The sequence below is a fragment of the Flavobacterium aquidurense genome, from assembly GCF_001404985.1.
In the GTDB taxonomy this organism is placed as follows: Bacteria; Bacteroidota; Bacteroidia; order Flavobacteriales; family Flavobacteriaceae; genus Flavobacterium; species Flavobacterium aquidurense_B.
Genome location: NZ_JRLF01000010.1, coordinates 230,686 through 288,356, shown reverse-complemented (window position 1 = coordinate 288,356; position 57,671 = coordinate 230,686). Strand labels below are relative to the sequence as shown.

The following is a 57,671-nucleotide window of genomic DNA, read 5'->3' as shown; positions in this document are numbered from 1 at the left end:
CCGGATGGAGAGAAAAATCAGGAAAAAATTGAGAAAAAATGAAAACAAAATGAATAGAATAAAAATGAAAATGAACAAAAATTTACTTATTGTATTGACCTTTCTATTATTTAATATAATAGGGTACGGGCAAAATACTTGGTTAGGAGGTACTCAGGCATGGGATTTAGCTACAAATTGGAGCTATGGCGCAAGACCATTACCAGAGGATGATGTATTAATTCCGAATGTGCCTATTCAACCAATAATAACTTCAAGCGTAAGATGTAATTCTATCAAACTATCAAATTCAGTTTCAGGTGGAGTTATTTCTTTAACTATAAACGGAGTTGGTCTTCTTACGGTAAATTCAATAGAAATGATGGCTATCGGAAGAAGTAGTTTATATATTGGTACAGGAAAAATAATAGTAAGAGACAATATTGTAATGCATGGCACAAGCCTTCAAAATGATATAACTTTTACTGGAGCAGGAAGTTTAACTATCGGGGGCAAAATTAGTGGAGGTAAATTAGTTGCCGGCTCGGGATCAGTAAATTATAACGGAGAAACATTAACTCAGGAAGTTGGTGACTACACATATAATGATTTAACGCTTTCAGGTAGTGGGACAAAAATAATTGAATCTAATACTACAGTAACAGATATACTTTCGATGGAAGGTACGGCAACAACGTCTGCACCGCCAAAGTATGGTCCAGGAGCAACATTACAATATAGTAGTACTCAATCACACGCAGCTGGTCCTGAATGGTTATCATTATTCGATGCCGCAGGAGGAATCATAATTGTTGGTCCAGGACCTGTAACTATTACAGCAGTTAATAAAGTTCTAGGAGACGACATACCGCTTACAATATCTGATGGAGCATCATTAGTAATTTCAGGGCAATCTAATTTTTCTTTGGGAGGTGATTTTATGAACGATGGATCATTAGTATCTGATGGATTGGTTTATATCAGTGGTGACGCTTTGGCTCAGAGTATTGATGGTTTTACATCAAAAGCAATTGTTTTTTCTAAAAATGCAGGTACAGCTACCTTTACCCATAATATGATTTCAGAGAAATTAGAAATTAATGGTTCAGGGACTCTTAATCTGGGGAATGGCACGCGAAGTCTGACTCATACGTTTACAGATTGGATTAGAACTCAGGGAACATTAAATGGCGGAACAAGTCTTTTTAAAATTTCAGGAAATGTTATTGGAACTGGAGGGACATTTATCCCAGGTACCGGTACTGTAGACTTTAATGGACAAGCTCAAAATTTAGGAGCAGGATCAATAACCTATAATAATTTATCCCTCTCAGGAGCAGGAACTAAGACCTTTGGAGCAAAAACTACAATCAACGAAACTTTTTCTATATTGGATGGAGTGGTTGCTGATCTTACGGCTAATTTAATGCATACTGCCAAAAGTATAAAACTGGGTGCTGCAGCTGGATCTGGCGGGTCATGGGGAAGCTCAGTTTCAAATGCAGTTAATAAAAACAACATTTTTTTTGCTTCAAATAATGGTATTGTAAATGTTGGACCAACAATAGTAATAGGTACTGAAAACTTAGCGGCATTCAGCACTACTTATGGTACTCCATCAGCAACAAAAAGCTTTACTATATCAGGAACAGATATGCTGGCAGGAATTGTAGTTACGGCTCCTGCAGGATTTGAAGTAAGTACAAATGAAACTACTTTTACAAATACAATTAATATCGGAAATACAGGAACTATTGCGTCTACAAACGTTTTTGTGAGACTAAAAGAAACAGCTCCGGCAGGAGAATATTCAGGAAATATACTTCTAACAAGTACTAGTACAGCTAATGTAAATATATCAATAGCGACAAGTACTGTAAATAAAGCATTATTGACTATCACAGCTGATAATATATCTAAAATGTACGGAGACGTGAATCCATCTTTAACTTTTAAATATAGTGGATTTAAAAATGATGATACAGAATCTGATTTAGAAACCCTGCCTATCGTGAGTACTACAGTAGTAACAATGAGTCCTGTAGGTTATTATGATATCGACTTTAGTAAGGCTAAAAGCGATAATTATGAATTTGATTATGTTTTAGGTCTCTTTGAAGTAAAAGCGTATAGTAATGCAGGTTTGATTGATTTGGCTATTAGTGAAGGGATTTTAAGTCCTGCTTTTTCAGAGGCAGAACTAAATTATGTAACGACTGTACCTAATGACATTACCAGTGTAAAATTAACACCAGTTACCGAAAATCTTTATGGAAAAGTAGAAATAAATGGAGTAGAGGTTGCCAGCGAAACTGCTTCTGGGGAAATTCCGCTACAAATTGGAGAAAATACAATTACTACAATAGTAACAGCTCAGGATGGAACGATTAATACTTATACTGTAATTGTTACAAGAGAACCTTCTTCTAATGCAGGTTTGACAGATTTAGCTCTTAGCGAAGGAACTTTAAGCCCTGCTTTTACAGAAGGAAATACAGATTATACAGCTACAGTGCCTAATGATGTTACCAGTATGACTATTACACCAGTTGCTGCTGACACTACAGCAACAATAATAGTAAATGGAGTAGAAGTACCAAGCGGAACTGCTACAGGAGAAATTCCGCTACAAATTGGAGAAAATACGATTACTACAGTAGTAACTGCTCAGGACGGAACTATTAGCACTTATACAGTAATTGTGACAAGAGAGCCTTCTTCTAATTCAGGTTTGATTGATTTAGCTCTTAATGAAGGAACTTTAAGTCCAGCTTTTACAGAAGGAAATAAAGATTATACAGCTATAGTACCTAACAATGTTGCCAGTATGACTATTACACCAGTTGATGCTGATCCTACAGCAACAATAACAGTAAATGGAGTAGAAGTGATAAGCGAAACTGCTTCTGGGGAAATCCCGCTACAAGTTGGTGAAAATACGATTACTACAATAGTAACTGCTCAGGACGGAACTATTAGCACTTATACAGTAATTGTTACAAGAGAACCTTCTTCTAATTCAGGTTTGATTGATTTAGCTCTTAGTGAAGGAACTTTAAGTCCAGCTTTTACAGAAGGAAATACAGATTATACAGCTATAGTACCTAATGATGTTACCAGTATAACTATTACACCAGTTGCAGCTGATGCTACAGCAACAATAACGGTGAATGGAGTAGAAGTACCAAGCGGAACTGCTGCAGGAGAAATCCCGCTACAAGTTGGTGAAAATACAATTACTACAGTAGTAACTGCTCAGGATGGAACCATTAGCATTTATACGGTGATTGTTACAAGAGAAGAGGCTCCAGCTCCTGATAATGCAGGTTTATCTGATATTGTCATTAATGACGGTTCTTTAAGCCCGGCTTTTAATACAGATACAAACGATTATAGAGTAGAAGTACCTTATGAGACCAATTCAATTGTAATTACTCCGGTAACAATTGATCCGACTGCAACGGTTGAAATGATCATTAACGGAATAACTATTAGTGATAATACAGCTCCAATAGATTTAAATGTAGGCGAAAATGTTATCACAGTAATTGTTACAGCTGAGGATGGCACACAAGAAACTTACACTATTGTCGTAAATAGGGCAGATGCTGTACCACAGGCAATTATACCTACAAATATCATTACTCCAAATGGAGATGGTAAGAATGATTTTTGGATAATTTCTGGTATTGATTCATATCCAAACAATTCAGTTAAAGTTTTTGACCGAGCAGCAAGAATAGTGTATTCTAAAAATAGCTATAACAATGATTGGGATGGTTCTTACAATGGAGCACCGCTTACTCAGGATACTTATTACTATCTAATTGATCTTGGAAATGGTCAATCTAAAATTAAAGGGTTCATTACAATTATTAGGGACTAATAATTAGGATAAAAAGAAACAAAGAATAGTAAAAATGGTTAGAGAATAACCAAACAGACATGAGTGTAATGAAAATTAAATCAATGAGAACAATCTATATACAGGTAATTATGTTCCTGATTATATTAGGAACGAATACCGCAAATGCGCAGTTAACGGAATATGAGTCAATGTATTTTCAAAATCAGTATTTAAACAATCCGGCGATGGCCGGAAGAGATGAAGGAATAAAATTGAACATAGGCTACCAAAGACAATGGGATCAGGTACCGGGAAATCCGATACTGATGAATGCCACTATCGAATACAATTCTGGAAACAGGGCCGGACTAGGACTAAATGTTAATAGTGACAAAGCTGGTTTAATCAGTAGAACAAGAATATTGGCAACCTATGCTTATCATCTACCAATAGGACTTGAAGAAAAGCTGAATTTTGGTTTGTCTGCAGGTGCAAAATTTGCTTCTATTGACTACAATAAGATTATAGGAAGTACTGATGATGTTACAGTACAAAATTTTAATAAAGGGGCAGCTTTTGATGGTGACTTGGGAATAGCATATACAAGCAGGCTATTAACTGTTCAGGCATCATTACCTAACCTTAATAGTTTTTTCTATAACACTGATGATGGAGTAAAAAAATATGCAGATCGCTCTACTTTTTATTCAGCAGTAAGTTACAAGATATTATTGTCAAATCTGGATGAAAACTTAAACATTGAGCCATTGATTGCTTATAGAGGTGTTAAAGGATATAAAGATATTTTTGATGCCGGAGCAAGATTTAACCTGCCGGATTATAAGATGAATTTATCAGCATTTTACCATACTAATAAAATTGTTTCTACAGCATTTGGAATCGAAATAGATAAACTGGGGGTTTTCCTGGCCTACTCTAAATATTTTGGAGCATTAGGAGCGTATGCAAATAACACTTTTGAATGCGGACTTAATTATAAAATGTAAAAGAAGAGTTTGTTAAAGTTTAAATAGAAAGCGAAGGAATATACTATATTCCTTCGCTTTTTTTTATAGCTATTTTTAATTGCAATCACAATTGCATTCAATATATCGGATAATACTACTTATATACAAGTTTAAAATTTTGATGCACTTTTTACTTCAATAAATATATAGTTCCTAACAATATTTCTAAAGCTGAAAATAATCATTATTTAGTGTATGTAATTTTTTTGAGATGATCATAATCTTCTTACAAATAAAAATTACATACTATTAATGTTTATTATGTTAATTATCTGACAAAAATAATAATATAACTGTTGTACTACAGTATAATATATGTATTAATATAATTATTTTAAGAATTTATTTGTTAATTTCGATTTTAAATTTTATAATTAATTGTTTTTCAATAAGTTAAGGTGTTTACAGAATTAATTTATAAATATTATTACTTCAATCCTCTCTGTTTCCTATACGCCAACTTCTCCTCATATCAAAGAATTCACTGATTTTTTCATTTTTTAAAACTTATTATTATGAAGCTAAAATTATCTTTGTTACTCGTTTTGATTATTACTTATTCGTGGTCACAGACTACTAAAACATTTTTAACAAGCGGTTCATTTACTGTCCCCCCAGGAGTAACTACGATTTCTGTTCAGGCTTGGGGCGGTGGCGGTTCCGGAGGTGGAGCGGTTGGCGCCGGATTACTTTTTGGACGAGGCGGCGCCGGAGGCGGAGGCGGCGGTTATGCAAGTTCTCCGCTTACAGTTACTCCCGGAACTACTTTAAATGTTATTGTTGCAGGTCAAACTTCAGGAAATTCAGGTGCTAATGGTTCTACAGGATTTAACTCTACTATTTTAGGGTATGAATTTTTGATTTTTGCTGCTGGAGGATCCGGTGGCGGAGCAAACAATGCAGGCGGAACACCAATGGGAGGTGCAGGAGGTATAACTAATTCTACCGGCACTGTTACAATTGCAGGTTTTAATGGTTTTAATGGCAATTCATGGTCACTTTTATCATTATTACTTTCTTCTGGTGCGGGAGGTGCCGGTGCAAACTTTGGAGGTGCCGGAGGTCCGGCTGTTCCAAGTTTAATTTTAGGCAATGCACCCGGAAATGCCGGCTCATCACCAGGTGGAGGCGGAAGCGGGGCAATAAATTCGGCACTGGGAACTGCTCAGGTTGGAGGAGTTGGTGCAGCCGGAAAAGTGATTATCTCCTACACTTGTCCCACTTATAATGTTACAGCAACTACTGCTGCAGATGTTTGTGCTTCTACAGGTACATCATCGGCAATAACATTAGTTTCTAGTGCAGTTTCATTGCCAATAGGTAATTATACAGTTACATATAACAGAAGCAGTCCAAGTGCTACTGCATTAACGGCAAATCTAACAGTTACTACCGCCGGAACCGGAACTTTTACAGCAACAGGATTAAATACTGTAGGTTCTAGTATGGTAACAATTACTAATATCGCTTCAGATACCTGTTCTTCTAATATTACCAGTAATAATACGGTAACTATAAATGTTTCGCCAGCTACTATTGGTGGATCAGTAAGTGGCGGAACGACCATTAATTTAGGAACAACAAGTGCTTTATTGACATTATCAGGTCATAGAGGATCAGTTCTCAAGTGGCAATCTGCTGTAAGTCCGTTTTCTGCTTGGACAGATATTGTGAATTCAAGTACGACTTATATTTCAGAAGCACTAACAGAAACTACTCAATTTAGAGCCGTTGTCCAGAGTGGAAATTGTACAGTTTCAAATTCTGCAGCTACAACTGTTACGGTAAATGCATTACCAACAATAGCATTATCCTCATCTGCACAAACACGCTGTTCAACGAATAATGGTGGTTCATTCTTTACAATATTAGAGTATACGGCAACAACAGGAAGTCCAATAACTTATAGTATTGCCTGGGACTCCTCTCCCGCAAACAGTTTTGTAGCTGTTACTGATGCTGCGTTGACATCCAGTCCAATCGAAATTACTGTTCCTGCGGGAATAATATCTGGTACTTATACCGGAAGATTAACTGTAAAAAACGCAATTGGTGCAGTTAGTACTCCGGCTTCAGCTTTTACCGTAACTGTAAACGAAACTCCATCAATTACCTCATTAGGAATAATTAATGCTGTTTGCATGAGTTTAAGTTCGCAAAACGCTATATTACCCTATTCTGGAGTAACAGGTAACCCTACTAGTTATTATATAGATTGGAACGGCCCGGCCAATGAAGCATTATTGGAAGATCAGCCAAGTACTGAATTTGCTTTTGATGGCTGGGGAGACAATATCAATACCATTGTAATATCTGCAAATGTTCCCACAGGGACTTACAATGGTATAATGTATATTTCTAATGGAATTTGCATTCAGACTCAGTCAGTATCAATAACAATTAATGCACCGCCAACAATAACAGGAGTTACGACAAACGGTAGCTGTTTCGAAGACTTTGATGGTTATACGACATTAAATTATGATGCAGCAACTGGAGATCCAACGACATATAGTATTGCTTGGAATTCATCTCCCGCAAATAATTTTACGCCAGTGACGGATGAACAATTATATAGTTCCCTATCAGTCTTGGTCCCTGCAAATACTCCTGCTGGCACATACAGTGGCACAATAACGGTAAAAAATGCTAATGGGTGTGTTAGCTCAGGCACTCCTTTTACTTTAACTGTACGTCAAATTTCGATTACAACAACAGGAATAATTGATACAATTAATACAAGTGCCAATTCGCAAAATGCCACATTAACTTATGCTGCAACTACTGGTAATCCTATAAATTATTTTATTTTTTGGGATTCTGATACCATTCCTAACCAACCTGTTACTCCATTTACTTTTGCAGCTGGTGGAGGCATTCTAGATACAATTGAGATACCTGCAAATGTTCCAGCAGGAACTTATACAGGCAGAATGTTTATTGGTGATGAAGCAACCTGTACACAACTGCAGTCAATATCTATCATTATCCAAGAATTACCAACTATAACTACGGCAGCAGCAAGCACGACTTGTTTACAAACAGGCAGTACTACACCAGAAACATATGGTGTTTTATCTTATAGTGCAACAACTGGTAGTCCGGTAACATACAGCATTGTTTGGAGTTCATCTCCTGCAAATAGTCTTGTACCAGTTACTGATGAAGTATTATCAGCTAATCCTAAACTAATTTTGATTCCTATAGCATCCGGAACAAATTTAGGAATATATACTGGTACAATAACGGTGAAAGATGCTAACGGAGTTAGTAGTTTAGGATCGAATTTTAATTTGAGAATAGGCAGTATTCCTACGATAGCTACATCCGGCACCATTAATTCAGTTACCACAAGTAGCAGCTCTCAAAATGCGATCTTAACTTATTCATCAACTACGGGTAGTCCTTCAAGTTACTCTATCGATTGGAATTCAACGGCCAATACCGCCTTATTACTAGACCAATCAAGCACTCCATTTGTTTTTAATCCAAGCGGAGGTACTATAGATAGTATTCTGATTCCTGCAAATGTTCCTGCTGGAACGTATTCAGGTGTAATGAATATTGTGAATGATACTTCTTGTAATAAATCCCAAAATGTATCTATAACGATAAATCCGGTAGTAGTAGCACCAAGTATAACTTTAACATCTTCTGCAATAAAATATTGCCTGGATAACTATGACAATGCACATTATAAAGCAGTACCATATAGTGCGACAACAGGAAATCCTGTAACTTATAGTATAGTTTGGGATTCATCACCAACTAATGATTTTACAGCAGTTACAGATGCGGCATTACCGGCTAATGCAATTCAGGTTCTTATTCCGCTTGGGACAGCTTCTGATACTTATACAGGAACATTGACTGTAAAAAATGCAAATGGCGATATAAGTAGTCCTTCAATTTTTACCATAAAAGTAGGCAGGTACTTTACTATTAGCACATCAGGAACAATTGCTTCAGTTGCAACAAGCACAAATTCGCAAAATGCTACATTGTCCTATTCTGCGGTCGAAGGTAATATCTCAAATTATAATATTGATTGGGACGCTACAGCAAATGCGGCTTTATTGACAGATCAAGGTGATACTCCATTTACTTCAGTATCAAGTGGCGGTACTATAAATACAATTCAGATACCGGCAAATGTACCTGCAGGAACTTATAATGGTACAATGTATCTTTTTGATGGTACTTGTGGTGTAGTTCAATCCGTATCTATAGTGATTAATGGTTTATTGCCAACTATAGCATTGGCATCTTCAACAGATATATGTTTGAATAATACTACTGAAGAACAGTATGCAAAATTAGATTATAAAGGAACTACAGGAAATCCAACAACTTATAGTATAGTTTGGAGTTCATCTCCCGGAAACAATTTGATAGTTGTTACTGATGCAATATTACCAGCTAGTCCAATCAGTATTGCGGTTCCCAACGATACATTGGGAGGAACTTATACAGGAACGCTGACTGTTAAAGACGCAAATGGTGTAAATAGTTTAGGAAAAACTTTTAATTTAAATGTAGGAGTAGCTCCTTCAATTACGATTTTTGCACCAATTAGATCAGTTTGTTCAAGCACGAGTTTTCAAAACGCAACATTAGAATACTCAGAAATTACAGGTAATCCTACAAGTTATTATATTGATTGGGATGAAACTGCAAATGCAGCTTTATTACAAGATCAATCTATTACATCTTATGAATTTGAAGGAATAGGTGGGCTTATAGAATCTATTGAGATATCAGCTAATGTTCCAGGAGGATCTTATTCAGGCACAATGTATCTTGTAGAAGGAGCTTGCACAGGATCTGTGCCAGTATCTATAGAAATTAATTCAACCCCGGCAGCACCAATTATTGGGGAAATTATGCCAGTAACTGATGAAAGCAGGTCAACTGTTAGTGTAAGCGGATTACCTCGTCGTACGGAGTGGACAATATTAATTAGTCCGAGTTTACAAACCAGAACCGGATTCGGAGATTCTGTACTCATTTATGATATTCCGGTAGGTACATCTACTCTTACAGTAAGTAATTTTGAATCAACTTGTGCTTCAGAGCCTTCAGCAAGTTTTGTAATTGTAGATGAAAGGTCATCTTCAAGAGGAGTTGAAGCAGCAGAAGTTTCAGATGATTATACTACTTCAGTAACGGCTTTTAATCAGGTGATTAATATCGAAACCATAAATCAAACTATCAATGAGGTATTGGTTTATGATGTATCCGGTAATTTGCTTTACAATAAAGATAAAGTATCAGATTCTAAATTAATTATTAACAGTCTAAGATCCAGTAATCAGGTTTTAGTAGTCAAAGTAGTTTTGAATAATAACCGTGTCGCAACTAAAAAGGTGATTTATTAAAAATTATAATACCAAAATTTAAAACCACTTGTCGAAAAGCAAGTGGTTTTTTATTTAAATTTTTTATAGAAAATACTGCCTTATAATAACTTTTGGAGTTCCAATTCGGCAATAATTTGTTTCTTCATAATTGTATTAACATAGTCTTTAGCTTCTGCATATGAGATATTGTACTTACGTGAAATATCTTGTAAATGAGAAGGAAATCCAACCAGTAATCTATCATAATAAAGATCCAATTCACTTTCGTTGGGCATTTCGAATTGCAGTCGTATTTGAAATCTTCTCAATAAAGCTGTGTCAATTGTATGATAATGATTTGTAGCACAAATAAGCAGGCAGTTTGTTGGTAAATAATCAATCAACTGAATAATGGTATTAACCAAACGTCTCATTTCGCCCACATCTTTATCCTCACTGTCACGGCTTTTTCCAATTTGGTCAAATTCATCCAGAAATAATACGGCATTTTCCCTAATGGCTTTGTCGAATATGGCTTTTACATTTTTTGAGGTTTCACCAATTCGGGCATTAATTAAAGTGCTTAAGTTTATGATTACGACATTTTTATTCAATGCAGTTGCAATCGCTTTTGCCGTTGTTGTTTTACCACATCCTGAATGACCGTGAAGTAATATTTTATGATCTACTTTAAGATTGTATTTTTTTAATTCTTCAAGATATTGATGCTCTTTTATAGTCTGCGTCAAAGCTGCCTTATTTTCTTCACTAAAAAGTAAATCATCTAAAACTATTTTTTCAGTATCGTTTACGGTAAGTTCGTATAGATTCATTTCAATTTTTATTTAATGCAAAATTATAACATATCAAGACTAAACCTGTAATCCAGTCTTTGGTATTTACAATAGTCCAGTTTTTTAATTTAAAATTATAAACAGACCAGTAATTTATAATAAATGAAAAAACTGGATTATAAGCTTTCTGTTGAACCTAAGTATCTTCGTTCTAATAATACATCAATGTATTGATATAATTATTGGTAAAAAAACTTCTTTAAAGTAATTGTACCAGACAGGTAATAATAATCTAAAATATTAATTTATGAAAATAGCGGTATGGGATACTTATGTAACCCGAAAAGACGGAGAAATTATGCATTTTGATATTCTCGTAGAAGAGCATACGAATGATGCGGATCAGGTTTTTGAGTTTGGAAAAATTTATTTAAAAACTGTTTCGCAAGAAGGTCAGCCTTTAACCTCAAAAGAATGTAAATTTTGTCACATAGACAAAGCTCCTTTAGAACTAGAAAATCAAATTAGGCAAAATGGTTTTTCTATTATCGAAATGGAAAATTGCAATTAATTCTGTTACTGAAATTTTAAATTTTACGGGCTGAGAACTAAAGGGTTTTCAGCCTTATTTTTTATAGATATTCAGAAAGTGCTATAATTCCTTCCTCCATTTGTTTTTCTGTAAGTGAAGCATATCCTAATCTAAATCCGGATGCCGAATCTGTAAAACTAAAATTTTCCGGATTCATGATTCTGATGCCTTTACTCCATAATTGCTCACAAACAAATGAGATGTCAATTTTAGAATTTGGTACAATCCAGAAAGCCAGGCCGCCTTCAGGTTTAGAGAAAGTAATTTTGCCTTTGAGATGTTGATTGCAGAGACCTTCAAAATAATCTCTTTTTGATTTATAAATAAGATTGGTTTTCTTAAGATGTCTTTTTATAATTCCTTCATTAATGAGATGCAGTACTGCTTCTTCCATAATATTATCGCCTTGCACATCTATTATTTTTCTGTGTTCGCCTACTTTCTGAATGTTTTCAGGCGTAGTAACCAAATAACCAATACGCAATGCCGGAGCTACAATCTTGCTTAAAGTTCCTATGTAAACAAAGTTCTTAGCATTTTCATAGCTCGAAATAGGCAAAACAGGACGTTGCCCAAAGTGGAATTCATGATCATAATCATCCTCGATTATCGTAAAATTATACCGATTGGATAATTCAATGAGCTTTAATCTTTTTTTCAAACTCATTGTTACCGTAGTAGGAAATTGATGATGTGGCGTTACATATATTGCTTTTATAGTACTATATGTTTTAAGATATTTCTCGACTTCATCTAAATTAAGTCCATCCTCCGCAATACTTACCGGAAGTAAAGTCGCGCCAGCATTTTCAAATGCTTTCCATGCGGGTTTGTAACCCGGATTCTCGATCATAACATAATCACCTTGTGAGAGTAAACAATGCGAAGCGAGATACATTGCCATTTGACTGCCGCGTGTAATGCAGACTTGTTCCTGAGAAACATTCATTCCTCTTTTAAAATTCAGCATTTGGGCAATTGCTTTCCTAAATTCAGCCGCACCAAACTCATTACTGTAACCCATTATCTGCCATCTTGATTTTCTGTTGAATATTTCCCTGTATGCGCGGGCAAGATCAGTCATAGGGGCAAGTCGGCTATCTGGGAGCCCGTCATCAAAAACAAGATGAGGTTTCACTTCATTATCAGCAACCACTATAGGTAATTTGGTTTTTTTATCCGGAAAAATTTCAGGTAATACATCAGCAACAAAAGTTCCTTTTCTGTCTATTGTAATCAACCATCCTTCGGTAATTAAAACATCAAGGGCTTCAATTACAGTATTGCGGTTTACCTGGAGTAAACCTGCCAATTGCCTGCTTCCGGGCAAAGCATTACCGCTGGATAATTTACCGGATTTTATAGCATAAATAATCGCATCGGCAATTTGAAGATAAAGTGCCGTAATGGATTTTTTGTCTAACTGGATTTCTAATTGCCAAGGTCGTAACATCTGGACTATCTGTTTATGTTAAAACTGTGTTATGCAGCCAGACCAAAGTTAGGATATTTTTGTCAAGCAATAATGCAGCAACTTAAATTAAATAAAAATGGAAACATCAGAAAAAAAATTCTCATCAAAAGATTTTCACCAAACTTTTGCACGTCCAAGCTTTGTAATGCCTGAAAAATTAATTCATAGAAATGTAGAAAATGCAGGCGAGCACAATCAATTTTCAACAGAAAGAAAACATCCGGTTTTCTTTGTCGATTTACCAAGCAAAAATGTCAGCATGACCATTGGAGGGTTATTACCCGGACAATTAACGAACAGACACAGGCATACTTATGAAACTTTGCTGTATGTAATTGAAGGTGCCGGATATACAGAAATTGAAGATCAAAAAGTTGAATGGAAAGCGGGCGATGCAGTTTATATTCCGGCCTGGACCTGGCACAGACATCAAAACTTAAGCGATACTGAAAACGCCAAATATATCGCCACAGAAAATGCGCCACAATTACAAAATTTAGGAGTAGCATTAAGAGAAGAAGAAGGAAGGGATTTATAAAAAAAACAGCAGAAAGAAATGAAAAACGCTCCATTTAAAGGCATCATTGCGTATCCCATTACGCCTTTTGATGCAAACGAAAAAGTTGATATTTTACTTTATAAACAATTAGTAGAAAGATTAATAGTGTCTGGTTCTCAAGGCATTGCTCCTTTAGGTAGTACAGGAGTAATGCCTTACCTGAACGATCAGGAAAAAGAAGCAATTACAGAAGCTACTGTAGAACAGGTAAGAGGCAGAGCGCCTATTTTAGTTGGCGTATCAAATCTCACCACCGAAAGAACGATTTACCATGCCAAATTTGCTGAAAAAGCGGGCGCCACTGCCGTAATGATTATCCCAATGAGTTACTGGAAACTTAGTGATGACGAAATTGTAAAACATTATGATGCAGTTGCCAAAAAAATTTCTATTCCAATTATGGCGTATAATAATCCCGCTACGGCAGGAGTAGATATGTCGCCAAAATTATTAAAGAGAATTCTCGAAATCCCTAATGTGACCATGATTAAAGAAAGCACAGGGGATGTTCAAAGAATGCATTACCTCAAAAAAGAATTAGGAGATTCTGTAGCATTTTATAACGGATCAAACCCTTTGGCGCTTTCAGCATTTGCGGCAGGAGCGACGGGATGGTGTACCGCAGCGCCTAATTTAATTCCGGAGCTAAACATCGCCTTGTATAATGCGATACAAAATAATGATCTTAGTGAAGCACAAAAGTTATTTTACAAACAGATCGATTTACTTCGTTTTATTGTAGAAAAAGGATTGCCAAGAGCCATTAAATCAGGATTGCAGCTTCAGGGAATAGAGGGCGGACATTTAAGAAAGCCTCTGCAGCCGCTTACAGAAAATGAAATAACAGAGTTAGATCGTATTCTGAAGTTGGTTAAGTAATTAAAATAAATATTTGGTTAAAAGCATAGTTTGATTACTATGCTTTTTTGTTTGAGATTCAGAGTATAATCTTAATTGAGGCTTAATTCAACAGAATATTGTCATTTCGACGAAAGAGAAATCACACTCGTTCTTCGGCAAAGATTGGCGATTTTGATTGTGGAGTTTCTAGTGTGATTTCTCCTTCATCGAAATGACAAAACCTTTGCGATCTTTTGCTTTAGCGAAAGATTTTTTTTTGACATAACATTATTGATTTTTTCTACCAATATTTAAATCCTAAAGGAGTCGCCTATTAAAGATTTTGATCTATGAAGTAAAATAAAAGATCAGCATATTTAATTAAAAAGAATATCTCGTAGAGATTCAATATTGGTAGAAAAAAATAAAGGCAAGGCAGAATTTGTCCCGTAGGGACTAAATAAAACACCTTGCTTACCAGCTATATTTTAGGATTAATCTCACGTTGAAAGGAGTTCCGGCAGTAAAATGTATTTCTTCGACAGGATCAGTTTCATTAGCCAGTCTCGTTTCCGTTAAAAACTGTGTTTCTTTCCATTTCGTGTCAAAAATGTTATCGATGTTTATTCCTATTGAAATCTTTTTGATTTGATAATTTACAGAGAAATCAGTGATGCAATAACCTTTTGCAACAACAGAGTTGTCTTCGTTTGCAGGTCTGTCTCCTAAAAAACGGGTTCTTAAGCTTCCTGAAAACCCTTTTAAATCCTTAACCGAAAGTCCGCTGGTCAAAGTATGTACAGGGGCAAGCAGTAAATAATCCTCACCTTTAGGTTCATCAATAGATCTGGCGTGAGTATATGTATAATCAGTGTTCCAGAATAACCAATTGGTAAATTGATATCTTAATCCAAAATCAAAACCCTTACGCGCCGTTTTTCCACTTGGTTCAACTACAGCTTCATCACCTACATATACAAATTCCTGTGCCAGATATAAATACCATAAAGCCGAGTTAATAATCATTCTTGGAAAAGGTTTCCAATTAATACCCAAATCTGCACCGTAAGTTTCAGGAAGGATTTTTTGACCTTTTTGTGCCACTACAACACGCGCATCATTGCTATGAAATCCTTTTCCTAATTTTAAGAAATATTGTAAAGTATTATCCTGAGTATATAAAAAATTAAGTTTGGGGCTTACAATTGATTTTGTCTGTGTTTGATTACTGTATGTTGGTGCCAATTGATCTTCATAACCAAATTTAAAATAATCCAGACGCAAACCGGAATTAATAAGCCATTTTCCGGATGTAAAATCCGCACTGGCATACGAGAAAAGATTAGTCTGATTTACATTTCCAAGACTTAAATATTCTAAAACAGTTTTACGGTTTACAGTGTGCGATAATTCAATATTTTTATTGTTATCATTTCGCAATCCGGCTCCTAATTTAAAACTCCACTTTTCATTTATTTTGCGGTCATATTCAGACTGAAAACCTACAATGGTTCGATTATCCTTTTGTCTGATCTGATCTCCGTTTACCGGATCGTTTAAGAAAAAGGTAAAATTAGAGAATAATTCAAAATCATATTTGCTTAAATATGCTGTGTTTTTAATTTTAGAATAAGCATCGATTTTCGAGTCATACTGCAGATTTAAGTTTGTTCGTCCGGTATTTCCTCCTTCATTAGAATCAATTGCACCAAAATGAGAAATCATTCCGCTATTTACAGCACGATCCGGAATTTGTCCGCTCGCATCCCATTGACTTGTAAAATGAGATAACGAAATCGCTATGTTATCACCATTGTTGATTTTAGCAGTATATTTTCCGAATAAATTAATGCGATTAAAATTTTGCGGAGCATCAAAATAACCATTTGTCATCATGTATTCGCCTGCAAAATATGCTGATTGATTTTCAGTATTTAATAAATCAAACAAAGCAACCGTTCTGTAAGTATCAAATTGTCCGAGTTCAAACGATACCGAACTATTTTTTAAAGCTTTTTTAGTATTGAAAGCAATGTAACCTGCAGTAGTAAAATCGCCTTTATCAGCAAAATAAGCCCCTTTATCAAAATCGATATTATCAACTGTTTCCGGAATCACAAAATGAAGATCAGCATAACCCTGACCGTGTGCATGAGAAACCATGTTTACGGGCATTCCGTCTACAGAAACACTAATATCTGTACCATGATCACAATCAAAACCTCTTAGAAAAATTTGTTCTGCTTTTCCTCCACCCGCATGCTGGCCAATAAAAAGCCCTGGTACCTTACGCATTAAATCCTGAGAATTTGAGACAGGCTGAATTTCTAAATCTATTTTAGAAATTGTATTCAGGTATTTAAGACTATTGGTAATGGTAACTTCTTCAAGCAAAAAAGGTTTTTCTTCTAATATGATATTTACTAAGCCATTGTCCTGAATTTTAATATTTTGGGTAATAAAACCTTGTCTGGAGATTTGTAGACTATCCTGAGAATTAGTATTATCTATTGTAAATTTTCCGTTGAGGTCGCTATGTGCATGTGTTTTTGATGTAAAATTATGAATCAGCACATCAGCAAGAGGTTTTCCTTTTATATCGGTTACGGTACCATTTACAGATTGAGCATTGATCGAAAAACACAATATAAAAATTCCAAGAACAAATAATAATTTCATCAGATTATAGGGGAGTAACTTTATAATTATAAAATGCAAAAGTAACTTAACTAATATAAAATATAAAATGAAATTTATTAATTGTAAGAAAATAATTATTATTTTAATTTTGAATTGAATTTCAAAATATTATTCCTCAAAGACTTTTTCAGTATTTACCGGATTATTTTCCTGATAAAGTTTCTGTCCTATTACACCCTTGTCCCCCAATGCACGTCCTTTTATTAGCCACGCAATTCCAAATGCAAAAAGCGCAAGTGCCTCAAGTACCAAAGTCGAATATGTAAACAATTTTAAAGACTCAGAAATAGGTACCAGAATAACAAATGCAATAATAGCATAGCCACAGGTTTTGTAAATATTATTTTCATTTAAAATGCTCTTGGGCGCTCTGGTTTCGTTTTCCTGCCCAATCGTAAACACATTAATAGCCAGTAAGGCAAATATCAAAAACAAAATGGCAGCAAAACCATAATGAAGCCAGCCAAGCCACTTTTCAGGAATAGGAATCAGTGTATAAATTTTATCCTTAAAATCATATGGATTCGTTGGAAACAAAGCCACTCCCAAAGCCATGATTCCGGAAATATTGGTGAGTAAATAATCGTTTTTCCAAAATGAAGCGTTTCTGTTTCCTTTGTAACAAATAAGAAATAAACCAACGGCACATAAAGTTCCGGTAAATATTTCTCTTAAATTCGTATAATAATAATCACTTATAGAAGGCTGAACATTAGTTTGAAAAAAAGGAATAAAAGAAAGTCCCACTAATAAAACAGGAAGACTAATGCCTAAATAACCAATAGCACGCCTGATTCTTCTGTAAGTGAAAATATCATAGCTTTCAATTTTAATCCCGTTGTTTATTTCTATTTTCATGTTGCACAAATAATTACAATGAATAAAAATTGTATGCTATTGTTTTATTCCAATAGCGGTTCTGTAAAACTCATAACCGTTTTCGGTTCTTTTTGGTAAATACCTCTCTCGATATTCATTTGCACCTAAATCTTCTATTAATCGAATATCAAACTGATGTAGATAATCAGGTAATTTATTTGGTAAGAAACCAAATGTCCATTGCTCTTCGAGCTTGTTAAGATCATTTAATAATTTTTCGCCTCCTAAAAACGATTTAGGATTTTCGAGTATTTCCTGATGTACATATGTAAAGATAATATGCGAATTTTTAGAAAATTTAGAAATAAAAGCAAAAGTATTTTTAATTGCATCTTCGGTCAAATAGTTCGTAACACCTTCCCAAATTACAGCAGTTGGTTTGCTAAAGTCAATATTGTGTTGTGCGGCTAATTGGTCGAGATCCTGTTTGTTAAAATCTATTTGAAGAAAATCAATGTGATCAGGAATTCTGCCAAGTCGGTTTTTATAGATTTGACGTTTAAAATTTGACGTATTAGGATGATCAATTTCTATAACCGAAACCTCTTTTAAGAAATCAAGACGAAGTGCTCTGGTATCAAATCCGGCACCTAAAATAATAACCTGTTTTACACCATCTAAAATAGCTTTATGAAGCAATTCGTCAATATATTTAGTACGTGCAATTCCGGAAGAAAAAGCGCCTGGTACTTTTTTTTGTATACTGTTCTCAATATATTTTCTAATAGCAGGATATTTAGACAAACGGGTTGCGAATCTTAATTTTGTATCCAGAAAATGTATCGCATAAGGATCTGAGAATAGCCGGTCTTTTTTATTCAGTCTTGTTTCTAAAGCACGGAACAATGCCATATATTGAGCCGTTCTGCTGGTTTTATCTGCTTTCATAACCGTATTAGATTAGAGGTTTTTTTTCGAAAATAAATTTTCAACAACCCACGCAGGTCCAATCATCAGGAATTGGAGATCTTTTAAGAAAGAAGGTTTTTTGCCTTCGATATTATGTCCGTAGAATTGTCCGATCCAGGCAATAACAAAAACACCAATCGAAAATATCCATAAAGGCACAAATTGACTTATATAATAATTTACGATCAGGCAAATTACAGAAAAAATAGCAATTTTAATGGCCATGACCACAGATAAACGAATGTAAAAAAGAAGCACAAAAATAAGGACCACAACAGCCCAATTTTCGATAACAGGTGCATGTAGTTGTAACGTATTTGCGATAATACCACTTGGAATACTCATTAGTAAACCAACTATCGAAAAGTAAATTGCGGGAACACACACATAATGTATGGCTTTGTTTTTTGGGTTTTGATGACTTACTGCGTATTCTTCAAACCATTGTTCTAATGTTCTCATTGTTTTGGATTTAGGTATACGTAAATCTAATAAAATTTCTTTTATTTTAATCAGGCCAGAATTTTTTATTCAGGTTTTGGATTTAAAACATCAAAAATAAATGCGCAAAACGTATAAACATTTGCGCATTTTTTTATCGGGTTTTATTTTATGGATGAGGTTCCGGGATCAGAATAAATTATGAGTATCTGTTACCAGAATCAGCTTCTGAAAACGGCTTCGGTCATAATCTATCCTGCTGGCTTTAACAGCGACCGGAAAATGAATTTCGGCGTTTGAAGTCATGTGCAATTTGTTTTGATTGCTAATCGCAAAATCTAATTTTCCACTGGCGATTTCGTTTAAACTTGCCACTAAATTATCATCTAGTGCAAAATCAGTTTCGATATCAACAATTAGATTTTTGGAAAATACAGTTCCTGTTATGACCAGAATATAATTGCGGTTTGCATTTTTTAATAATGACGGATTTGGATGCAGGAAATCTGCAGAGAAAAAATAATCTTCGATATTACCAATAGTATATTCCTTGGTAACCGAATTGTCGTAACTGATTGTTACGGTTTTTCCGGATTTAATTTTTGTCGAAATTTCAAACGCCCCAAGTCCAAGCGTTTTCAGGATTTCCTGCAAAAGGGTAATGCCAATATTAAAACCGTAATCATCCTTTTGATTAGAATTTACGCTTAAAGCAGGATTCTCAATCTCTGTTAATACTACATTACTCTTAAAAGCATGTTCGATACTGGCATAATAAAGCTGTGCTTCATCAAACGGTTTTTTAAGCCATAGTTGTAATGGTTTATGGTTTCTAACAGGGCCTTCGATAATGTCATAACCTTGCTCGCTTAAAAATTTTGTAAGTTTCATTTTGTTGTTTTTTAGATACATATTCGTTTGGGGTACTCAGGTATGCTTTCTTTTACAATGAAATACAAATTATTTTCTTAATTTGATTTGAATATTTGTGCTGTTTTTTTTACAAAATTAAGAATATGCAGCGAAGTAACACTATTTTTATAGTAAGATTTATGTAATAAAAATCTTTGTTAATATTAAAAGGATTATAATTTTTGATGTGTCAAATTTTCATAAAAAACGAAAACCTTCACACTCGTTTTGTTAAACTCAAGATGTTAGATTTAAAACTATTATATGTAGAATATATCCTATTTTGCTATTTTTTAAACTTTTTATGGTTAACTGTTATTACCGTAATATTTAATTTTATTCTGATTTAAAACAATCCTTAAATATTAGATAATGGACTTTAAAAATTTTAAAAACCCGCAGCCTATTGTACTCCATATCACTTTAGAAAATAAGGAGAAAGAGACAAAAATACCGGTAAGAAATTATAAGCGTTATGATTATTATAATACTAAAAAAAATCCGGAAAATAAAAACGAATCAGTAAAAGTATTTCTTGGTTCATTGATTGTCTTAACGGCAATTACCTCGTTTATAGCATTGCTTATCATGATAGCATAATTAATAATCGAAATGTTATTTCTGATTATACTCAAAAACATTATCCCATAATTCATCAATAGTTATGAGGGCTTTGTCAAGAGCAATTACCTGCCATTTTCCATTGGTTTCTATGCCAAGACCTATATTCTTTAATTTTGATAATGCATCTTTTACATTAAAATCAAGATCAGTTTGCAATGTTGCTGTAAACCAGGTTTCTATTTGAGTATCGAGTTCATTGGCTGTCAAAGGCTTATCACTTCTATATAAAAAAGTATATGCCAGGATAGTTTCTTTAAGCACTTCTTCTTCTGATGAGTTTAATAAAGAATAAAAAGCACCGCTGTTATTACCAAGGTTCTTAAAATAAAGACTGTCTGAAAGTATTTTAGAGTATTTAATCTTTTTGTTTACAAAGTTGCTGTATTGGCGAAACAAGTACAAAGACAAGATTCCCAAAGCAATTAAGCCTTGATTTAAAGAAGCTTTGCTATTGAGTAAATCTATGGCTTCACCAGATTGATATGCTCCATACATTCCTATCAAAGCTGGGATTACGGTAGTACTTAATAGCGAGATTCCACCGCCTATACCCGGAACCCAGAAAAATAATTTATCCCTGGCGGACATTCTTGGAATCGCGTTTGGAAATATTGTTTCAAGATCGTTTTTAGGAACACGCTTAAAGATTTTTAATGCAATAGTTCCCGGATCAATTGGCATTTTTCCTAATTTGACCTTGTTCTCGCTCAAATAATCCTGTTCGTTATAATTAAGATAAATCATAACACGATCATAATATTCGATCTCAATTTCTTTTTTCCAGAAAATCCACTTCTTAACTTTTTCTTTCGCTTTATGATGACCGCGAACATACAATTCATAATCCTTAAAAGCATTAAAATCGATAGAAAGTGTCAGACCTATTAAATCTGAATCGTTTATGGCTTTGTCTAAAGTCTCCTGATCAATACGGCGATAATTGCCCTGTTCTAAAACTTTTAGTAAAGTAGCCTTAAAAACATTAAAATCGCTTTTACCCAGGAATCCTTCACGTTCCCTGAGACTTAAATCCGGATCGAATAAAGCATAATGCTGTTTCAGGTTTCGGTTAAGGTTAAAAGCTTCGTAATGAAAATAATGTTCGATGATATCAAACAATCGCTTAAAATCATCCACCTTTTTTGGATCTTCAGAGAAAGAAGCTACTTGTTTCTCGAGTAAAAATTCTTTATTAAACGGGATATAATGTTCTCTGGTCATAGAGATTATGGGCTTTTAATTTTAATGCTGTTTCTAACGCAAAAATACCATCCGGAATTTGATTTTAATGCTGATTTTATATTAAAATTTAGTTATTTTCTTTTTTAGAAATAAATAATACAAATCTTCCGGAGACTGTAAGTTATTGCTGCTTTTTATTTTTTCTCTCTAAATCAGATATATTAATCACTTTTTTATTCATAATAAAAGCACAGTTCTGGCCAGAGCCATTTCTATTAGCCTACCTTACCAAAAAAAGCATGACAATAGAAGAGAAGGTTGGGCAGGTTGAAGCATTGTTTGATCGCTTAGAAATTGAAATTACTGCTTTTAAATCAGATACTCATTTGTTTTGCAACGCCGGTTGTGGCAAATGTTGTTCTACGCCCAATATTGATGCATCGCCTTTAGAATTTTTGCCATGGGCATTTCACTTATTTCTAAATGGCAAAGCCGAAGAAACTTTGGCATTATTGAGCCAAGTTACTACAAAAAATTGCTTTTTATACAGACCGCTTTCTGTTCTGGAACGACATAACGGGAGCTGCAGTAATTATCGTTATCGCGGTTTAATATGCCGACTTTTTGGTTATGCGGCAAATACTGATAAATATGGAAAATTGCGATTAGCGACCTGCAAAATTATAAAAGAACAGCAGCAGGAAAACTTCAATACTGCAGAGGAAGCCATTATAAAAGGAAAATATGTACCGGTTTTTACGGATTATTATATGCAATTAGCACAAATAGATCTTAGAATGGGTGTCATAATTCTACCCATAAATGAAGCCTTAAAAATAGCAATCGAAGAGGTTTTACATTATTATGCTTACAGACCATTTCCTGACGGACTTGGCAATATTGCATAAATTATTCTTTATGATTTAAAGAATGGTTAATTAATAATATTGAAGAATCACCGCCAACACACAAATGAGATGTTTTATATGCTTTAGCGGTGTTTCAACATTCTTGTAGGAAAAAATTAAAGAAAAAAAAATTAATATAAAAAATGAGGGAGTCAGTAATCTCCCTCATTTTAGTACAGCAAAAAAAAAACATGAATATGAAAAACATCGCTGTACTTTATTTTGCTTTGCAAATTGCAACGCTTTTTGAGATTTGCAAATGAATAATTTATAAAGATTTTTTATCTTTTAATTCATCAGCTTTACTTTCTATAGCTTTTTTTGACTCGTTATTCAGTTTGTTATATTCGGCCTTTATCATATCAGAAACATGCCCTACACGATCACCTCGTATCGACTTGCGAATGTAGTCGTCAGAATATCCGTACTTATTTTTGATAATCTTTAGGATATCTTGATTATAACTCGGTTTAGTTTTTATATTTTTGCTCATCGCTTTGTTTGTATTATCAACGAGACAAATATAGTAGGATATTTCTTAAATAACAAATAATTGTAGGATTTTTTCTAAAGAAAATACTTTATGACAGTAAACACAATACAGAGGATTAAGCAGTACATTGATTTCAAAGGGATTAGAGTAAGTGCGTTTGAGCGGGAAGTGGGAATGTCTAATGGTTCTTTTGCGAGCCAGCTAAAAAACAATAAAACGATAGGATTAGACAAGTTAGAAAATATCTTATCAAAGTATCAGGATATCAACCTGGAATGGCTTTTTACCGGAGATGGAGATATGATAAAGCTGAATGTTTTGCAGGAAACTGACGCCAGATTATATAAAAAAACAGATAAAAATTCAAAAAAACTCGATATTCCGCTCTATGATATTCAAACCACAGCCGGAATTATTGATTTATTTGGCAACAATGAAGATCAAAGACCCGTTGATTTTATCAGAGTTCCTAAAATTTCTGTGTTCGATGGAGCATTGTATGTAACAGGAGATAGTATGTCGCCTTTGCTAAAAAGTGGTGATATTGTAGTGTACAAAAAGATATTTAATCTGGTAAGCAATATTATCTGGGGCGAAATGTACCTGATCTATGTTAACAACGATGGTAATGAATCTTTCTTTACCCGCTACATCAAACAATCAGATCGAGAATCGTATGTGCAGTTTGTATCTCAAAATCCGCATCATCAAACTATAGAATTTCCTATAAGCAGTATAAAAGCACTTGCTTTGGTAAAAGGTTTGGTGAGAATTAATTCGCAGTTTTGATTTAAAAAAAAGACAAAGATTCTTTTTTAAACAAAATAATATCATTGTATATAGAATACACTAAAAAGTGAAATCTCTAATCGTTGGCGTCGATTAGAGATCTCACTAAATTGTTCCAAAAAAATTGATAGTATGTTATTAATTTCCCTTTTTGGGAAAACGTACTCTTCAGTAAAAATTATTTACTGCAATTTTACCACTTAATATAGTTCTGAGAGCACGTATTTATACCTGTTTTTACCACTCACGCCATTCTTCTGTCGTATCTTCATTGATATGATTGTAGCCTTTAAGATGTCCGGCCAGAATTATAATATCGGCAATTTTTTCTCTTTGTTCCGTTTCTACCAGTTCGTACTCGCAATTTTCATTAAGATTATTAATCGCTAAAACTGTTTTTTTTACGGTTAAAATTCCCGTTTCCCTTGAATCTGTTTTTGAGATTTCGTCCAGGAAATTATCCAGTAATGACAAACATTTCCTAACATCAGATAAGGTATAATCAGCTTCGCCAAGTTCAATGAAATCGATCATTTCACGTTCTAAGCTTTTGTAGGTTTTATTTATATGTGTGTTTTCTTTTAAATTCATTTTGATTGGGGCATTTGAATTTATCGATTCTATAATTTTTTATGACTTTATGCCAGTGTAAAGTAATTGTATACAATTATTGATTGGTATAGCACTATTAAGCTAAGTTAATTATTAAAGTGCGAAAAGTATTTTTTTTTGTAAGATATTTTTTCAGTAGAGAAGTATAAAAATACAAAAACCAGAATAATCCCTATTTGATTTTATCTGGCCTTGAGGTTGTAGTTAGTACAAAATATAAATGGTTTGTCTGGTAGTATAGTAAAGTGTTTTTTGTTTTATTACTAATTCTGGTCAGATTCTTTTAATTCGATGATTTTTTCGATGTATTGTATGAGATTTTTTCTTTCTAACGAAAATAAAGCATTTTCATCTTCGGTGCGAAGGTATAAGTCGGCGATACTTTCAGCATCCATTTTTTTACTTAAATGATCTTCGACATATTTTATAAGATTGTCTAAAAAAAGTTCGTGTATTCTTCCTTTTTCCAGAGTTTCTTCGTCGCCCTGTATTATTTTCTCCATTTCAGATTCTGGCAAATCTATAGTGAGATAAGTGTAGTCTACCGCAACTTTTGAGAGCATTTCTTTATCTATTTTTCCGGAACCATAACAATAAGCACAAGGACCGGGCGCCCATTTTAGTACTTTGTTTAAACGTCGTATGTCATCCCAATCTACAAATGCTTTCCCTTGGCACCTTGGGCATTCTAAATTTTTGTTACTAAATAGGAAATTAAAAATGGTCATTTTTTCTTCAATTATTTATCGATTAGTGGCGGGGCTAATATAATTATTTATGTAAGAAAAATTGGTTTGCGAAGCGTTTTTTTTTAAGGAAAAAATCTATGGTAAAATGAAAATAAAAGAAATACAAAGATATTTTCTAAATAATTACCCTATTCTAATAGTTTAAAAACTTATTAAGGCTAGTGACTTATAATACTGACTATAGATTTACGGCAATGCAATAATCTAAAAATATTATTATGACATCTGCCAAACTTTTTATTTTAGGAGAAGAACGAGAATTACTCTCGATAAGTACCAATTATCACAGATATACATGCTTTAGGGGTTCGCCAACCAGCGAAATTATAGGTGGTTTGATAACTCTAAGTTTTGTATCGCAGGAAAATGACGATATTTTCTGGCACAACCTGCTAAAAAAAATCGATCGCACAACGGACCGAATGACAAAAGGAGAAATACATTTTTATAGTAAAGGCGAAGAATATAGCCCAATAAAAAAGTATATATTTAATGATGCTTACATCATATTTTTTTCAGAAATATTCGATGCTGAAAGTTCTCAAAACATGCAAACGGTTTTAACCATTTCGCCTGCCATCCAGAATTATGGTACATCCAGAGATTTTGTACAGTATTGGCAAATATCCCAAATTGAGGATAGTGAGCCGTTCTATTACAGACCTCAAGAAGAAGAGGAAGAAGATACTGCTATGAATGTAAATGGGCATTTTTATACAAAAAATGGTTTTTATTTAGGTAAAATAGGTTCTGGCGATGATGTTTACATAACAAATGAATTAACCTTTTTAGAATTACAAAAAGGAAAAGATGTATCTAAAGATCAGATAATTTATTTTACTGAAATATATAAATTTAATAATGAACAATTATTATATAGAGCACATTGGGTTTATGGTGAAGGTGGTGGTTTTTTTACTGATTATTATGCTCATGCTATAAAAAATTTAAGAAAGCATGGTGTTTGGGGACCTGCTAATAAGCCATATCCTTCAGATGAAAGTATGTACAAACAAAAGATGACTCATAAGGATAAAAAAACAAAAAAGATAATTAACATGTATCCTGGCTATTTTAATGGAACAGATGGAAATATTAATAGTAAGGCTTTTAGTAAGGCAAGAAAAAATTTAATTGAAATCAATTCTCTCATTAGAGCTAATGATGCTATAAAATCAATTATTGGTTCAATTGATGAAACAATAAAAGACCCAACAGATGGTTGTTATCAATGGGTAGGCGGTTCAGGAACAGAAGGTTTACTTAGTAAAAATCCTGATAAAAATAATGCTACAGGCGTTATAAATAAGACAAACAAAATTGACAATGCCAATTTTTATCATACATTTTATAAAATTAAAAAAGAATAAGATCATGTATAACAAAATAATTTTCATAGGGTTATTTATTACCAATATTTCTATATACTCACAGAGTAATAATATCTCAGTACAAAAAATTTACAAAACACTATCTGAAAAAGAAATACAATACGTTCAATTTGAAGATTCATTTAATTTAACCGAAGGAAAGCAAATAAAAAACAAACAAGAAGTTGATTTTTTACTATTGGATATCTGTAATTCTCAACAATTAAAATTTAAAAATTTCACATACAATAATCCAAATCCTCCCTTTTTTAGAGATAGTCTTTTTCTTTTTAATGAAAAATATTGTCTGGATAATTTATTTTATGAAAAAAGATTATTGAAAAGCGAAAAACCTTTGCGACTAAATTATGCTTCGGGTTATACTTTTTTACTTAATTCAAAAAAATATATTTCACTCTTTTTTTGGGATTCAACAATACCAACGTCTAGTTTGAGATATTTTATTATTCTTTTTGATATTAGTGATTTAAAGAATATAAAACCATATTTTTTTAATGAGCAAATGTCATTTACGCCAGATTGTTTTGGAGATTTTAATAATGATGGTGTCTTAGATTTTGCGAACTGGACCTACGGCAATCAATTGGAATGCTTTACCTTGGTGGGAAATAAATTTAAACGAATAAAAAATAAAATTATAATTACTGAAGAAAAATATGAGAATAATTATTCAATTAACTTAATTAAGAGTAAATGGTTTAAAAGATAAAGTATAAATGAACAAAAATTCCAATTCTTTTAGGGCGTCACAAGAAAAGTATACTCTAAAGAAAAATCCAAAAAATAAATATTCTACATCATAAACTATTGCTTTAGAATCAACCGCCGTTTATTTAGGTGCTTTTTTACCTATGCTGCGGCTGTTGTCTCGCTCATAAACGCAGTCTTTTCATTCTGAAAAAACAGATTTTTCACACTTAATTCTAAAATTGATTCACATTCAAATCAAACAACAAGTTAAGTGATATTATATTAGAATAATTAATCGCTGTAATTATGAAAAAATATTATATAATTATTGTGTTTCTAATTGTGAGTAATGTCTTCTCTCAAAATAAAAAATATGATACAATATTGTTTAAAAACATTCAAATTGATGGTCATGAAGTTCTTTTTAAATATAAAAATATTCGGCAGTTAGAGAAATATTTTGGTACGTTAACTAAAAAAGAGAAATTTTCTGAATATGAAAAAGAGAAATTATTAACAATACAAACTAAAGATGCTTTTAAATATTCAAATGCAGAAGTATCTCTGGCAATAATTAGAGATTATGCTTTTGTATATTATTTCAATTTCGACGTTTCAAAAAAGAAATTATTATTAAGCCATAATGGTAAAAAAATAATTTTGTCTGGTAGTTTTAAATTATCTCAATTTAAAACTATTTTTCCTAATTCATATAAAAATGCTTCTGGGCTACCTATTATTCCTTTTGATAGAGCAGCTGGCGTTAGTTTAGTAATCAAAGATAAAAATAAAAAATCTTACTTAAACCTTGCTTTTTATGATGGGAATTTATCTTCTGTAATATTTTCAAATAACCTTATAAATATGAGAGACTAATATATAAAAGCATAAAATCAAATGGATTCAAAAACTGAAACAATGTTTTGGACAACTTTTAAAATTTAAGAATTATGAAATTCCTGTTTTCCATATTTACAATTATTTTGGTTTTTATCTCTTGTAATAAAATTGGTAGTACGAACATTGAAGATATTCCAAAGGATACTATTAAGATACCTGAAAACATTTCTGTAGAAAAGAATTGTCTAGAAAAAGTTCAAGGTTATAAAAATAGATATGGAATCGTATTTTCAAATTATTATAATGATGAATCTTTGGGGATTGATTTTGACAATAATAAAACTATAGATACGGTTACTGTTTTAAAACCCTATTATGAAAACAATATAGATGATTGTTATTCTGATAATTTAGAATTTGATTTTCCTATACTTTTGATAAGTAAAACCATAAATAAAAAAAGTAAAATTTTTAAAATTTTCAAAAACGTTTTGAAATCCAATACTCCTGTTTATTACGAAGAAATAACTACCAATAAAAGTGGTTTTGTTATTTCGAAAGATATTACAGGAAACAATGGTTTTTATACAAAAACTTATGTTTCGTTTAAGTATAATAATTTATACATAGACAGTCTATATGTAGAATCGTGGGGGTTGCATCAATATAAAAAAACAATCAGATTTAGAAATAAAGCTTTTGAATTGTCAAGATATAAACGGACTGATGTTGATTCTGTTAGAAATGTTTTAGATAATCAGTAATCCATGAAAATAATAATTCTCTTTTTCTGCTTAATTTCTGGTTTTGCAAATGGGCAAAATCAAAAATCTACCCACATTCAAAAAAATATAAAATCATGTCGTGTAATTATAAACGATTCGATAAGTGTATTTAAAATTCATGAGAATCTATATAATAATATTGTCGATGTTGTTCTTAAAACTGAAAACATAATTACTACGGAATGTTCAGATAAAACTACAAGTAAAGAACTTGTAGCTAAAATCAATAATTCGCAAAATCCTTTAATCGAAATAAATAAACATGCTATACAAGGTATTAGTATAATGGATTTTACAAATTTAATTCCAAATAAGATTTGTGCAATAAAAAAAGCAAAATACACTATCATAATATTAGAATTATATAATTTTTCATATTCTACAGTTGGTAGTGCTTACATTGATCTTTGTTTTAAAGTCGACACAAATGGGAAGGTTATTGAAAAAAAAATCGTAAAGTCAAAATCATCAATGAAAATAAATAAACTCTATAAAATTTTCTAAGAAACAAAACTTTAAAGACTGATCTTAAAATAGATTCATAGCATTAAAAAATAAAGCAAATTGAGAAACAATGTATAACTTTTTATTTTTATTAGTAACGTCATTTTGTTTTGGACAATCATATAATTGTTTAGAAGAGGGTATTGGGGAAATAATTTCCAATAAAGTAGAGCTAAAGTCAATGAAATATAAGCAATTAAATTATGAGAGAGAAAAAAAATATATTGTTGATAGTAAAGTCAAAATATCTCTATCTAATACTTCTTCATTCATTGAGTTAATTGGAAAAAAAAGAAAAATGTCATTCTCACAAATGACAAAAAATGGTAAAAATATTTTTTTAAATCTTGAAGATGTTTTCTATTTAAAATACAAAAAAGAAATTTTATACATATTTGAATTTAAGACATTATATCAAGGAATTGGGATTAATACTTATAATGTTATTTTTTCTAAAAATAAGGGAGAAATTTTGTTTAAACAATGGAATTCTTCGGGAAATGGAATATCAAATTCTTTTGGAATATCAAAGAATAAATTATTTGTATTAAATCAGATAAGAGATTCTATAAATTATTATGAATTAAAAAATAAGATTATTAAATATCAACATAATTATTCTTCACTCATTAAAATAGATTCCTTAGGCAAGGTTTGTGTACAAAACGGCTATAAATTTTAAATATTTTTATCTATGCTGCGGCTGGTGTCTCGCCCATAAGCGCAGTCTTTTCATTCTGAAAAAAAACAGATTTTTCACACTTAATCCTAAAATTGATTCACATTCAAATCAAACAACAAGTTAGGTGATATTATATTAGAATAATTAATCGCTGTAATTATGAAAAAATATTATATAATATGGTTTTTGTTTATCGCAAGTAATTTAATTTCTCAAAGCAAAAAATACGATACAATAGTATTTGAAAACATTAGTCTAAATAATCATCACTTATTTTTTAGATTAAAACAGATGCCTAATTTAGAAAAGTATCTAAGTAAAATAGAAAAGAAAGTTAATATTTCAACTGATAAAAAAATAATACCATTAACTAAAAAACGACTTGCTATAAATGAATTCTCAAATAAAAACACAATCTTATTTACTACGAAAGACAGTGCTTTCATACACTATTTTAATTTTGAAAAATCTCAACGAGAGATAATTTTAAAATTAAAGAATAAAAAAATAACCTTCTCAAATAATTATAGTTTGTATGAATTTAGAAAGGCTTTTCCTAATTCATACAAACTAGCTAAAGGAATTAACGCAACTCCATTATCAAGAGCTGCATTTATACCAGTCTTTATAATTAGATCTACTAGCAAAGGTTATTTATGTTTTACTTTTTATGATGAAAAGTTAATTGATGTTTTCTTATCTGATAATGAACCTGAAACACCATATTAATTGAGAAGAGATAAAAAAAATAATTATGAAAAAATATTATATAGTTATTGTGTTTTTAATTGTGAGTAATGTCTTTTCTCAAAATAAAAAATATGATACAATATTGTTTAAAAATATTAAAATTGATAATCGTGAATTATTTTTTGGATATAAAAATTTCAAAGATTTAGGGACTATTTACGGGAAATTAAATAGAAATTTTAAAAAAGCGAGTAACATAGAAAAGACTCCTTTACATTATACTTTAAAGGTTGTGAATTCATTTTCTAATGATGAAGTTTCATTATTAATGATTAATGATAAGGCTTTTATAGATTATTTAATTTTGAATTATCTAGAAAAACTGGGGTAATTTATTATAAAAACAAGAAAATTATATTATCTAAAAATCTTAAATTATCTCAATTTAAAAAAGTTTTTCAAAACTCATATAAAAATGCTTCAGGATTACCTGTTACTCCGTTCGAAAGAGCTGCTTTTATATCAGCTTTTATAATAAATAAAAAAAGTATCGGATATATTAGTTTTACATTTTATGATGGAAAGTTAATCTCATTATTTATATCTGATATTAAACCTGAAAAATTTTAAACCAAGAAAAATAAATAGAAGCGATTAATAAACTTGTTCCAATATTGTATTTTTGTTTAATACACAACAAGCGAATAATACACAGAGTATTGTATCTCACAATTGCAGCGTTGTATTTTACAAAAACCGAAAATCTAACGGAATTTTAAATATCTTTGAACTATGAGCACAGCAACAAAACCAAAACATATTGGCAGAAATATTAGCCGAATCAGAGAACTTAGAGGTATGAAACAAGAAGCACTTGCTATGGCGATAGGCACAAGTCAGCAATATATTTCTATTATTGAAGGAAGCGAAAATATTGATGACGAAAAGCTAAAAACCATTGCTGAAGCATTAGGCGTTTCGGCTGAAGCTATTAAAAGTTATAGTGACGAAGGTGTAATTAATTATTTCAATACTTTTAACGCCGAGGCTTTTACTAATAGCCAAGGTGCATTTGGTAGTTATGATCAATTTACATTTAATCCTATTGATAAAGTAGTAGAACTTTATGAGCGTTTGGTTCAGGCAGAAAAAGATAAAGTGGAGTATTTAGAGAAATTATTTAAAGTGAAATAATTTTTTTGAAAAGATATATTTAGAAAAGAGACTTTGTGAGAAGTCTCTTTTTTCATTTTTATAATATCGAATAATTGAAATTTAATAGAATACTTTAGAGATTTTATCGCATTCTATAAAAAACGATAGCCCATATTTGCAATCATAAGTATTTAAAAACCCGCTCTGAAAGAGCTTTTAGCAATAGCATGGTGCAGAGCGCCATGAATGAAAACAATTGTTGTTTTAAGCCCTGAAAGGGAGTGAGCCTAATCTCAAGTTTTATTATAGCTAGATTGTGTGTATTTACTAAATGTTGCTTAATTGCTTTTGCCCTTTCAGGGCAATATTTACCGTTAATTTAGTTCGTAGTGCGATGCACTACACTATTGCTTGCAGGCTTTCAGCCTATTTTAAAGGTTTTTACTAGAAACAAAAAAGCAACCATAAAAGTTGAACTTTTCAATTATCTAATTTTCTAATTGACAAATTATCTAATTTGCAGATTATCCAATAAAATCTGATATTTCCTTCCCACAGGAATAATCTCTCCATTAAACATCGTAAGCGATTTAAACGTTACGGCTGTAATTTTAGTAATGTTTACAATAAAAGATCGATGAACCTGAATAAAATTCGTACTATCAATTTCTGCAGAAATGCTCGAAAGCGAACCGTAAATAATAATGGGCGATTTTAGTTTAGTGCTGTAGAGTTTCATGTAATTACCCAGACTTTCGATATAAATAATATCTGATAGTGGGGTTTCTGTCATTTGTCCGTTTACGCGATGCGAGAGGACTTTTTCATTTGTAGCGGTTTCTTTTTTTGCAGTATTACCTGAAAAGTAAATCTTAGCTTTTTCGATTGCTTTAGTGAATTTCTCGAACGAAATAGGTTTTAGTAAATAATCGATCGCATCGTTTTGATACGCCGAAAGAGCAAAATCAGAATAAGCGGTTGTTACAATCGTGAGCGGTCTTTTGGGTTGCAATTCCATTAATTCTACTCCGGAAATAACGGGCATATTAATATCCAGAAAAATAATATCGTATGTGTTTTCGTTGAGCATTTTTACCGCTTCCATTCCGCTAAAAGCACTTCCGGAATGTTCCAGATCGTCAAATTTAGAGATATGCGATGCAAGCGCCTTATGTGCCGGCGATTCATCGTCTATGATAAGACAGCGGTAGGTAATTGCCATATTTTTAGTTTTACGATAAAGATATTCTTTTCTTTTTTGCAGTTTAGCTCATGTCGTAAACCGTAAACTTCGAGGCGTCTTTTTAGGTTTTCGATTCCAATTCCGGTGCTTGAAAGCCGCGACCCGGATTCGAGATAATTGTTTTTTAAAGTAAAAGACAATTGATTGCATTTTACCTTTAAATCTACATTTATAAAAGGTTCCGGAGTTTCGGCAGAGAATTTAACCGCATTTTCTACCAGAGGCAAAAAGAACAAAGGCGGAATATCGATCGTGTCAAAATCACCGTCAAAATTCTGTGTAACCACAAGGCGTTCGTTCTGAAAAGTATAGTACTCGATGTATTTTTTTATAAAAGCAATTTCTTCTTCCAGATAGACATAATCTTTCTTCGAAGCTTCAATCTGATAGCGCAGCATATCTGAAAGATTCAGGATTCTGTCCGGTAATTTATCAGGATCAGATAAGGATTCTCCGTATAAATTATTCATGGCATTCAATAAAAAATGCGGATTAAGCTGTTGTTTCAAAAACGAAAGTTCTGATTTGAAATTCATAATATCCTTATCGGCATCCATAATTTTTTTAGTAATCACAACATGAATAAAATAGAAAAACATTCCGTTGATAATCAGCGATAATATTTGAAGCGTTTTCAAATTTCCCAAACCAACCAGTGGAAAAAACCAATTCATGAAAAAGTAAAATGAAGTCCAGTAAATGGCAAAGAGTGTAAAAAATGCTTTAAGCCTTTTTTTAAATAAAAAGGGTCTAATGATAAAAATATTAAAGATCGTTACCCAGATAATGCAAGGTAAATATCCAACGGCTATTTTACTGATGATATACGACCAATCGTGACCGTCTAATTTTATTTCGTCATAAACACAGGCCAGAATAACCAAAATTATAAAGGTGTTTACAATGAGGTTTCTAAGAAAAAAGTTCTGATAAATTTTAAGAATCTTCATAACGACAAAAATACTTTAATATTATAGTTTATAGCAGTTTGTGAAGCATAAATTATACAAACGCCATTCGTATAAATGATACGCCACTGGTATAAATATACTATTATAATAAGGGTCTGTAAATTACTTTTGATGCCGGTTTAAAGCTCATTCCAGAAACAATCTTAATTTATTCAAGTTTATGAAATCTAAAATTATTTCGTTAATCGTTGTATTTACGTCTTTGCAAACCATGGCGCAGGAAAAAGAACCGGGTATGAAAACCCTTGGAAAAGCAATAGTTGATAAATTCCCTACGACAAGAACTTTTGATGTACAATATGAACAACTGGGACCTTCAAATTACAACTCGGATTTATTTGGCAACAATTTTGAAAAAGGCCGAATCGAAAGCCATAATAGATTTAAAGCAGCTTTTAATTTGCCTTTTTATGCTTCCGGTTCTAAAAAGTTTGTTATAACAACTTCTCTTCGATATAAATACGAGAGTTATAGTTTTGGCGATATTTATAATTATAGCAGCGCACAAACCTATGCCAGGGACATGAAGGATTATCATTATTGGGCAGGAGCCGTGAGTGCAACTTATATGACATCGCTTTTTAAAAAACCGGTAATCTACAACGCAACAGTAAGTGTAGACGGAAATGAAGATGATTTACAACGATTAAAAGGATTTGTCTCTGCAATTATAGTGCTTAAAAGAACGCCGAGTACAACAATTACCGTTGGAGCCCTGGCATTGCTGGATCCGTCGTCGATTATTCCTGTAACGCCCCTTTTTTCTATGAATCATAAGTTTAAGGATTCAAAATGGGATATGGATTTTATTTTGCCGCAGCGTCTTTTATTCAGAAGGGAATTGTTAGAAAACGGAAGAATTTCCCTTGGAACAGAGTTAAATTCTGAAAGTTTTTACTTAAATTTAAACACCTCAAATTTAAGTGGCGTTTATGAGCTGAATCAGCTGGAATTAAAATCCGGCATCACCTACGAATATTGCTTTACGCCAAAAATCATTGCATTTGTAAAAGCCGGTGTCAACAATGTTCTAAGTACACGTATTACTGAAAAAGGAGAACGTACCAATCGTTATGTGTATGATCATAAAGAAGATGCACAAGGATATGTTAGGGTAGGAATATCTTATAATCTTTTTCAGCGAAAATAATTAGTAGCTAATATTAAATAAATAGTTATGGTTGTTGAGGTTTTTAAAACAAATGTCCAGAAAGAATCAGACAAAAATTATGTTATAGCGGTAATCCAAACCCATTTTCCGGATTATAAAATTAATTTTGATCTCGAAGATTGCGATAAAATATTACGTATCGAAGCCGTTGAACCGCAATGTGATAATATTGTCGATTATGTAAATTGTCTTGGATATACTTGTATTCGGTTAGATTGATTTTTTATTATTTTGTTTTTATAAAGATCTTCAGGGTTTGAAAACTCCTTTAGGAGTGTAATGTTTTAAAAAAAACAAGAACATAATTAAGGTTTAAGCCTAATAGAGGTGACACATTAAAAGAGATAAAAAACAGGTATAAATACGCAGTTAATTATATTATTTTATAAATAGTTTTGTGTGATATTTTCTTCTTAATAATCAGGATATGACAAGTTTTATTTTTTCGCTTTTTCTTTTGCTTTTAGAACAATTCAGCTAATTGTTTAAGTGCTTTATTGTTTCGTAATGCTTTTTTAGATTTGAAAAGGATGATACTCTTTTTGAGCATTATTTTCTACATTTGTGATCTATGAAAAAAGCATTGCAACTCTTCGATTTTACTCAGAAAGTCAATTACAAAAATGAAATTTTAGCCGGTTTAACCGTTGCCATGACGATGATTCCGGAATCATTATCATTTGCTATTTTGGCCGGATTTCCGCCTTTGGTTGGTTTATATGCCGCTTTTATTGCCGGATTGGTTACGGCTATTTTTGGCGGAAGACCCGGAATGATTTCCGGAGGAGCAGGAGCAACCGTTATCGTTTTGATTGCCTTGATGAAATCTCACGGCATAGAATACGTTTTTGCAGCAGTTGCACTTGGCGGCGTAGTCCAAATTTGTATTGGTCTTTTTAAACTGGGAAAATTTATAAGGCTGGTACCACAACCCGTAATGTTTGGTTTTGTAAACGGATTAGCTGTCGTTATTTTTATGTCACAGCTGGAGCAATTTAAAACCATTGTAAACGGACAAGTATCATGGCTGCAAGGCACGCCTTTGTATATCATGCTTGGTTTGGTCGCATTAACGATTGGTATAGTTTTACTTTTTCCTAAAATTACAAAAGCAGTTCCGGCTTCATTAGTAGCGATTATGGTTGTGTTTGCAATCGTACTAGTCTTTAATATTGATACTAAAACGGTTGAAGATATTGCATCAGTTCAAGGCGGATTTCCACCTTTTCATATTCCTAATATCCCAATTTCTTTTGAGACCTTCAAACTTATATTTCCATATTCTGTAATTGTTGCTGCAGTTGGTTTAACAGAAGGTTTGCTTACGCTGAATTTAGTCGATGAAATTACTGGAACCCGCGGAAACAGCAATCGTGAATGTATCGCACAAGGAAGTTCTAATATTTTAAACGGTTTCTTTTTCGGGATGGGTGGCTGCCCAATGATCGCCCAGACTTTAGTAAATCTTTCTGCAGGTTCAAGAGCAAGACTATCTGGAATTATTGCTGCGCTGACGATTTTACTGATCATTCTTTTTGGTGCTCCGGTAATAGGAAAATTGCCAATGGCAGCACTAGTTGGCGTTATGATGATGGTCGCTATTACTACTTTTGAATGGGCAAGTTTCCAGGTTATCAATAAAATGCCTAAACATGATATTTTTGTGGGTATTTTAGTCGCTGTCATTACAATTGTATTGCATAATCTGGCACTGGCAGTTTTGATAGGTGTTATTATTTCGGCACTTGTATTTGCCTGGGAAAGCGCCAAAAGAATCCGTGCACGACATTTTATTGATGAAGCAGGAGTGAAGCATTACCAGATTTACGGACCGTTATTTTTTGGTTCGATCGCTGCTTTTATCGAAAAGTTTGATGTTGCAAACGATCCGGATCATGTGATTATCGATTTTAAAGAAAGTCGTGTCGCTGATATGTCTGCAATAGAAGCACTAAATAATTTAACTAAAAAATACAATCAGGTCAATAAAGTAATTGAACTCCAGTATTTAAGCCCGGATTGTATTACATTGCTTAAAAATGCCGAAGCAGTTATAAAAGTAAACGTAATCGAAGATCCTACTTATAAGGTGGTTTCTTAATTAGAGAATGTGCCAATTTGATAATTAGAGAATGCTATACATTGCGAATATTTATTATCTATAATTTTTAAATTCGTTAAACCTGTCGGGTTTGTTTCGTTATAATTATCAAATTGGCACATTCTCTAATTGACACATTTGTAATTTGTTTGATTTTTGTAACTTTGTCAAATGAAACTGAAAGAAACACTCGAAGATTTTTATACGGTAAAAATAAAAGGAATGCCCGAGAATCTTAAAAAAGAAATTGGTCATTTTAATGTTTTTAAGCTTGATGATTATATCGGGAGCACTTGTAATCCTTTGCCTTATACCAGAAAAGACTTTTATAAAATAAGTTTGATCATTGGTAGAAACAAAGTGCATTATGCTGACAAAGTCGTTGCAATCGAAGATCAGGCTTTATTCTTTGCAAATCCACAAATTCCGTATAGTTGGGAACATATTGATGAAAATCAAACCGGCTTTTTTTGTATTTTCACTGATGCTTTTTTTAGTCAGTTTGGTAATCTAAAAGAATATCCTTTGTTTCAGCCCGGGGGAAATCCGATTGTTCCTGTTTCTGCAGAATTAGCCGAATCTTTAAAGAAAGTTTATTTAAAAATGTTTGATGAAATCAATTCAGATTATGCTTTTAAATATGATGTACTTCGAAATCTGGTGTTTGAGATTATTCATCTTGCTTTGAAAACACAAACTGTAACTGCTTCATTATACAGTAAATCGAATGCTACAATCAGAGTTTCGTCTTTGTTTATGGAATTGCTGGAACGCCAGTTTCCAATTGAATCTATCTCACAGCAAATTAATTTTCGCTCGCCATCTGAGTATGCAAATCAATTAAATGTTCATGTAAATCATTTGAATAAAGCATTAAAGGAAACGACCGGAAAAACTACTTCGCAAATTATATCCGAAAGAATTGTTCAGGAAGCAATGATCTTGCTCAAACAAACCAATTGGAATATTAATGAAATTGCTTTTTGTCTTGGCTTTGAAGAATTGTCTCATTTTATCAATTTCTTCAGGAAAAATACTCAGGTTTCACCTAAAACCTATCGCATAACCGAAATTGTTTGATTTTTGCAACTTATGATTTGATTTCTTTAATTTTTTAGAAGCACTTCGCCAATACCTTTGTTCCTGTAATTAAATCTAAAAATTTAAAATCATGGAAAATAACAAAGTTTGGTTTATCACAGGTGCTTCAAAAGGACTTGGATTAGAATTGGCTAAAAAATTATTATCAGAAGGCTATAAAGTTGCCGCAACCTCAAGAAGTGAAGAATCGTTGATAAAAGTATTAGGGAATGCAACCGGACAGTTCCTTCCTCTTGAAATGGACTTGGTAGATGAAAAGAGCGTTAAAAATGCTATCGAAATCGCTGTAAGTCATTTTAAAACTATTGATGTTTTAGTAAATAATGCAGGTTACGGTTTATTAGGCGCGTTAGAGGAATTAACAGATGCTGAATCCAGAAAAAATTATGAGGTAAATGTTTTCGGGTTATTAAACGTAATCAGGAATACAGTACCATATATGCGTGCAAAACAATCCGGACACATCTTTAATATCTCGTCTGTTGGTGGCTATCACGGAGGTTTTGCAGGTTGGGGAATCTATTGTTCTACAAAATTTGCTGTAGCGGGTTTAACAGAATCTTTATCTGCCGAAGTAAAAGAATTCGGAATCAACGCTACGATAGTATATCCGGGTTATTTTAGAACTGATTTCTTAAAAGACAGCTCTTTATTATTGCCTCAAAACCCAATTGCAGATTATAAAGCCGTAAGACAATCTGAAAGTGCTCATAAGAGCGATATCAATCAAAATCAACCAGGAGATCCTGTAAAATTAGCAGAAGCTTTAATAAAAGCAAGTCAGGACCAAAATCCACCATTACATTTGTTTTTAGGAGAAGATGCTTATAATATGGCGAATCAAAAAATAGAAAGCGTTCAGAGGGATTTAGAAAACTGGAAAGCAGTTTCTATTTCGACTGGGCTTTAATTAGGGAATGTGGCAATTTGATAATGAGATAATTTGTCTTTGTGTCTACTATTTCTTATCGAATATTGAATAGGCTCCAGCTTTAGCTGGAGTAATAAAATAGATTATGAAAAAAGGCTTTAGCCGAACTTTAAGTTTGGCTAAAGCCTTTTTTGTGTATTTAAAAACTCCAGCTGGAGTCTATTCATGTTTTCATATTGTAATATAAATGTAAGATCATGTGTCTCTGAAAATAATTATTTTCAATTTTACAAATTATCTCATTTTCTAATTACCACATTCTCTAATTTCTAAGCGTATTTTTTACATCGCTCAGTTTCCCGTCAACTTGGTCAATTTGCAATCCTAGAATATGAACAATTAGAGGATAAACCGAAACATTTTGAAATGTTTTTACTTCTTTATCAATTTTAAAAGCCGGACCTTTTGCATAGAAAATAGCGTGCATATCTTTTTCGTTATTGTCATAACCATGCGTTCCTCCTTTTATATGTGTACTTTCTTTACTCACTAAACTGTATCCTTTATCTGCTTCAATAACAAAATCGTGAACTCTGGGATTGGTTCCGTAATGCAATCTTTTAGGAACTTCTTTAGATTTCCAGAACTTAATATGTGGTACTTTTTTTAAAGCTATTGCAATAGAATCCTGATAACCCGGTTTTGCCTGAAGACTCATAATTGGGTTAATTACATCTTTGTAACCTAACCATTCCGGTTTGAGATAATCTAAAATTGCTACTTTTTTATCGTTGCTTATATCGGCCATTCCGTGATCTGAAACAATAATTAAATTGATTTGTTTTCCAATGGCTAACTGATCTAATTTTCTGGACAATTCTCCCATAATAGAATCCATTTTGATTACCATTTTTTTATTTTCAGGAGAAAGCGGACCAAAATTGTGTCCTGTATGATCCGGTTCATCAAAATATAAAGTTACCAAATGCGGACGTTGTTTTTCAGGAAGCTGTAACCATTTTAAAACCGTATCGATTCTGGCTCCATATGGAATTTTACTGTCGTAATTTTTATAAATACCAGGATTTCTTTTGTCAATGTCAGAACCTGGCCAAAAGAAAGAAGCTGTTTTTACGCCTTGTTTTTCCGCGACATTCCAAATAGGATTTCCACCATAAAAGCGTGAATCGTTTTTAGCATTGCTTGATAATGAGAATGATTCATTCATAGCCGAATCATAAAAAACGTTATTAATAATCCCGTGATGATCAGGATAAAGTCCCGTTACAATCGAATAATGATTTGGGAACGTTTTACTCGGGTAAGAAGGTTTCATTGATTTTGCATGAACGCCTTCTTTGGCAATTTGCTTTAAATTAGGAAGGTTAAACTGTTTCTGATAATCCCAACGAAAACCATCCATAGAAACTAAAACGACATAAGCATCTTTATTGGATTGAGAATAGGAAATAGAGGTAAGAAGTAAGAATGTAAAAAGTAATAGGCGAGTTGTAAATTTTCTCATTTTGCAATTTTAATAGAAATGCAAATTTACTGATAACCATTTTCAGCAACAAAAACAGAATGTTAAACTAAAGAAAAGTTTGCCACGAATTGCACGAGTCTTCACGAATGCTGTACGTGAAAAGAGTTTGCCGCAGATTAAAAGGATTAATAGATTAATCTGTGAAAATCTTTTTAGTTTGCGACTAAAAAGATATTCGTAAAGATTAGAAAAAATAATTCGTGATAATTCGTGAAATTCGTGGCGAAAAAATCTTTTTAATCCGTACAATCTGTGGCAAAAAAAAACGCCGGATAAAATATCCGGCGTTTCAATTTTTAAGAAGTTAAGAATGATTACATCATTCCTGGCATACCGCCACCCATTGGCATTCCGCCAGCGCTTTCTTCTTTAATATCAATCAATGCACATTCTGTAGTAAGGATCATTCCGGCAACAGATGCAGCATTTTCTAATGCTACACGAGTTACTTTTTTAGGATCGATAATTCCAGCTGTAAGCATATCTACATATTCGTCAGTTTTTGCATTGTATCCAAAATCACCTGAACCTTCAGAAACTTTTGCTACAACTACAGAACCTTCAAGACCTGCATTTTCAACAATAGTTCTTAATGGAGATTCAACAGCGCGAGATACAATCTGAATTCCTGTTGCTTCGTCAGCGTTATCAGCTTTAAGATCAGCTAATGCAGCTTTTGCTCTTAATAAAGCAACACCACCACCAGCAACAATTCCTTCTTCAACAGCAGCACGAGTAGCGTGTAAAGCATCGTCAACTCTGTCTTTTTTCTCTTTCATTTCAACTTCAGAAGCTGCACCAACATAAAGAACAGCAACACCACCAGCTAATTTAGCCAAACGTTCTTGCAATTTTTCTTTATCATAATCAGATGTAGTAGCCTCCATCTGACCTTTAATTTGGTTTACTCTGTTTTTGATAATGTCAGCTTCACCAGCACCACTTACAATTGTAGTGTTGTCTTTATCGATAGAAACTCTTTTTGCAGTTCCTAACATTTCGATAGTTGTATTTTCAAGAGTATAACCTCTTTCTTCAGAAATTACAGTTCCACCAGTTAAGATTGCGATATCTTCTAACATTGCTTTTCTTCTGTCTCCAAAACCTGGAGCTTTTACAGCAGCAATTTTAAGAGCACCTCTTAATTTGTTTACTACAAGAGTCGAAAGAGCTTCTCCGTCAACATCTTCAGCAATAATCAACAATGGTTTTCCTGATTGAGCAACTGGCTCTAAAACTGGAAGTAATTCTTTTAAAGAAGATACTTTTTTGTCGTATAATAAGATGTATGGAGAGTCTAATTCAACTTCCATTTTCTCTGGGTTAGTTACAAAGTAAGGAGAAAGATATCCTCTGTCAAACTGCATACCTTCAACAACATCTACAAAAGTATCAGTTCCTTTGGCTTCTTCAACAGTGATAACACCTTCTTTACCTACTTTAGCAAAAGCAGTAGCGATTAATTCACCAATTACTTCGTCATTGTTTGCAGAGATAGAAGCAATTTGTTTGATTTTATCAGAATCGCTTCCAACAACTTTAGCTTGTTTTGCAAGATCAGCAACGATAGCTTCAACAGCTTTATCGATACCACGTTTCAAGTCCATTGGATTTGCACCTGCAGCAACGTTTTTAAGACCTTCTTTTACGATTGCCTGAGCTAAAACTGTAGCAGTTGTAGTTCCGTCACCCGCTAAATCATTAGTTTTAGAAGCAACTTCCTTAACCATTTGCGCGCCCATGTTTTCTAATGGGTCTTTTAATTCGATTTCTTTTGCAACAGAAACACCATCTTTAGTAACAGTTGGTCCACCAAATGATTTCCCGATAATTACGTTACGACCTTTTGGTCCAAGAGTTACTTTTACAGCATTTGCTAATGCATCAACACCACGTTTTAATCCGTCACGTGCTTCAATATCAAATTTTATATCTTTTGCCATTTTTTATTTGCTTTAGGCAGTAGGCTTTAAGCTTTATGCTTGCTACTGCTGAATTAAGTTTGTTTAATGTTTGATTTGTTTCAGGTTATTTAGTCTTAATTTCTAATACTAAAAACTTAATACATATTTTTTTTAGATAATTGCTAAGATGTCATCTTCGCGCATAATCAAATAATCAGTTCCTTCAAGTTTTAATTCTGTTCCTGCATATTTACCATAAAGTACAGTGTCGCCAACTTTTACAGTCATAGTATGGTCTTTAGAACCATTTCCTACAGCTACAACAGTTCCTTTTTGTGGTTTTTCTTTGGCAGTATCAGGAATAAAAATACCTGAGGCAGTTTTTGTTTCAGCTGCAACAGGCTCAATAAGTACGCGATCTGAAAGCGGTTTAATGTTTAAGGCCATGATTTTATATTTTATAATTATTATAAGTTATACGTTTTATATGCTCTATTGGATTTCAGAAATTATGCCACGTTGGTAAAACTGACATTATTTCTTAAAAAAAATGCCAGCTTTGACAGGCTGGCATTTTATATTTATTTTGAAAATTATTATTTCGCTGCAGGAGTTGCCGGAGCAGGAGTTTGTTGAACCGGAGCCGCAGGTGTATTAGCAGGAGCTTCAGTTTTTTCAATAATTTTAGAATCAGTATCACTTAATGATCCTGTAAAGCTTAAGCTTGAAAGCAAAATTAAAGCAATCAAAATAGTAGCTAATGTCCAGGTACTTTTGTCTAAAAAGTCTGTTGTTTTTTGTACTCCACCTAACATTTGAGTTCCGCTAATAGTAGACGATAATCCGCCTCCTTTAGGGTTTTGAACCATGATTACTACGATCAATAGAAAACAAACTATTGTGATTAAAACTAAAAAAATTGAAAATGTGCTCATTGCTTAATTATTATTGTTATTTTGTTGTAAAATCTTTATATCCGAAATGCGGTCTGCAAAGAAACTAATTTTTTCTGGATATTTCAAAATTAATATTTCATATGCTTGTATTGCTTTTGTATATTTTTTTTGTTCCAAATATACTCTCGCCAAAGTCTCTGTCATTAAGTAAGAATTATCCTCTGTATTAAGGTCAAATTGTACCGCTGGGGTTATTGGAGTTTGTTTTATAGGAGAGATTTTAGGATTTGTTTCGATAAATTTATCGATTGTTTCTGCCTTTTTCTTCTTCTCTTCGTCTATTTCTTCAACTACTGCTTTTGGTTCAGCTGTTTTTTTTACTTCTTTAACCTCTTTAGCTTCCTGAGGACCTACTACGGTTCTGTCAATAGGTTCTGTGCGTGCCAATTGTAGCCATTCCTGAAAAGAATGTTTTTCATTAAAAGAAAAATCCAATGGTTTTCCTATTTCCAGATTCTCTTCGGCAGTTTTTACAGGTTCAGGAATTTCAATTTCTTTAGGTTCTTCCGCTGTCTTAGCTTCTTCAAAAATTATTGTCGTTGCTTCTTTTAAGGAAACAAATACGGACTCTTCAATTGGATCGACTCTTACGTCCGGTATTTCATCCTCAGGAATATCATCTACTATTTCTTCAAAGAAAGTATGAGTATGAGTAGTTTCTCTAATAGGAGTTAAGATTGGTTCTTGTGTAATTGGTTCAGCTTCCTTTTCTTCAGTTTTTACAGGCTCTTCAAAAGTAGCTGATGTTACTTCTTTAAAATAATCTAAAACAGGCTGTTCTGCAATTGGTTCGATTTCAGTCTCTTCAGATGTTACAGATTCTTCAAAAGTTACAGGAGTTACTTCTTTAAACGAGTCAAGAATTAATTCTTCCGTAATTGGTTCAGTTTTAACTTCTTCGATTACAGGTTCTTCAAAAGTTACAGGAGTTACTTCTTTAAACGAATCAAAAAATAATTCCTCTTTAATTAGTTCATTTTTAATTTCTTCTATTACAGGTTCTTCTACTACAGATTCTTCTGCTACAGGTTCTTCTGCTACAGGTTTTTCAAAAGTTGTAGTAATTACTTCTTTAAAGGAGTCAAGAATTAATTCCTCTGTAATTGGTTCTGTTTTAACTTCTTCAATTACAGGTTCTTCAAAATTTACTGGTGTAACTTCTTTAAAAGAATTCAAAATTGCCTGCTCGTCAATTAGCTCAATTTTGGCTTCTTCAATTTTTGCAGTTTCAGCTAAAATAGCTGGTGTTGCTTCTTTAAAAGAATCCAGAATTGCCTGTTCATCAATTAGCTCAATTTTAATCTCTTCTTTAGGCTCTTCAATTTTTGCAGGATTTTCAAAAGTAGTTGGCGCCGCTTGTTCAAAAGTTACATTTGTTGCTTCTCTTATAGAATTCAGAATAGACTGCTCAATAGGATCAATTCGAACTTCATTTGCTTTCTTGGTTTCTTCAAATGAAACAATTTCACTGTCAAAAACTTTAATTTCTAAGAGATCTTTCAGTTTTTGATCATAGTATTCATTCTGAATCGATGTGAAAGTTTCAGAAGTAATAAAATCAAATAAAACAGAACGATCAGTAGTATGAGCGGCTGTAACTTTTAATGCATAATTATACTTAAAACTATTTTGACTGTAAAGTCCTTTTAATCGCAATGCTCTTGCACTTTGAAAATACGGAAATTCATTCAAAACACTTCCTAATGCATCCGTTTGCTTTACTGTAATAGCATCAGGTTTATTCATTAAGTATGTATAATCAGTTACATTCATTTTTTATTCTTTTGTTTAATCGTTGAATTTTTTATTTGTTTAATCGAAAATCTGTTTAATCGTTTTTATCGATTCAACGACTCAACTATTTACCGATTAAACAAAAAAACTACCATTTAGCTAATGACTCATTAAAGATATCTTGTGTGATTCTTTCAAAAATAACCTGAATCGCTGTATTTAATGTAGCACCCGTTGGTAATCCGGTACCAGGGAAATCATAATAGAATTCGAATGTTCTCTCAAAATCATCAGTTTCCTTCTTTTTATTCGTAAACCTTACATTTACACGAATCGTCAAACGGTTTTGAGCCGCTTGTTGATCTGCAGTTGCAGTCATTGGGGTTGTTCTGTAGTCTATGATTTCTCCTTCATAAACTAAATCGCCACTATTGCTCACAAGATTAAGGTTCGTTTGATTCTGGATTAAATCCTGCAAAGTCAATGTAAATGTTCTGTCGATTCCTGGTTCAATCAAATCAGCATTATTCTGAAAAAAGTTAACCTGAAAAGTATCAGCATCAATTTTTCCTGTTCCTGTAAAGTTGTAAGCACCGCAACCACTTAACATAAAGAGGCACATAAAGGCTAATAAAGAATATATTTTTTTCATAAAAATTATAGTAATACTCCAATTTTTTTCAAATATAACAATTTGGAATTTGGAATTTATTTTTTGGAATTTTCTATTTATAGATCAAATTGTTTGATTTTTCTATACAAAGTTCTTTCAGAAATACCCAATTCGTCTGCCGCAGCTTTTCGTTTTCCTTTGTTCTTTTCTAATGATTTTTTTATCATTTCGATTTCCTTTTGCTCTAAACGTAAAACCTCTTCTTCTTCAATTGTTTCAGCAAATAAATAATTATCGTCCTGTATTTGATAATTATCTTCGCGAGTTGCAGGCGTCATGACAGCAGTTCTTGGTTCTTCTTCAAAATCTATTTCGCTTTCATTTTCTTGCGAACCGTATATCTTCTGAATCAAATTAGGATTGATGTCTTGTACTTTTGTACCATTTTTCATCAATTCAAGAGTGAGTTTTTTCAGATCATTCAGGTCGCTTTTCATATCAAAAAGCACTTTGTATAAGATGTCCCTTTCAGTGCTAAAATCACTTTCTTTTTTCTTATCACTAATTACCGACGGTAAATTGGTGCCTTCGGTTGGTAAATATGATTGTAGTGTAGCAAGCGTAATATCACGATTGGTTTCTAAAACTGAGATTTGTTCGGCTACATTTCGTAACTGGCGAATGTTTCCGTTCCATCTGAATTTTTGCAAAAGCTGAACTGCATCATCGTCTAATTTTAACGGCGGCATTTTGTATTTATGCGCAAAATCAGCAACAAATTTTCTAAATAGCAGGTGAATGTCTTCGTTTCTTTCACGCAATGGAGGCAAAGTAATTTCGACAGTTGTCAAACGATAATATAAATCCTCACGGAATTTTCCTTTTTCAATAGCATTGAATAAGTTTACGTTTGTTGCTGCAACAATCCTAACATTAGTTTTCTGAACCTGAGAAGAACCTACTTTTATAAATTCACCATTTTCAAGCACACGAAGCAAACGAACCTGGGTCGTAAGGGGTAATTCACCAACTTCATCCAGAAAAATAGTTCCGCCATCAGCTACTTCGAAGTAACCTTCACGTGTACTTGTCGCACCGGTAAAAGCACCTTTTTCGTGACCAAAAAGCTCACTATCGATTGTTCCTTCTGGAATTGCACCACAGTTTACAGCAATATATTTACCATGCTTTCTGTGTGAAAGCGAATGGATTATTCTTGGAATATTTTCTTTACCAACACCACTTTCCCCGGTTACCATTACTGATATATCAGTAGGAGCAACCTGAATGGCTTTTTCGATGGCGCGATTTAATTTAGGATCATTTCCAATAATTTCAAATCGCTGTTTTATTGCTTGAACTGTTTCCATTTATGTTTTTTATCTTTTGCCACAGATTAAAATGATTAAAAAGATTTTTTAAAATTATAAAACATATCTTTTGTATTGAAGTGATTTTGTTTGAAAATTGACAAGCAGTCCTACTTCTGACTTCGATAATTTTATGTAATTTAAAATCTGAGCAATATGTTCACTTGAAAAATCCTTAATTGCTTTTACCTCTAAAACGATATCTTCATTAATAATAAAGTCAGCATAAAATTTATGAGGCAAAATTTTACCTTTATATTCAATTAAATATTCTTTTTCTCTTTCAAAAAGAATATTATTTTCTTTAAACTCTATTTCTAAAGCATCTTTATAAACTATTTCCAGTAAACCTGGTCCAAGATTTCGATGTACTTCCATACAAATACCTATAACCTTGTAAGTTTCAACTTCTCGATATTGTTGCATAATTATTTTTTATCACAGTTTTTAAAAGTAAGAAAAATAACATGTAAAATAAAATCATTTTAATCCTTTTAATCTGTGGCAAAAAAAAACTAATTCATTTCAGAATATCCAACAGCTTCACCTTTCAAAGTTCCACTAGTACAACTTGCAATTTTTACATTTACAAAATCTCCAATCTTATAATTCTCTTTAGGGAAAACTACTGTTATACTTTGAGAGTTTCTTCCTGAAAATTCCTCGGTTGATTTTTTAGATACTTTTTCGACTAAAACTTCAACAATTTGACCAACGAATTCCTCGCTTCTAAACCAGGCGTGTTTTTGTTGTAAATCGACAATTTCCTGCAATCTTCTGGCTTTTGTTTCTTCGGCAACATCATCTTCCATTTTTCTTCCGGCCAAAGTTCCGGGACGTTCAGAATAGGAATACATATAACCAAAATTATATTTTACATATTCCATTAAGCTCATTGTATCTTGGTGATCTTGTTCCGTTTCTGTTGGGAAACCGGCGATCATATCTTGCGAAATCGAAGCATTTGGGATAATAGCTCTAATTTTATCAATCAGAGTCATATATTCTTCACGTGTATGCAAACGATTCATTTCTTTTAGAATTCTATTGCTTCCGGATTGAACTGGTAAGTGAATGTGTTTACAGATATTAGGATGTTTTGCAATAACGTGCAACACACTTTCATGCATATCCTGCGGATTAGAAGTCGAAAATCGGATACGCATTTTAGGGAATCCAACAGCAACCATTTCAAGCAATTGATCAAAATCAACAGCAGTTGCTTTTTGCATTTCAGATGCGTTTACAAAGTCTTTTTTCAAACCTCCACCGTACCAAAGGTAACTGTCTACGTTTTGACCTAAAAGGGTAATTTCTTTAAAACCTTTATCCCAAAGATCCTGAATTTCTTTCATTATACTTTGAGGTTCACGGCTACGCTCACGACCACGTGTAAATGGTACCACGCAAAACGTACACATATTGTCGCAACCACGAGTGATCGAAACCAAAGCGGTAATTCCGTTACTCATCAAACGAACCGGCGAAATATCTCCGTATGTTTCTTCTTTTGATAAAATTACATTAATGGCGTCACGGCCTTCTTCAACTTCCGCTAATAAATTAGGTAAATCTTTGTATGCATCCGGACCAACAACAAGATCTACTATTTTTTCTTCCTCCAAAAACTGGCTTTTCAAACGTTCAGCCATACAGCCCAAAACGCCCACTTTCATTTTTGGATTAATACGTTTTACCGCATTATATTTTTCAAGACGTTTGCGGATAGTTTGTTCAGCCTTATCTCGAATCGAGCAGGTATTTACAAGAACCAAATCGGCATCTTCAAGGGTTTGTGTAGTGTTATATCCGTTTATTGATAAGATGGAAGCTACAATTTCACTGTCCGAAAAATTCATCGCACAACCGTAACTTTCTATAAAAAGCTTTTTAGTATTCTCAGGTTTATTTTCTAAAACAAGACTTTCACCTTGTTTACTTTCTTCAATAATCTTTTCCATTGTATATTTTCAAAGTGCAAAGATAATGTAAATGGGATCAATATGACAAGATGGCAGAGAAAAGATTTTAGATTTTAAAGTTAAGATTTTAGATTGTTGATTAACAATTGCTGATTTTAGATTTTAATAATAGTGAGGTAAATAATGACCCAGTAATTATGATCTGGACATAAAAAAGAAAATTAATCTACAATCAAAAATCTAAAAGCTAAAATATTTCGTAGCTATTTCCGGCTTTGCGTTTTAAGTCCTCATAAAAACCGCAAAGTTTCTAATGTTGTAAAAAGAGCTTCCGTTGGTCGCTTTTTTAAAACAAGAAACTTTTGCGGTTTTTACTCCGGGCTTTCCACTATAATCCGGGCTATTAAATATTGAGTAAAAAGAATATTTCGGGGCGATAAACCTTTAAAAGTTATACCTATATATATAATAGGTAGGATTACAGATAAATCTGTAATTTAAAGAAACATAATATTAAAATAAATCAAAAATGAATTCACACAGTTGATATTTAAAAAAAATAGATACTTTTGTTGCAGAAAAATAGAGCAATGGCAAAGAATTTAGTAATAGTTGAGTCACCTGCAAAGGCGAAAACGATAGAGAAATTTCTGGGAAGTGATTTTCAAGTAGAGTCGAGTTACGGACATATAGCAGATTTACCATCAAAGGAAATAGGAGTAGATGTAGAAAACGGTTTTAAACCTAAATACGAAGTTTCTCCGGATAAAAAAGCCTTGGTAAGCAAATTGAAAACACTATCTAAGAATGCCGAAATGGTTTGGTTAGCAAGTGATGAGGACCGCGAAGGGGAAGCTATTTCATGGCATCTTGCGGAAGAACTAAAACTGGATGTAAAAAAAACTAAGCGAATTGTTTTTCACGAAATTACGAAGACTGCGATTCTTAAAGCAATCGAGAACCCAAGAGAAATAGATTATAATTTAGTAAATGCACAACAAGCGCGTCGTGTATTAGACCGTTTGGTAGGTTATGAATTGTCTCCTGTTTTATGGAGAAAAATTAAAGGCGGACTTTCTGCCGGACGTGTTCAATCAGTTTCAGTTCGTTTAATTGTTGAAAGAGAACGTGAAATTCAAAATTTTAATGCAGTTGCAAGTTATTCTATCGTTGCAGAATTTGTAAATGAAGCAGGAAAAGCCTTCAAAGCCAAATTGCCAAAAAACTTTAATACTAAAAAAGAAGCCGAAGATTTTTTAAATAAAAATATCGGATCACAATATAAGGTAGCAGATTTAGAAACTAAACCTACCAAAAAATCTCCAACAGCACCATTTACAACTTCGACATTGCAACAAGAAGCAGCGAGAAAATTGTATTTGCCGGTTGGGATTACCATGCAGCTTGCACAACGTTTATACGAAGCCGGGCTTATTACTTATATGAGAACCGATAGTGTAAATCTTTCTAAAGATGCTATGGATGCTGCTGAAGCTGAAATTATAAAATCATACGGAAAAGAATTTTCGAAACCCAGGACTTTTGCAAACAAAAGTAAAGGGGCTCAAGAAGCGCACGAGGCAATTCGTCCTACAGATATGTCACGCCACTCTGTAAATATTGATCGCGATCAGGCCCGTTTATATGATTTGATCTGGAAAAGAACGCTCGCTTCACAAATGAGTGATGCGCAATTAGAAAGAACAAACGTAAAAATCGAAGCAAATAATCACAGCGAAATTTTTACAGCTTCAGGAGAAGTTTTGCTTTTTGAAGGATTCCTGAAAGTGTATCTGGAAGGACATGATGATGATGAGGAAGAACAAGAAGGAATGTTGCCTGCATTAAAAGTAAACGAAAAATTAGTTAACAATTATATTACAGCAACCGAAAGATATTCAAGACCTCCGGCTCGTTATACGGAAGCTTCTTTGGTGAAAAAATTAGAGGAATTAGGAATTGGCCGTCCATCTACATACGCACCAACTATTTCGACTATTATCAATAGAAATTATGTTGAAAAAGGAACTCTTGAAGGACAAGAACGTAATTATACTCAACTTACATTACAAAATAGTAAAGTAGGGGAGAAATTGCTAAAAGAAAATACAGGTTCAGATAAAGGAAAATTAGTTCCTACAGATATCGGGACAATCGTAACAGATTTCTTGGTGAAGAATTTCGGAAATATCCTGGATTATAACTTTACTGCAAAAGTAGAGCAGGATTTTGATGAAATTGCCGAAGGAAATATCGACTGGGCAATAATGATGCAGGAGTTCTACAATAAGTTTCATCCAAATGTAAAAGAGGTTGAAGCAAATGCAGAACGTGAAAGCGGAGAAAGAATCCTGGGTAAAGATGCTGACGGAAGACAAGTATCTGTTCGTTTAGGAAAATTTGGACCAATGGCACAAATTGGTGAAGCAGATGATGAAGATAAAAAGTTCGCGAGCTTAATGTCTGATCAAAATATTGGAAATATTTCACTTGAAGAAGCTTTGAACTTATTTCTATTGCCTAAAAGTTTAGGAGAATATAAAGGAGAAGAAGTAGAAGTAAATAATGGTCGTTACGGTCCTTATGTACGTCACGGAAGTATTTTTATTTCATTGCCTAAAGGCGAAGACCCATTAGGACTTTCTAAAGACAGAGCGCAAGAGTTGATTGATGAAAAAGCAATTGCAGATGCTCCAATTGCAGTTTATAAAGGCGAAGGTGTTCAAAAAGGTGTAGGTCGTTTTGGTCCTTTCATCAAATGGAACGGAATTTTTATCAATGTAAGTAAAAAATACAATTTTGATAACTTATCTCAGCAAGAAGTAGAAGAACTAATTGAAGATAAATTACAGAAAAATATAGATAAAGTTCTTCACAATTGGGAGGATGAAGGTATTTTGGTTGAAAAAGCACGTTGGGGCCGTTCAGTTATTACGAAGGGTAAAATCAAAATTGAATTAAGTAAAGATGTTGATGCAACAAAATTAACATTGGCTGAAGTTCAGGAAATGATTGCTAAAAAAACACCGGCAAAAAAGACACCAGCAAAAAAAGCAACAACCGCTAAGAAAGCTCCAGCTAAAAAAACGGCTGCTAAAAAGAAATAATAAATGGAATTTGATTTTCTAGAACCAGTTAATGACGGAATTTTAAAATTCATTAGTTCATTGTCTTCGCAAGAATTGGGCAGCAAAATTGTTTTGCATACCCAGGATCAGTTTCCTGATATTAGCAAAATTACAATTGCAATAGTAGGCGTTCTGGAAGATCGTCGTAATAGTAATGTGATTAATGAAGTTAACCTGAATGCTGTTCGTAAAAAGCTGTACAGTATGTTTCCCGGAAATTGGGATGCGTCAATTGCTGATTTAGGGGATATTCTTGCAGGGGATTCTGTAGAGGATACTTATTTTGCTCTTAAAAAAGTAACTGCTACTTTAATTAAGAATAAAGTGATTCCTATAGTTATAGGAGGTTCTCAGGATTTGACCTATGCTTTGTATCGTGCCTATGATGATTTAGAGCAAATGGTAAATATGGTTGCTGTAGATAATAAGTTTGATTTTGGAAAAGAAAATGAAACAGTTTCGGCTAATTCTTATCTGACTAAAATCATTATAGATGAGCCTAATAACTTGTTTAATTATTGTAATATAGGATATCAGACCTATTATAATTCACAAGAAGAAATAGATTTGATCGAGAAATTGTTCTTTGATGCTTATCGCTTAGGTGAAATTTCGAATAAAATTGCATTAGCAGAGCCTGTATTTAGAGATGCTGATTTAATAAGTATTGATTTAAATTCGGTAAAGTCGTCAGCTTCAGCTAATATGATTACCTTTGAGCCGAATGGTTTTAATGGAAAAGAGATATGTTCATTGGCGAGATATGCCGGAATTAGTGATAAAGTTTCCTGTTTTGGAATTTTTAATCACAATAGTACCGTTCCTGAAGCAGGAATTATTGCGCAGATAGTTTGGTATTTTATCGAAGGATATCATTACCGTTCAAAAGAATATCCTTTTGGTAGTCGGGCAACGTATTTAAAATATATTGTTCCATTAGAAGATGAAGAATTAATTTTTTATAAAAGTGACAAAACAGATCGTTGGTGGATCGAAATTCCGTTCGAATCAAATGGTCACAATAAATTGAAAAGAAATACGTTATTACCGTGTTCATACGACGAATATTTGAGCGCTTGTAACCAAGAATTGCCAGAAAGGTGGTGGAAAGCACAGAGAAAAAACGCTTTATAAAGTAAAATTTTAGTCAAAATCATAAATTTTTAAAATTTTAAAAAAATTGTTAAATAATATTAGTAGGAAAATAAATCTAAATGGTAAATTTTAACGTTTTACGTCGATTTTTTCTGCTAGTTTATCGATCAAATATTTTTTTTTTATTTTATTTAACATTATTTTTGAACGGTAAAATAAATTTCGCAACTAGTATTGTTTTTTAGATAAATAATAAATACGTTTACGGACTTATAATAATGAATAGAAATCCCAAATTTATATGAAGAAGTTTATTGCATTTGCAGCAATGTTAACACTGGTAATTGGCTGTGGTAAGTCAGGAGACAAAGGTGAGTTAGTTGGTGTTACAGGAGGGAAATGGCATCCTGAGAAACCTTATGGAATGACATTAGTTCCTGGTGGGTCTTTTATTATGGGTAAATCAGATGCTGATTTAGCTAATGTAGAAGATGCTCCGACTAAAACAGTAACGGTTCGTTCGTTTTATATGGATGAAACTGAGATTACAAATAGTGAGTACCGTCAATTTGTAGAATGGGTAAAAGATTCTACAATGAGAGTTCGTTTGGCAATTTTAGCTGATGAAACAGGTCAAAAACCTGCTGGTGATGCTAAAGGTAAAAAAGGTGGTAGTATCTCAGATTATGCATTTAACGATTCTGAGCCAGACAAAATGACGGCTTATGATAAGTATATGTATGATAACTACTATAGTGTAGGGACAAAAGATGATCCGTATGCTGGAAGAAAACTAAACAAAAAAGTTAAGTTAATTAAAGATACTAAAGCTTATCCGGATGAATATTACGCTGAAGTAATGGATTCTATGTATTTGCCAATTGAAGAATCATATAATGGTTTAAGAACAATTGATGTAAATAAATTGAAATTCCGTTATTCATGGATGGATATTCAGGCTGCTGCAAAAGCTAAAGTTGGAAAAAGAAAAGACTTCGTTAAAACTGAACAAGTTAGTGTGTATCCTGATACAACAGTTTGGATTAAAGATTTTGCTTACTCATATAATGAGCCAATGCATAATGATTATTTCTGGCACAAGGCTTATGGAGATTATCCTGTAGTTGGTGTAACCTGGAAACAAGCTAAAGCATTTTGTGCTTGGAGAACGTTAAATAAAAACAGCTATATCAAATCTAAGAAAAAAGGACGTGATTTAGTAAATGCCTTCAGATTACCAACTGAAGCAGAATGGGAATATGCTGCAAGAGGTGGACTGGAATCTGCAACTTATCCTTGGGGTGGTCCTTATACAAAAAGTGACAGAGGTTGTTTCTTAGCAAACTTTAAACCAAGCAGAGGAGATTATGCAGCTGATGAGGCTTTATATACTGTTGAAGCTAAATCATATGAAGTAAACGGATACGGATTATATAACATGGCAGGAAATGTTTCAGAGTGGACAGATTCAGCTTACAATCCAAATGCATACGAGTATGTTTCTACAATGAACCCTAACGTAATTGACGGAAACAACCAAAGAAAAGTGGTTCGTGGAGGATCTTGGAAAGATGTTGCTTACTTCCTACAAGTAAGTACTCGTGACCACGAATATGCAGATTCTGCAAGAAGTTATATTGGTTTCAGAACTGTACAGGATTACATGGGAACTCAAACAACCGGAAGCGGAAAAAAGAAAAGTAAATTATAATTAAATTCAAATTCAATAACCAAATCAAATCTATTTTAAATTAAAACCTAAAAAAAAGTATTATGGCATTATTAAGTAAAAAAGCAATGAATTTCGCTTATGGTATGGGAGCGGCAGTAGTAATCGTTGGAGCTCTTTTCAAAATTACTCACTTTGAAATTGGACCATTAACAGGAACAGTGATGTTGTCAGTTGGATTATTAACTGAAGCGTTAATCTTTGCTCTTTCAGCTTTTGAACCAGTTGAAGACGAATTGGACTGGACTCTTGTTTACCCAGAATTAGCTAATGGTCAAGCTAGAAAAAGAGAAGATAAAGTTGAAGCTACGGCTGATGCCCAAGGTTTATTATCTCAAAAATTAGATGTAATGTTGAAAGAAGCTAAAATTGACGGTGAGTTAATGGCAAGCTTAGGAAACAGCATCAAAAACTTCGAAGGTGCTGCAAAAGCAATTTCTCCAACAGTAGATTCTATTGCAGGACAAAAGAAATATGCTGAAGAAATGTCTATGGCTGCTGCACAAATGGAATCATTAAACAGCTTGTACAAAGTACAATTAGAAAGTGCTTCAAGAAACGCACAAGCAAATAGCGAAATCGCTGAAAATGCTTCTAAATTAAAAGAGCAAATGCAATCGATGACTGCAAATATCGCTTCTTTAAACAGCGTTTACGGTGGTATGCTTTCTGCAATGAGTAACAAAGGATAATTAGTTTTTGACTATTATATTAAATTTATTAATAAAGAACTAATTAGAAAAAATGGCAGGAGGAAAATTAACCCCTAGACAGAAGATGATTAACCTGATGTATCTGGTTTTCATCGCAATGTTAGCAATGAACGTATCAAAAGAAGTTATATCTGCTTTTGGTTTGATGAATGAAAAATTTGAAAGTGCAAATACTAGTTCAACTGAAACAAATGCAAGTTTACTAACATCTTTAGATCAAAAAGCTGCTGAAGCAAAAGGAGAATTCGCAATTGCTGCAGTAACAGCTCATAAAGTTGAAACAATTTCAAAAGAATTTTACGATTATATTGGTACTTTAAAAGCTCAGTCTATCAAAGGATTTGAAGTTGAAAAAGAAACTGGTAAACTTCCTTACGAAGCTATGGACAGAGGTGACAACATCGATGACTGGTTTACAGGAGACGGTTACACTAAAAAAGGTAACGAAATTATCGCTAAAATTCAAAAATATAAATCAGATATTAAAGCTGCTTTAGGTACAGATAAAAAATATGCTGGTATTATTTCTGAAGTTGAGAAAAAATTTGATGTTTCTGACGTAAAAAACAAAGAAGGTATAAAAGAAAGCTACTTAGCATATCACTTTAAAGGTTTTCCTGCAATCGCATCTGCTGCTAAACTTTCAGCTTGGCAAAATGACGTTAAGAAAACTGAGGCAGACGTTTATAATAGTGCTTTAGGAAAAGCGGCTGTTGCTGCTGCTTCTTACAGTAACTATCAAGCGATTGTTGTTTTAGATAAAAACGCTTATTTCCAAGGAGAAAAAGTAACTGGTAAAGTTGTTTTAGGTCGTTATGACGAAAATACAAAACCAACTTCATTCCAAGGTCCTGGACAAATCGTTAACGGACAAGCTGTTATTTCATTAACTGCCGGAGGTGTTGGAGAGCAAAATATTAATGGACAATTTACATTCTTAGAAGATGGTAAAAACATTCCATTGAAATTTAAAGGAACTTACGTTGTAGTACCAAGACCAAACTCAGCTACGATTTCTGCTGATAAGATGAATGTTGTTTATAGAGGAGTTGTTAACCCAATCTCTGTATCATTCGCTGGTGTTGATGCTAACAAAATTAATGCAAGTGCTCCTGG

The 57,671-nt window shown here is 33.0% G+C and carries 50 protein-coding genes (1 of these 50 running past the window's edge); 28 read left to right on the top strand and 22 right to left on the bottom strand.

The features are described from left to right. The first annotated feature begins 49 nt into the window (after positions 1–49). The 3 genes from RC62_RS09670 (at position 50) to RC62_RS09660 (ending at position 10,232) form a co-directional block, all read left to right on the top strand. Positions 50–3,865: a cadherin-like beta sandwich domain-containing protein gene (locus RC62_RS09670; RefSeq protein WP_167343853.1), complete on the top strand. Its 3,816-nt coding sequence runs from the start codon at positions 50–52 to the stop codon at positions 3,863–3,865. An 83-nt stretch (positions 3,866–3,948) separates the two neighbouring features. Next, entirely contained in the window at positions 3,949–4,833 is an 885-nt protein-coding gene (locus RC62_RS09665; RefSeq protein ID WP_167343852.1) for a PorP/SprF family type IX secretion system membrane protein, read from the top strand. Positions 4,834–5,369: 536 nt separating this feature from the next. Further along, positions 5,370–10,232: a beta strand repeat-containing protein gene (locus RC62_RS09660; RefSeq protein WP_055094939.1), complete on the top strand. Its 4,863-nt coding sequence runs from the start codon at positions 5,370–5,372 to the stop codon at positions 10,230–10,232. Positions 10,233–10,312: 80 nt separating this feature from the next. Here RC62_RS09660 and RC62_RS09655 read toward each other — a convergent pair whose 3' ends face one another. Further along, positions 10,313–11,026: an AAA family ATPase gene (locus RC62_RS09655; RefSeq protein WP_055094937.1), complete on the bottom strand. Its 714-nt coding sequence runs from the start codon at positions 11,024–11,026 to the stop codon at positions 10,313–10,315. A gap of 268 nt (positions 11,027–11,294) precedes the next feature. Between RC62_RS09655 and RC62_RS09650 the strand changes: the two genes are divergently transcribed. After that, on the top strand, positions 11,295–11,558 hold the full coding sequence (locus RC62_RS09650) for a DUF2024 family protein (protein WP_055094935.1): 264 nt from the start codon (positions 11,295–11,297) through the stop codon (positions 11,556–11,558). 61 nt (positions 11,559–11,619) lie between these two features. On the opposite strand, the gene RC62_RS09645 is transcribed toward RC62_RS09650, so the two are convergent. After that, the gene (locus RC62_RS09645; protein ID WP_055094933.1) at positions 11,620–13,032 is read right to left on the bottom strand and encodes a PLP-dependent aminotransferase family protein; all 1,413 of its coding nucleotides are present in this window, start codon (positions 13,030–13,032) and stop codon (positions 11,620–11,622) included. Positions 13,033–13,129: 97 nt separating this feature from the next. Between RC62_RS09645 and RC62_RS09640 the strand changes: the two genes are divergently transcribed. Both RC62_RS09640 and RC62_RS09635 read left to right on the top strand, forming a co-directional pair. Then, entirely contained in the window at positions 13,130–13,591 is a 462-nt protein-coding gene (locus tag RC62_RS09640; RefSeq protein ID WP_055094931.1) for a cupin domain-containing protein, read from the top strand. 18 nt (positions 13,592–13,609) lie between these two features. Beyond that, a complete protein-coding gene (locus RC62_RS09635) occupies positions 13,610–14,491 on the top strand; it encodes a dihydrodipicolinate synthase family protein (protein ID WP_055094929.1) in 882 nt (293 codons plus the stop codon). Between the two features lie 435 nt (positions 14,492–14,926). On the opposite strand, the gene RC62_RS09630 is transcribed toward RC62_RS09635, so the two are convergent. The 5 genes from RC62_RS09630 to RC62_RS09610 form a co-directional block, all read right to left on the bottom strand. Beyond that, a complete protein-coding gene (locus RC62_RS09630) occupies positions 14,927–17,131 on the bottom strand; it encodes a TonB-dependent receptor (RefSeq protein WP_055094927.1) in 2,205 nt (734 codons plus the stop codon). A 129-nt stretch (positions 17,132–17,260) separates the two neighbouring features. Next, positions 17,261–18,010: a hypothetical protein gene (locus tag RC62_RS09625; protein ID WP_055094925.1), complete on the bottom strand. Its 750-nt coding sequence runs from the start codon at positions 18,008–18,010 to the stop codon at positions 17,261–17,263. A 36-nt stretch (positions 18,011–18,046) separates the two neighbouring features. Next, complete coding sequence (locus tag RC62_RS09620) at positions 18,047–18,919, bottom strand: class I SAM-dependent methyltransferase (RefSeq protein ID WP_055094923.1); 873 nt, start codon at positions 18,917–18,919, stop codon at positions 18,047–18,049. 12 nt (positions 18,920–18,931) lie between these two features. Further along, the gene (locus RC62_RS09615; RefSeq protein WP_055094921.1) at positions 18,932–19,402 is read right to left on the bottom strand and encodes a DUF962 domain-containing protein; all 471 of its coding nucleotides are present in this window, start codon (positions 19,400–19,402) and stop codon (positions 18,932–18,934) included. A 168-nt stretch (positions 19,403–19,570) separates the two neighbouring features. Continuing rightward, positions 19,571–20,272, bottom strand: a complete 702-nt coding sequence (locus tag RC62_RS09610) for a hypothetical protein (RefSeq protein WP_157472463.1) — start codon at positions 20,270–20,272, stop codon at positions 19,571–19,573. A 393-nt stretch (positions 20,273–20,665) separates the two neighbouring features. On the opposite strand from RC62_RS09610, the gene RC62_RS09605 reads away from it, so the two are divergent. After that, the gene (locus RC62_RS09605) at positions 20,666–20,893 is read left to right on the top strand and encodes a hypothetical protein (RefSeq protein WP_055094917.1); all 228 of its coding nucleotides are present in this window, start codon (positions 20,666–20,668) and stop codon (positions 20,891–20,893) included. A gap of 15 nt (positions 20,894–20,908) precedes the next feature. Here RC62_RS09605 and RC62_RS09600 read toward each other — a convergent pair whose 3' ends face one another. After that, a complete protein-coding gene (locus tag RC62_RS09600) occupies positions 20,909–22,138 on the bottom strand; it encodes a TMEM143 family protein (protein ID WP_055094915.1) in 1,230 nt (409 codons plus the stop codon). 260 nt (positions 22,139–22,398) lie between these two features. Between RC62_RS09600 and RC62_RS09595 the strand changes: the two genes are divergently transcribed. Further along, the gene (locus tag RC62_RS09595; RefSeq protein ID WP_055094913.1) at positions 22,399–23,007 is read left to right on the top strand and encodes a YkgJ family cysteine cluster protein; all 609 of its coding nucleotides are present in this window, start codon (positions 22,399–22,401) and stop codon (positions 23,005–23,007) included. A 268-nt stretch (positions 23,008–23,275) separates the two neighbouring features. Here the strand turns inward: RC62_RS09595 and RC62_RS09590 are convergent, their stop codons facing one another. Further along, the gene (locus RC62_RS09590) at positions 23,276–23,500 is read right to left on the bottom strand and encodes a hypothetical protein (protein ID WP_055094911.1); all 225 of its coding nucleotides are present in this window, start codon (positions 23,498–23,500) and stop codon (positions 23,276–23,278) included. Between the two features lie 90 nt (positions 23,501–23,590). Here RC62_RS09590 and RC62_RS09585 point away from each other — a divergent pair, with 90 nt between their 5' ends. Next, entirely contained in the window at positions 23,591–24,289 is a 699-nt protein-coding gene (locus tag RC62_RS09585) for a helix-turn-helix transcriptional regulator (RefSeq protein ID WP_055094910.1), read from the top strand. Positions 24,290–24,526: 237 nt separating this feature from the next. Here RC62_RS09585 and RC62_RS09580 read toward each other — a convergent pair whose 3' ends face one another. Further along, on the bottom strand, positions 24,527–24,880 hold the full coding sequence (locus RC62_RS09580) for a hypothetical protein (RefSeq protein ID WP_055094908.1): 354 nt from the start codon (positions 24,878–24,880) through the stop codon (positions 24,527–24,529). Positions 24,881–25,164: 284 nt separating this feature from the next. Beyond that, positions 25,165–25,629, bottom strand: coding sequence for a hypothetical protein (locus RC62_RS09575; protein ID WP_055094906.1), 465 nt, complete (start codon positions 25,627–25,629; stop codon positions 25,165–25,167). 239 nt (positions 25,630–25,868) lie between these two features. Here RC62_RS09575 and tssD point away from each other — a divergent pair, with 239 nt between their 5' ends. The 9 genes from tssD to RC62_RS09530 all read left to right on the top strand — a co-directional run bounded on the left by tssD (position 25,869) and on the right by RC62_RS09530 (position 32,426). Beyond that, entirely contained in the window at positions 25,869–27,020 is a 1,152-nt protein-coding gene (gene tssD, locus RC62_RS09570) for a type VI secretion system tube protein TssD (RefSeq protein WP_055094904.1), read from the top strand. A 4-nt stretch (positions 27,021–27,024) separates the two neighbouring features. Further along, entirely contained in the window at positions 27,025–27,750 is a 726-nt protein-coding gene (locus RC62_RS09565) for a hypothetical protein (protein ID WP_157472460.1), read from the top strand. 287 nt (positions 27,751–28,037) lie between these two features. After that, positions 28,038–28,607 carry a hypothetical protein gene (locus tag RC62_RS09560; RefSeq protein WP_055094900.1) on the top strand — a complete coding sequence of 190 codons (570 nt, stop codon included), beginning with the start codon at positions 28,038–28,040 and terminating at the stop codon, positions 28,605–28,607. 74 nt (positions 28,608–28,681) lie between these two features. After that, positions 28,682–29,335, top strand: a complete 654-nt coding sequence (locus RC62_RS09555; protein ID WP_055094898.1) for a hypothetical protein — start codon at positions 28,682–28,684, stop codon at positions 29,333–29,335. 3 nt (positions 29,336–29,338) lie between these two features. Next, positions 29,339–29,860, top strand: coding sequence for a hypothetical protein (locus RC62_RS09550; protein ID WP_055094896.1), 522 nt, complete (start codon positions 29,339–29,341; stop codon positions 29,858–29,860). A 70-nt stretch (positions 29,861–29,930) separates the two neighbouring features. Next, positions 29,931–30,542 (top strand): hypothetical protein, encoded by a 612-nt coding sequence (locus tag RC62_RS09545; RefSeq protein ID WP_157472457.1) that lies wholly within the window; start codon positions 29,931–29,933, stop codon positions 30,540–30,542. 159 nt (positions 30,543–30,701) lie between these two features. Further along, positions 30,702–31,271, top strand: a complete 570-nt coding sequence (locus RC62_RS09540; protein ID WP_055094892.1) for a hypothetical protein — start codon at positions 30,702–30,704, stop codon at positions 31,269–31,271. A gap of 25 nt (positions 31,272–31,296) precedes the next feature. Next, a complete protein-coding gene (locus tag RC62_RS09535) occupies positions 31,297–31,623 on the top strand; it encodes a hypothetical protein (RefSeq protein ID WP_055094891.1) in 327 nt (108 codons plus the stop codon). Positions 31,624–32,024: 401 nt separating this feature from the next. Continuing rightward, positions 32,025–32,426 carry a helix-turn-helix domain-containing protein gene (locus RC62_RS09530; protein ID WP_055094888.1) on the top strand — a complete coding sequence of 134 codons (402 nt, stop codon included), beginning with the start codon at positions 32,025–32,027 and terminating at the stop codon, positions 32,424–32,426. 469 nt (positions 32,427–32,895) lie between these two features. Here the strand turns inward: RC62_RS09530 and RC62_RS09525 are convergent, their stop codons facing one another. Then, positions 32,896–33,609 (bottom strand): LytR/AlgR family response regulator transcription factor, encoded by a 714-nt coding sequence (locus tag RC62_RS09525; protein ID WP_055094886.1) that lies wholly within the window; start codon positions 33,607–33,609, stop codon positions 32,896–32,898. Beyond that, positions 33,579–34,580, bottom strand: a complete 1,002-nt coding sequence (locus tag RC62_RS09520; protein WP_055094884.1) for a sensor histidine kinase — start codon at positions 34,578–34,580, stop codon at positions 33,579–33,581. Before RC62_RS09520 ends, RC62_RS09525 begins: the two co-directional genes overlap by 31 nt. A gap of 181 nt (positions 34,581–34,761) precedes the next feature. On the opposite strand from RC62_RS09520, the gene RC62_RS09515 reads away from it, so the two are divergent. From RC62_RS09515 to RC62_RS09495, 5 genes are all read left to right on the top strand, one after another. Further along, on the top strand, positions 34,762–35,751 hold the full coding sequence (locus RC62_RS09515) for a hypothetical protein (RefSeq protein WP_055094881.1): 990 nt from the start codon (positions 34,762–34,764) through the stop codon (positions 35,749–35,751). 27 nt (positions 35,752–35,778) lie between these two features. Next, on the top strand, positions 35,779–35,991 hold the full coding sequence (locus RC62_RS09510; RefSeq protein ID WP_055094879.1) for a hypothetical protein: 213 nt from the start codon (positions 35,779–35,781) through the stop codon (positions 35,989–35,991). Between the two features lie 352 nt (positions 35,992–36,343). Continuing rightward, positions 36,344–37,873 (top strand): SulP family inorganic anion transporter, encoded by a 1,530-nt coding sequence (locus tag RC62_RS09505; protein WP_055094877.1) that lies wholly within the window; start codon positions 36,344–36,346, stop codon positions 37,871–37,873. Positions 37,874–38,044: 171 nt separating this feature from the next. Next, entirely contained in the window at positions 38,045–38,953 is a 909-nt protein-coding gene (locus RC62_RS09500; protein WP_055094874.1) for a helix-turn-helix domain-containing protein, read from the top strand. A 91-nt stretch (positions 38,954–39,044) separates the two neighbouring features. Further along, entirely contained in the window at positions 39,045–39,884 is an 840-nt protein-coding gene (locus RC62_RS09495; protein ID WP_055094872.1) for an oxidoreductase, read from the top strand. Between the two features lie 283 nt (positions 39,885–40,167). On the opposite strand, the gene RC62_RS09490 is transcribed toward RC62_RS09495, so the two are convergent. From RC62_RS09490 to miaB, 9 genes are all read right to left on the bottom strand, one after another. Then, complete coding sequence (locus RC62_RS09490; RefSeq protein ID WP_055094870.1) at positions 40,168–41,370, bottom strand: ectonucleotide pyrophosphatase/phosphodiesterase; 1,203 nt, start codon at positions 41,368–41,370, stop codon at positions 40,168–40,170. Between the two features lie 335 nt (positions 41,371–41,705). Further along, a complete protein-coding gene (groL, locus tag RC62_RS09485) occupies positions 41,706–43,334 on the bottom strand; it encodes a chaperonin GroEL (protein WP_055094868.1) in 1,629 nt (542 codons plus the stop codon). A gap of 132 nt (positions 43,335–43,466) precedes the next feature. Continuing rightward, positions 43,467–43,742, bottom strand: coding sequence for a co-chaperone GroES (gene groES, locus RC62_RS09480; RefSeq protein ID WP_012023920.1), 276 nt, complete (start codon positions 43,740–43,742; stop codon positions 43,467–43,469). Between the two features lie 149 nt (positions 43,743–43,891). Then, positions 43,892–44,230, bottom strand: coding sequence for a preprotein translocase subunit SecG (secG, locus tag RC62_RS09475; protein WP_041517492.1), 339 nt, complete (start codon positions 44,228–44,230; stop codon positions 43,892–43,894). A gap of 3 nt (positions 44,231–44,233) precedes the next feature. After that, positions 44,234–46,024 carry a tetratricopeptide repeat protein gene (locus RC62_RS23040; protein ID WP_055094866.1) on the bottom strand — a complete coding sequence of 597 codons (1,791 nt, stop codon included), beginning with the start codon at positions 46,022–46,024 and terminating at the stop codon, positions 44,234–44,236. A gap of 109 nt (positions 46,025–46,133) precedes the next feature. Continuing rightward, positions 46,134–46,637 carry an LptE family protein gene (locus RC62_RS09465; protein WP_082421261.1) on the bottom strand — a complete coding sequence of 168 codons (504 nt, stop codon included), beginning with the start codon at positions 46,635–46,637 and terminating at the stop codon, positions 46,134–46,136. Positions 46,638–46,714: 77 nt separating this feature from the next. Continuing rightward, a complete protein-coding gene (locus RC62_RS09460) occupies positions 46,715–47,968 on the bottom strand; it encodes a sigma-54 interaction domain-containing protein (RefSeq protein ID WP_055094864.1) in 1,254 nt (417 codons plus the stop codon). Positions 47,969–48,022: 54 nt separating this feature from the next. Further along, positions 48,023–48,394 (bottom strand): GxxExxY protein, encoded by a 372-nt coding sequence (locus tag RC62_RS09455; protein ID WP_055094862.1) that lies wholly within the window; start codon positions 48,392–48,394, stop codon positions 48,023–48,025. 89 nt (positions 48,395–48,483) lie between these two features. Beyond that, positions 48,484–49,929, bottom strand: coding sequence for a tRNA (N6-isopentenyl adenosine(37)-C2)-methylthiotransferase MiaB (miaB, locus tag RC62_RS09450; RefSeq protein WP_055094860.1), 1,446 nt, complete (start codon positions 49,927–49,929; stop codon positions 48,484–48,486). A 551-nt stretch (positions 49,930–50,480) separates the two neighbouring features. On the opposite strand from miaB, the gene topA reads away from it, so the two are divergent. The 5 genes from topA to gldM form a co-directional block, all read left to right on the top strand. Further along, the gene (gene topA / locus RC62_RS09445) at positions 50,481–52,997 is read left to right on the top strand and encodes a type I DNA topoisomerase (protein WP_055094858.1); all 2,517 of its coding nucleotides are present in this window, start codon (positions 50,481–50,483) and stop codon (positions 52,995–52,997) included. A 3-nt stretch (positions 52,998–53,000) separates the two neighbouring features. Next, positions 53,001–54,152 carry a formimidoylglutamase gene (locus RC62_RS09440; protein ID WP_055094856.1) on the top strand — a complete coding sequence of 384 codons (1,152 nt, stop codon included), beginning with the start codon at positions 53,001–53,003 and terminating at the stop codon, positions 54,150–54,152. Between the two features lie 262 nt (positions 54,153–54,414). Further along, positions 54,415–55,824, top strand: a complete 1,410-nt coding sequence (gldK, locus tag RC62_RS09435; RefSeq protein ID WP_055094854.1) for a gliding motility lipoprotein GldK — start codon at positions 54,415–54,417, stop codon at positions 55,822–55,824. A gap of 62 nt (positions 55,825–55,886) precedes the next feature. Continuing rightward, positions 55,887–56,534 carry a gliding motility protein GldL gene (gldL, locus tag RC62_RS09430; RefSeq protein WP_055094852.1) on the top strand — a complete coding sequence of 216 codons (648 nt, stop codon included), beginning with the start codon at positions 55,887–55,889 and terminating at the stop codon, positions 56,532–56,534. 52 nt (positions 56,535–56,586) lie between these two features. Continuing rightward, positions 56,587–57,671, top strand: partial view of a gliding motility protein GldM gene (gene gldM, locus RC62_RS09425; RefSeq protein WP_055094850.1) — the 5' portion only. It continues 457 nt past the right edge of the window; only the first 1,085 of its 1,542 coding nucleotides appear in the window; its start codon is at positions 56,587–56,589; its stop codon lies off the right edge, out of view.

Coding starts and splice junctions, on each gene's coding strand:
- RC62_RS09545 (WP_157472457.1), top strand. CDS start 29,931: ATGTATAACTTTTTATTTTTATTAGTAACGTCATTTTGTTTTGGACAA.
- RC62_RS09505 (WP_055094877.1), top strand. CDS start 36,344: ATGAAAAAAGCATTGCAACTCTTCGATTTTACTCAGAAAGTCAATTAC.
- RC62_RS09615 (WP_055094921.1), bottom strand. CDS start 19,402: ATGAGAACATTAGAACAATGGTTTGAAGAATACGCAGTAAGTCATCAA.
- RC62_RS09550 (WP_055094896.1), top strand. CDS start 29,339: ATGAAAATAATAATTCTCTTTTTCTGCTTAATTTCTGGTTTTGCAAAT.
- RC62_RS09530 (WP_055094888.1), top strand. CDS start 32,025: ATGAGCACAGCAACAAAACCAAAACATATTGGCAGAAATATTAGCCGA.
- RC62_RS09600 (WP_055094915.1), bottom strand. CDS start 22,138: ATGACCAGAGAACATTATATCCCGTTTAATAAAGAATTTTTACTCGAG.
- RC62_RS09560 (WP_055094900.1), top strand. CDS start 28,038: ATGAAAAAATATTATATAATTATTGTGTTTCTAATTGTGAGTAATGTC.
- topA (WP_055094858.1), top strand. CDS start 50,481: ATGGCAAAGAATTTAGTAATAGTTGAGTCACCTGCAAAGGCGAAAACG.
- RC62_RS09580 (WP_055094908.1), bottom strand. CDS start 24,880: ATGAATTTAAAAGAAAACACACATATAAATAAAACCTACAAAAGCTTA.
- RC62_RS09565 (WP_157472460.1), top strand. CDS start 27,025: ATGTATAACAAAATAATTTTCATAGGGTTATTTATTACCAATATTTCT.
- RC62_RS09455 (WP_055094862.1), bottom strand. CDS start 48,394: ATGCAACAATATCGAGAAGTTGAAACTTACAAGGTTATAGGTATTTGT.
- RC62_RS09585 (WP_055094910.1), top strand. CDS start 23,591: ATGACAGTAAACACAATACAGAGGATTAAGCAGTACATTGATTTCAAA.
- RC62_RS09460 (WP_055094864.1), bottom strand. CDS start 47,968: ATGGAAACAGTTCAAGCAATAAAACAGCGATTTGAAATTATTGGAAAT.
- RC62_RS09540 (WP_055094892.1), top strand. CDS start 30,702: ATGAAAAAATATTATATAATATGGTTTTTGTTTATCGCAAGTAATTTA.
- RC62_RS09440 (WP_055094856.1), top strand. CDS start 53,001: ATGGAATTTGATTTTCTAGAACCAGTTAATGACGGAATTTTAAAATTC.
- RC62_RS09625 (WP_055094925.1), bottom strand. CDS start 18,010: ATGAAAATAGAAATAAACAACGGGATTAAAATTGAAAGCTATGATATT.
- RC62_RS09520 (WP_055094884.1), bottom strand. CDS start 34,580: ATGAAGATTCTTAAAATTTATCAGAACTTTTTTCTTAGAAACCTCATT.
- RC62_RS09660 (WP_055094939.1), top strand. CDS start 5,370: ATGAAGCTAAAATTATCTTTGTTACTCGTTTTGATTATTACTTATTCG.
- RC62_RS09535 (WP_055094891.1), top strand. CDS start 31,297: ATGAAAAAATATTATATAGTTATTGTGTTTTTAATTGTGAGTAATGTC.
- RC62_RS09650 (WP_055094935.1), top strand. CDS start 11,295: ATGAAAATAGCGGTATGGGATACTTATGTAACCCGAAAAGACGGAGAA.
- groES (WP_012023920.1), bottom strand. CDS start 43,742: ATGGCCTTAAACATTAAACCGCTTTCAGATCGCGTACTTATTGAGCCT.
- RC62_RS09495 (WP_055094872.1), top strand. CDS start 39,045: ATGGAAAATAACAAAGTTTGGTTTATCACAGGTGCTTCAAAAGGACTT.
- RC62_RS09670 (WP_167343853.1), top strand. CDS start 50: ATGAATAGAATAAAAATGAAAATGAACAAAAATTTACTTATTGTATTG.
- RC62_RS09465 (WP_082421261.1), bottom strand. CDS start 46,637: ATGAAAAAAATATATTCTTTATTAGCCTTTATGTGCCTCTTTATGTTA.
- RC62_RS09610 (WP_157472463.1), bottom strand. CDS start 20,272: ATGAAACTTACAAAATTTTTAAGCGAGCAAGGTTATGACATTATCGAA.
- RC62_RS09555 (WP_055094898.1), top strand. CDS start 28,682: ATGAAATTCCTGTTTTCCATATTTACAATTATTTTGGTTTTTATCTCT.
- tssD (WP_055094904.1), top strand. CDS start 25,869: ATGACATCTGCCAAACTTTTTATTTTAGGAGAAGAACGAGAATTACTC.
- gldL (WP_055094852.1), top strand. CDS start 55,887: ATGGCATTATTAAGTAAAAAAGCAATGAATTTCGCTTATGGTATGGGA.
- RC62_RS09655 (WP_055094937.1), bottom strand. CDS start 11,026: ATGAATCTATACGAACTTACCGTAAACGATACTGAAAAAATAGTTTTA.
- RC62_RS23040 (WP_055094866.1), bottom strand. CDS start 46,024: ATGAATGTAACTGATTATACATACTTAATGAATAAACCTGATGCTATT.
- RC62_RS09590 (WP_055094911.1), bottom strand. CDS start 23,500: ATGAGCAAAAATATAAAAACTAAACCGAGTTATAATCAAGATATCCTA.
- RC62_RS09605 (WP_055094917.1), top strand. CDS start 20,666: ATGGACTTTAAAAATTTTAAAAACCCGCAGCCTATTGTACTCCATATC.
- RC62_RS09665 (WP_167343852.1), top strand. CDS start 3,949: ATGAGAACAATCTATATACAGGTAATTATGTTCCTGATTATATTAGGA.
- RC62_RS09525 (WP_055094886.1), bottom strand. CDS start 33,609: ATGGCAATTACCTACCGCTGTCTTATCATAGACGATGAATCGCCGGCA.
- miaB (WP_055094860.1), bottom strand. CDS start 49,929: ATGGAAAAGATTATTGAAGAAAGTAAACAAGGTGAAAGTCTTGTTTTA.
- RC62_RS09510 (WP_055094879.1), top strand. CDS start 35,779: ATGGTTGTTGAGGTTTTTAAAACAAATGTCCAGAAAGAATCAGACAAA.
- RC62_RS09630 (WP_055094927.1), bottom strand. CDS start 17,131: ATGAAATTATTATTTGTTCTTGGAATTTTTATATTGTGTTTTTCGATC.
- RC62_RS09640 (WP_055094931.1), top strand. CDS start 13,130: ATGGAAACATCAGAAAAAAAATTCTCATCAAAAGATTTTCACCAAACT.
- RC62_RS09620 (WP_055094923.1), bottom strand. CDS start 18,919: ATGAAAGCAGATAAAACCAGCAGAACGGCTCAATATATGGCATTGTTC.
- RC62_RS09490 (WP_055094870.1), bottom strand. CDS start 41,370: ATGAGAAAATTTACAACTCGCCTATTACTTTTTACATTCTTACTTCTT.
- gldK (WP_055094854.1), top strand. CDS start 54,415: ATGAAGAAGTTTATTGCATTTGCAGCAATGTTAACACTGGTAATTGGC.
- RC62_RS09575 (WP_055094906.1), bottom strand. CDS start 25,629: ATGACCATTTTTAATTTCCTATTTAGTAACAAAAATTTAGAATGCCCA.
- groL (WP_055094868.1), bottom strand. CDS start 43,334: ATGGCAAAAGATATAAAATTTGATATTGAAGCACGTGACGGATTAAAA.
- RC62_RS09595 (WP_055094913.1), top strand. CDS start 22,399: ATGACAATAGAAGAGAAGGTTGGGCAGGTTGAAGCATTGTTTGATCGC.
- RC62_RS09515 (WP_055094881.1), top strand. CDS start 34,762: ATGAAATCTAAAATTATTTCGTTAATCGTTGTATTTACGTCTTTGCAA.
- RC62_RS09635 (WP_055094929.1), top strand. CDS start 13,610: ATGAAAAACGCTCCATTTAAAGGCATCATTGCGTATCCCATTACGCCT.
- RC62_RS09645 (WP_055094933.1), bottom strand. CDS start 13,032: ATGTTACGACCTTGGCAATTAGAAATCCAGTTAGACAAAAAATCCATT.
- secG (WP_041517492.1), bottom strand. CDS start 44,230: ATGAGCACATTTTCAATTTTTTTAGTTTTAATCACAATAGTTTGTTTT.
- RC62_RS09500 (WP_055094874.1), top strand. CDS start 38,045: ATGAAACTGAAAGAAACACTCGAAGATTTTTATACGGTAAAAATAAAA.